General features: G+C 76.8%; 51 protein-coding genes (2 of these 51 only partly in view). 27 read left to right on the forward strand and 24 right to left on the reverse strand.

Annotated elements, in window-relative coordinates; genetic code table 11:
- Positions 1-583 carry the 3' portion of a MerR family transcriptional regulator gene (locus tag HLV61_RS12730; protein ID WP_369255912.1) on the forward strand. 182 nt of this gene lie to the left of the window's left edge, so only the last 583 of its 765 coding nucleotides appear in the window; its start codon lies beyond the left edge, outside the window; the stop codon is at positions 581-583.
- A gap of 50 nt (positions 584-633) precedes the next feature.
- Here the strand turns inward: HLV61_RS12730 and HLV61_RS12735 are convergent, their stop codons facing one another.
- Together HLV61_RS12735 and HLV61_RS12740 are read right to left on the reverse strand one after the other, a co-directional pair.
- Positions 634-1,428, reverse strand: a complete 795-nt coding sequence (locus tag HLV61_RS12735; protein WP_369255914.1) for a methyltransferase domain-containing protein — start codon at positions 1,426-1,428, stop codon at positions 634-636.
- A gap of 114 nt (positions 1,429-1,542) precedes the next feature.
- Positions 1,543-3,051: a glycerol-3-phosphate dehydrogenase/oxidase gene (locus tag HLV61_RS12740; protein WP_369255916.1), complete on the reverse strand. Its 1,509-nt coding sequence runs from the start codon at positions 3,049-3,051 to the stop codon at positions 1,543-1,545.
- Positions 3,052-3,089: 38 nt separating this feature from the next.
- Here HLV61_RS12740 and HLV61_RS12745 point away from each other — a divergent pair, with 38 nt between their 5' ends.
- On the forward strand, positions 3,090-4,793 hold the full coding sequence (locus HLV61_RS12745; RefSeq protein ID WP_369255918.1) for an FAD-binding oxidoreductase: 1,704 nt from the start codon (positions 3,090-3,092) through the stop codon (positions 4,791-4,793).
- Positions 4,794-4,989: 196 nt separating this feature from the next.
- Here HLV61_RS12745 and HLV61_RS12750 read toward each other — a convergent pair whose 3' ends face one another.
- Positions 4,990-6,435, reverse strand: a complete 1,446-nt coding sequence (locus tag HLV61_RS12750) for an FAD-binding oxidoreductase (RefSeq protein ID WP_369255920.1) — start codon at positions 6,433-6,435, stop codon at positions 4,990-4,992.
- A 132-nt stretch (positions 6,436-6,567) separates the two neighbouring features.
- Between HLV61_RS12750 and HLV61_RS12755 the strand changes: the two genes are divergently transcribed.
- A complete protein-coding gene (locus HLV61_RS12755; RefSeq protein WP_369255922.1) occupies positions 6,568-9,957 on the forward strand; it encodes a BTAD domain-containing putative transcriptional regulator in 3,390 nt (1,129 codons plus the stop codon).
- 1 nt (position 9,958) lies between these two features.
- Here HLV61_RS12755 and HLV61_RS12760 read toward each other — a convergent pair whose 3' ends face one another.
- Positions 9,959-10,726, reverse strand: a complete 768-nt coding sequence (locus HLV61_RS12760) for an SDR family oxidoreductase (protein ID WP_369255924.1) — start codon at positions 10,724-10,726, stop codon at positions 9,959-9,961.
- Positions 10,727-10,790: 64 nt separating this feature from the next.
- Between HLV61_RS12760 and HLV61_RS12765 the strand changes: the two genes are divergently transcribed.
- The 3 genes from HLV61_RS12765 to HLV61_RS12775 all read left to right on the forward strand — a co-directional run bounded on the left by HLV61_RS12765 (position 10,791) and on the right by HLV61_RS12775 (position 14,998).
- Positions 10,791-12,020: an arginine deiminase gene (locus HLV61_RS12765; protein WP_369255926.1), complete on the forward strand. Its 1,230-nt coding sequence runs from the start codon at positions 10,791-10,793 to the stop codon at positions 12,018-12,020.
- An 81-nt stretch (positions 12,021-12,101) separates the two neighbouring features.
- A complete protein-coding gene (locus HLV61_RS12770; RefSeq protein WP_369255928.1) occupies positions 12,102-13,565 on the forward strand; it encodes an MFS transporter in 1,464 nt (487 codons plus the stop codon).
- The gene (locus HLV61_RS12775) at positions 13,562-14,998 is read left to right on the forward strand and encodes a M20/M25/M40 family metallo-hydrolase (RefSeq protein ID WP_369255929.1); all 1,437 of its coding nucleotides are present in this window, start codon (positions 13,562-13,564) and stop codon (positions 14,996-14,998) included. The genes HLV61_RS12770 and HLV61_RS12775 overlap by 4 nt, the downstream gene beginning before the upstream one ends.
- Before the next feature lie 146 nt (positions 14,999-15,144).
- On the opposite strand, the gene HLV61_RS12780 is transcribed toward HLV61_RS12775, so the two are convergent.
- Positions 15,145-16,080, reverse strand: a complete 936-nt coding sequence (locus tag HLV61_RS12780) for a DUF5926 family protein (protein WP_369255931.1) — start codon at positions 16,078-16,080, stop codon at positions 15,145-15,147.
- Positions 16,081-16,136: 56 nt separating this feature from the next.
- Between HLV61_RS12780 and HLV61_RS12785 the strand changes: the two genes are divergently transcribed.
- Genes HLV61_RS12785 through HLV61_RS12795 form a run of 3 tightly spaced genes read left to right on the forward strand, consistent with a single transcriptional unit; the run spans position 16,137 to position 19,656 of the window.
- Entirely contained in the window at positions 16,137-17,345 is a 1,209-nt protein-coding gene (locus tag HLV61_RS12785) for a cytochrome P450 (protein ID WP_369255933.1), read from the forward strand.
- Complete coding sequence (locus HLV61_RS12790; RefSeq protein ID WP_369255935.1) at positions 17,345-18,007, forward strand: DNA alkylation repair protein; 663 nt, start codon at positions 17,345-17,347, stop codon at positions 18,005-18,007. The genes HLV61_RS12785 and HLV61_RS12790 overlap by 1 nt, the downstream gene beginning before the upstream one ends.
- 32 nt (positions 18,008-18,039) lie before the next feature.
- Entirely contained in the window at positions 18,040-19,656 is a 1,617-nt protein-coding gene (locus HLV61_RS12795) for a long-chain fatty acid--CoA ligase (RefSeq protein ID WP_369255937.1), read from the forward strand.
- Between the two features lie 40 nt (positions 19,657-19,696).
- Here the strand turns inward: HLV61_RS12795 and HLV61_RS12800 are convergent, their stop codons facing one another.
- Positions 19,697-20,026: a rhodanese-like domain-containing protein gene (locus HLV61_RS12800; protein WP_369256033.1), complete on the reverse strand. Its 330-nt coding sequence runs from the start codon at positions 20,024-20,026 to the stop codon at positions 19,697-19,699.
- Positions 20,027-20,105: 79 nt separating this feature from the next.
- On the opposite strand from HLV61_RS12800, the gene HLV61_RS12805 reads away from it, so the two are divergent.
- Both HLV61_RS12805 and HLV61_RS12810 read left to right on the forward strand, forming a co-directional pair.
- Entirely contained in the window at positions 20,106-20,621 is a 516-nt protein-coding gene (locus HLV61_RS12805; protein ID WP_369255939.1) for a PH domain-containing protein, read from the forward strand.
- Positions 20,622-20,641: 20 nt separating this feature from the next.
- On the forward strand, positions 20,642-22,141 hold the full coding sequence (locus tag HLV61_RS12810; protein WP_369255940.1) for a PH domain-containing protein: 1,500 nt from the start codon (positions 20,642-20,644) through the stop codon (positions 22,139-22,141).
- Positions 22,142-22,271: 130 nt separating this feature from the next.
- Here the strand turns inward: HLV61_RS12810 and HLV61_RS12815 are convergent, their stop codons facing one another.
- Complete coding sequence (locus HLV61_RS12815) at positions 22,272-22,964, reverse strand: response regulator (RefSeq protein WP_369255942.1); 693 nt, start codon at positions 22,962-22,964, stop codon at positions 22,272-22,274.
- A 62-nt stretch (positions 22,965-23,026) separates the two neighbouring features.
- Between HLV61_RS12815 and HLV61_RS12820 the strand changes: the two genes are divergently transcribed.
- The 3 genes from HLV61_RS12820 (at position 23,027) to HLV61_RS12830 (ending at position 25,295) form a co-directional block, all read left to right on the forward strand.
- On the forward strand, positions 23,027-23,773 hold the full coding sequence (locus HLV61_RS12820) for a sensor histidine kinase (protein WP_369255944.1): 747 nt from the start codon (positions 23,027-23,029) through the stop codon (positions 23,771-23,773).
- 290 nt (positions 23,774-24,063) lie between these two features.
- Positions 24,064-24,924, forward strand: a complete 861-nt coding sequence (locus HLV61_RS12825; RefSeq protein WP_369255946.1) for a manganese catalase family protein — start codon at positions 24,064-24,066, stop codon at positions 24,922-24,924.
- A 32-nt stretch (positions 24,925-24,956) separates the two neighbouring features.
- The gene (locus tag HLV61_RS12830) at positions 24,957-25,295 is read left to right on the forward strand and encodes a hypothetical protein (RefSeq protein ID WP_369255948.1); all 339 of its coding nucleotides are present in this window, start codon (positions 24,957-24,959) and stop codon (positions 25,293-25,295) included.
- A gap of 134 nt (positions 25,296-25,429) precedes the next feature.
- Here HLV61_RS12830 and HLV61_RS12835 read toward each other — a convergent pair whose 3' ends face one another.
- Both HLV61_RS12835 and HLV61_RS12840 read right to left on the reverse strand, forming a co-directional pair.
- A complete protein-coding gene (locus HLV61_RS12835; RefSeq protein WP_369255949.1) occupies positions 25,430-27,076 on the reverse strand; it encodes a solute symporter family protein in 1,647 nt (548 codons plus the stop codon).
- A complete protein-coding gene (locus HLV61_RS12840) occupies positions 27,069-27,467 on the reverse strand; it encodes a DUF485 domain-containing protein (protein WP_369255951.1) in 399 nt (132 codons plus the stop codon). The genes HLV61_RS12835 and HLV61_RS12840 overlap by 8 nt, the downstream gene beginning before the upstream one ends.
- A 151-nt stretch (positions 27,468-27,618) precedes the next feature.
- On the opposite strand from HLV61_RS12840, the gene HLV61_RS12845 reads away from it, so the two are divergent.
- Entirely contained in the window at positions 27,619-28,920 is a 1,302-nt protein-coding gene (locus tag HLV61_RS12845) for a Rieske 2Fe-2S domain-containing protein (RefSeq protein ID WP_369255953.1), read from the forward strand.
- A 31-nt stretch (positions 28,921-28,951) separates the two neighbouring features.
- Here the strand turns inward: HLV61_RS12845 and HLV61_RS12850 are convergent, their stop codons facing one another.
- On the reverse strand, positions 28,952-29,125 hold the full coding sequence (locus HLV61_RS12850; protein WP_369255955.1) for a hypothetical protein: 174 nt from the start codon (positions 29,123-29,125) through the stop codon (positions 28,952-28,954).
- Positions 29,126-29,218: 93 nt separating this feature from the next.
- Here HLV61_RS12850 and HLV61_RS12855 point away from each other — a divergent pair, with 93 nt between their 5' ends.
- Positions 29,219-30,427, forward strand: a complete 1,209-nt coding sequence (locus tag HLV61_RS12855) for an MBL fold metallo-hydrolase (RefSeq protein ID WP_369255957.1) — start codon at positions 29,219-29,221, stop codon at positions 30,425-30,427.
- 12 nt (positions 30,428-30,439) lie between these two features.
- Here the strand turns inward: HLV61_RS12855 and HLV61_RS12860 are convergent, their stop codons facing one another.
- From HLV61_RS12860 to HLV61_RS12870, 3 genes are all read right to left on the reverse strand, one after another.
- Positions 30,440-31,294, reverse strand: a complete 855-nt coding sequence (locus tag HLV61_RS12860; RefSeq protein WP_369255959.1) for an Fpg/Nei family DNA glycosylase — start codon at positions 31,292-31,294, stop codon at positions 30,440-30,442.
- Positions 31,295-31,412: 118 nt separating this feature from the next.
- Positions 31,413-32,903 carry an NAD-dependent malic enzyme gene (locus HLV61_RS12865; RefSeq protein ID WP_369255961.1) on the reverse strand — a complete coding sequence of 497 codons (1,491 nt, stop codon included), beginning with the start codon at positions 32,901-32,903 and terminating at the stop codon, positions 31,413-31,415.
- Between the two features lie 35 nt (positions 32,904-32,938).
- Positions 32,939-33,325, reverse strand: coding sequence for a hypothetical protein (locus tag HLV61_RS12870; RefSeq protein WP_369255963.1), 387 nt, complete (start codon positions 33,323-33,325; stop codon positions 32,939-32,941).
- 132 nt (positions 33,326-33,457) lie between these two features.
- On the opposite strand from HLV61_RS12870, the gene HLV61_RS12875 reads away from it, so the two are divergent.
- Entirely contained in the window at positions 33,458-34,348 is an 891-nt protein-coding gene (locus tag HLV61_RS12875) for a CPBP family glutamic-type intramembrane protease (protein WP_369255965.1), read from the forward strand.
- Positions 34,349-34,385: 37 nt separating this feature from the next.
- A complete protein-coding gene (locus HLV61_RS12880) occupies positions 34,386-37,580 on the forward strand; it encodes a BTAD domain-containing putative transcriptional regulator (RefSeq protein WP_369255967.1) in 3,195 nt (1,064 codons plus the stop codon).
- Positions 37,581-37,613: 33 nt separating this feature from the next.
- Here the strand turns inward: HLV61_RS12880 and HLV61_RS12885 are convergent, their stop codons facing one another.
- Positions 37,614-38,051 (reverse strand): SRPBCC domain-containing protein, encoded by a 438-nt coding sequence (locus HLV61_RS12885; RefSeq protein ID WP_369255969.1) that lies wholly within the window; start codon positions 38,049-38,051, stop codon positions 37,614-37,616.
- Positions 38,052-38,081: 30 nt separating this feature from the next.
- Positions 38,082-38,543 (reverse strand): DUF309 domain-containing protein, encoded by a 462-nt coding sequence (locus HLV61_RS12890; RefSeq protein WP_369255971.1) that lies wholly within the window; start codon positions 38,541-38,543, stop codon positions 38,082-38,084.
- 158 nt (positions 38,544-38,701) lie between these two features.
- On the opposite strand from HLV61_RS12890, the gene HLV61_RS12895 reads away from it, so the two are divergent.
- The 4 genes from HLV61_RS12895 to HLV61_RS12910 are packed head-to-tail and all read left to right on the forward strand — an operon-like array spanning position 38,702 to position 41,589.
- Entirely contained in the window at positions 38,702-39,526 is an 825-nt protein-coding gene (locus HLV61_RS12895) for a DUF4397 domain-containing protein (protein WP_369255973.1), read from the forward strand.
- 14 nt (positions 39,527-39,540) lie between these two features.
- Entirely contained in the window at positions 39,541-40,182 is a 642-nt protein-coding gene (locus tag HLV61_RS12900) for a class F sortase (RefSeq protein ID WP_369255975.1), read from the forward strand.
- Between the two features lie 50 nt (positions 40,183-40,232).
- The gene (locus HLV61_RS12905; protein ID WP_369255977.1) at positions 40,233-40,832 is read left to right on the forward strand and encodes an RNA polymerase sigma factor; all 600 of its coding nucleotides are present in this window, start codon (positions 40,233-40,235) and stop codon (positions 40,830-40,832) included.
- A complete protein-coding gene (locus HLV61_RS12910; RefSeq protein ID WP_369255979.1) occupies positions 40,813-41,589 on the forward strand; it encodes an anti-sigma factor in 777 nt (258 codons plus the stop codon). Before HLV61_RS12905 ends, HLV61_RS12910 begins: the two co-directional genes overlap by 20 nt.
- 53 nt (positions 41,590-41,642) lie before the next feature.
- On the opposite strand, the gene HLV61_RS12915 is transcribed toward HLV61_RS12910, so the two are convergent.
- Positions 41,643-45,080: a DUF6923 family protein gene (locus tag HLV61_RS12915; protein ID WP_369255981.1), complete on the reverse strand. Its 3,438-nt coding sequence runs from the start codon at positions 45,078-45,080 to the stop codon at positions 41,643-41,645.
- A 156-nt stretch (positions 45,081-45,236) separates the two neighbouring features.
- On the opposite strand from HLV61_RS12915, the gene egtE reads away from it, so the two are divergent.
- Positions 45,237-46,367, forward strand: a complete 1,131-nt coding sequence (gene egtE, locus HLV61_RS12920) for an ergothioneine biosynthesis PLP-dependent enzyme EgtE (protein ID WP_369255983.1) — start codon at positions 45,237-45,239, stop codon at positions 46,365-46,367.
- Positions 46,368-46,379: 12 nt separating this feature from the next.
- Here egtE and HLV61_RS12925 read toward each other — a convergent pair whose 3' ends face one another.
- The gene (locus HLV61_RS12925) at positions 46,380-47,753 is read right to left on the reverse strand and encodes an 8-oxoguanine deaminase (protein WP_369255985.1); all 1,374 of its coding nucleotides are present in this window, start codon (positions 47,751-47,753) and stop codon (positions 46,380-46,382) included.
- A 120-nt stretch (positions 47,754-47,873) separates the two neighbouring features.
- On the opposite strand from HLV61_RS12925, the gene HLV61_RS12930 reads away from it, so the two are divergent.
- The 3 genes from HLV61_RS12930 to pucD are packed head-to-tail and all read left to right on the forward strand — an operon-like array spanning position 47,874 to position 51,621.
- A complete protein-coding gene (locus tag HLV61_RS12930) occupies positions 47,874-48,749 on the forward strand; it encodes an FAD binding domain-containing protein (protein ID WP_369255987.1) in 876 nt (291 codons plus the stop codon).
- Complete coding sequence (locus HLV61_RS12935) at positions 48,740-49,255, forward strand: (2Fe-2S)-binding protein (RefSeq protein WP_369255989.1); 516 nt, start codon at positions 48,740-48,742, stop codon at positions 49,253-49,255. Before HLV61_RS12930 ends, HLV61_RS12935 begins: the two co-directional genes overlap by 10 nt.
- Positions 49,252-51,621 carry a xanthine dehydrogenase subunit D gene (gene pucD, locus HLV61_RS12940; RefSeq protein ID WP_369255991.1) on the forward strand — a complete coding sequence of 790 codons (2,370 nt, stop codon included), beginning with the start codon at positions 49,252-49,254 and terminating at the stop codon, positions 51,619-51,621. Before HLV61_RS12935 ends, pucD begins: the two co-directional genes overlap by 4 nt.
- A gap of 36 nt (positions 51,622-51,657) precedes the next feature.
- On the opposite strand, the gene HLV61_RS12945 is transcribed toward pucD, so the two are convergent.
- Positions 51,658-52,401, reverse strand: a complete 744-nt coding sequence (locus HLV61_RS12945) for an SDR family NAD(P)-dependent oxidoreductase (RefSeq protein ID WP_369255993.1) — start codon at positions 52,399-52,401, stop codon at positions 51,658-51,660.
- A gap of 47 nt (positions 52,402-52,448) precedes the next feature.
- Positions 52,449-53,432, reverse strand: a complete 984-nt coding sequence (alc, locus tag HLV61_RS12950) for an allantoicase (protein ID WP_369255995.1) — start codon at positions 53,430-53,432, stop codon at positions 52,449-52,451.
- 86 nt (positions 53,433-53,518) lie between these two features.
- Between alc and HLV61_RS12955 the strand changes: the two genes are divergently transcribed.
- Positions 53,519-53,680 (forward strand): hypothetical protein, encoded by a 162-nt coding sequence (locus HLV61_RS12955; RefSeq protein ID WP_369255997.1) that lies wholly within the window; start codon positions 53,519-53,521, stop codon positions 53,678-53,680.
- A gap of 8 nt (positions 53,681-53,688) precedes the next feature.
- Here the strand turns inward: HLV61_RS12955 and allB are convergent, their stop codons facing one another.
- The 5 genes in view from allB to HLV61_RS12980 are tightly spaced (at most 18 nt apart) and all read right to left on the reverse strand, a layout consistent with a single transcriptional unit that may run on beyond the window.
- Complete coding sequence (allB, locus tag HLV61_RS12960) at positions 53,689-55,002, reverse strand: allantoinase AllB (RefSeq protein WP_369255999.1); 1,314 nt, start codon at positions 55,000-55,002, stop codon at positions 53,689-53,691.
- Positions 54,999-55,682 carry an urease accessory protein UreD gene (locus tag HLV61_RS12965; protein WP_369256001.1) on the reverse strand — a complete coding sequence of 228 codons (684 nt, stop codon included), beginning with the start codon at positions 55,680-55,682 and terminating at the stop codon, positions 54,999-55,001. Before HLV61_RS12965 ends, allB begins: the two co-directional genes overlap by 4 nt.
- Complete coding sequence (gene ureG, locus HLV61_RS12970; RefSeq protein WP_369256003.1) at positions 55,679-56,356, reverse strand: urease accessory protein UreG; 678 nt, start codon at positions 56,354-56,356, stop codon at positions 55,679-55,681. Before ureG ends, HLV61_RS12965 begins: the two co-directional genes overlap by 4 nt.
- Positions 56,357-56,374: 18 nt before the next feature.
- Entirely contained in the window at positions 56,375-57,013 is a 639-nt protein-coding gene (locus HLV61_RS12975; protein WP_369256005.1) for an urease accessory protein UreF, read from the reverse strand.
- Positions 57,013-57,671, reverse strand: partial view of an urease subunit alpha gene (locus HLV61_RS12980; protein ID WP_369256007.1) — the 3' end only. Its footprint extends 1,063 nt past the window's final position; 659 of the gene's 1,722 nt are visible here — the last part of the coding sequence; its start codon lies beyond the right edge, outside the window; it ends in the stop codon at positions 57,013-57,015. Before HLV61_RS12980 ends, HLV61_RS12975 begins: the two co-directional genes overlap by 1 nt.

Below are 57,671 nucleotides of genomic sequence, written 5' to 3' on the forward strand. Positions count from 1 at the left end.
GTTCCCCCTCGAGGAGGTCGCGACCCTGCTGGACGACCCGTCCGCCGACCCCGCCGAGCACCTGCGCCGGCAGCACCGGCTGCTGCGGGACCGGCTGGAGCGCACGCAGGCGATGGTCGCGGCCGTCGAGAAGGAGATGGAGGCGAGACAGATGGGGATCTCACTGACCCCGCAGGAGCGGTTCGAGGTGTTCGGCGAGCACGACCCGGAGCAGTACGAAGCCGAGGTGCAGGAGCGCTGGGGCGACACCGACGCCTACCGCGAGTCCTCGCGGCGCAGCGCGGCCTACACCAAGGAGGACTGGCTGCGGATCAAGGCCGAGGGCGAGGACCTGATGCGGCGGATGGCCGAGGCGCTGCGTGCCGGTGTGGCACCCGACTCGGCGCCGGCGATGGACCTCGCCGAGGAGCACCGGCAGCAGATCACGCGGGACTTCTACGACTGCCCGCCGGAGATGCACGCGTCGCTGGGCCGGATGTACGTCGAGGACGAGCGGTTCACCGCCACCTACGAGGCCGTGGCGCCGGGCCTCGCGCAGTGGGTGAGCACCGCCGTCCAGGCCAACGCCGCCCGCCAGGGCTGACCCGCGCTCCGGTGCGGCAGGAGTGGCCGTTCCTGCCGCACCGGGCGCGGTCACACGCGGACGAGGACCTCGCCGTGCAGCATGCCCAGCCAGCCGTCGTCCGCGGCGGCCCAGCGCAGCCACGCGGCGGCGAGCCCCTCGAGCTCGTCCCGCGTGGCCAGCCCGTAGGCGAGGGCCTGCTCGGCGAAGGCGGACGCCGTCGCCCGGCCCGCCCAGGAGCGGCCCCACCACTCCCGCTCGGCCGCCGACGCGTAGCACCACGACGACGCCGACGCGGCGACGTCGCGCAGTCCCGCCGCGTGCGCCCAGGCGGGCAGCCGGCGGCCGGCGTCGGGTTCGGCGCCGTTGGCCCGCGCCACGCGCCCGTACAGGTCCAGCCAGCGGTCCAGGCCCGGGTCGGCGGGGAACCACGTGGTGGCGGCGTAGTCCACGTCGCGGACGGCGATCAGCCCGCCGGGGCGGCACACGCGCGCCATCTCGCGCAGGGCGGCGACCGGGTCGGTGAGGTGCTGCAGCACCTGGTGGGCGTGCACGACGTCGACGGAGTCGTCGGGCAGGTCGAGCGCGTACACGTCGCCGACGGTGAAGGTCACCGCGACGCCCTCCCGCCCGGCGAGGTCCCGCGCCTCGTCGAGCGGGTCGGGCGAGACGTCGAGGCCGAGCACGCGCCCGGGAGCCACCCGGCGGGCGAGGTCGACGGTGATCGTCCCCGGCCCGCACCCGACGTCGAGCAGGTCGAGGCCTGGCCGCAGGTGCGGCAGCAGGTACGCGGCGGAGTTCTCGGCGGTCCGCCAGCGGTGCGACTGCAGGACCGGCTCGGCGTGCCCGTGCGTGTAGGTGTCCACGTCGGCATCCTGCTCCTGCCGTCCCATCCAGCGGAACGGCCTTCCCACTGACTGAGACGACGAGCACAGGAGGCTATCCCCACGTCTCCCCGTCGGATCCGTGCGGAGAGCTTCCTATGCCTCGCTCAGGACGGCCTCGGCGGCGGCGCGCGCACGTTCGCGGTCGGCGGGGACGAGGCCGAGACGCACCCGCCGGTCGAGCAGGTCGGCGACGGTCCGCGCACCTTCGGCCAGGGCGCCGAAGCGCAGCTCCCCCACCGTCTCGGGCCGGCCCGCGACCACCGGGTCGAGGCCGAGGGCGGCCACCCGCGGCGCCTCGGTGCCGTACCGGGCGACCACCCGGGCCGGCGCGGCCACGGCGGCGAGCTCCGCCGGGGACGCCGCCCCCACCAGCGGCAGCCGCGCCGTGGGAGACCGCCGCGCGCCCCGGCCCAGCCGGGCGACCACGGCGTCCACGGCCTCGGCGGCCATCGCGCGGTAGGTGGTCAGCTTCCCGCCGACGACGGAGAGGACCGGCCCGTCCCACCGCAGCAGGTGCCTGCGGGACAGGTCGGCGGTGGCGTCGCCCGGTCCCGTCCCCGCCGACTCCGGCAGCACCAGCGGCCGCAGTCCGGCGTAGGCGCCGACGACGTCGTCACGGCTCAACGGCACGGTCAGCACCCGGTTGACCGTGTCGAGCAGCTGCCGCACCTCGGCGGCCGCGGGGACCGGGTCGTCGTCGGGCACCGGCCCGGGCACCGGCTCGTCGGTGAGCCCCAGGTACACCAGCCCACCCGGCTGCGGCAGCGCGAAGACGTACCGCGACCGCGAGCCGGGCAGCGGCACGGTCAGCGCGGCGAGCGGGTCGCCGAGGCGCTCCGCGCGGACGACGAGGTGCGAGCCGCGCGAGGGCGCCAGCCGGATCCCGGGCGCCAGCGCCTGGGCCCACACGCCGGTCGCGTTGACGACGGCGCCCGCGCGCAGGGTCACCGGCGCCCCGTCCACGTCGGCGTGCACCTCCGACCCGTCGACGGCGACCACCCGCGCTCCCGTCAGCACCCGGGCGCCGTGCGCCGCGGCCGTGCGCGCGAGGGCGACGACGAGCCGGGCGTCGTCGGCGAGCTGCCCGTCCCAGAACACCGCGCCGCCGCGGCCCGGGTGCACGGCGGGCGTCAGCCGCGCGACCTCGGCGGGGCCCACCCGGCGGGTGCCCGGCAGCGAGCCGCGCCCGCCGCGCACCGAGGTCCGCACCGCGTCGCCGAGCCGCCCGCCGAGCGCCCCGACGGCGCTGACGTCGCGGCCCGCGGCGTCGGGCACCAGGAACGGCAGCGCCCGGACCAGGTGCGGCGCGGTCGTGCGCATGAGGACGGCGCGCTCCCGGGCGCTCTCCCGGGCCAGGCCGATCTCGCCGTGCGCCAGGTAGCGCAGCCCGCCGTGCACGAGCTTGCTCGACCAGCGGCTGGTGCCGGCGGCGAGGTCGGTGCGCTCCAGCAGCGCCACCGACAGGCCGCGGGCGGCAGCGTCCAGTGCCACGCCGGCGCCGGTCACTCCCCCACCGACCACCACGACGTCGACGTCGCTACTGGTCAGCGCCTCGACGTCGGCCGCGCGGCGCACCGGTGTGAGGTCGGGGTCGCCGGTCACGTGCGGGGTCCCCGTCGGAGCACCGGCAGACTGTAGCCGTGCCCGAGCAGCCGGAACTGACCATCCAGGGATGGGGGCCCGGCGGCTCCCGCGCGGCCACCGCGACCGCGCCGGAGGACGTCCCCGAGGGGCAGCCCGAGCCCGCCCGCGACCCCGACCCGGCCGCCGCGCTGCCCAAGGCCGCCCGTCGCCACCTGGCCAGGGAGCTGGGCTGGGAGCCGCGGGCGACCCCGCCGGTGGCCGTCGGCGAGATCCGGCTGGCGCCCTCGCGGCTGCCCGCGGAGGCCCGCGACGCGCTGGCCGCACTGCTCGGCGAGGAGCACGTGCGCACCGACCGGGAGGCGCGGCTGCGGCGGGCTGGGGGCAAGAGCTACCTCGACCTGCTGCGCCGGCGGGAGGGCGACGCCTCCGACGCCCCCGACGCCGTCGTCCTGCCCGGCAGCACCGAGGAGACCGCCGCGCTGCTGGGGCTGTGCGCCGAGCTCGGCGTCGTCGTGGTGCCGTTCGGCGGCGGCACCAGCGTGGTGGGCGGCCTCTCGGGGATGGACCCCGACGACCGGCCCTCGCTGGCGGTCGACCTCTCGCGGATGGCGTCGCTGACCTCCGTCGACGTCGCGTCGTCGCTGGTCACCGTGGGACCGGGCATGCGGGGGCCGGTGTTCGAGGAGGTGCTCGGGGCGCGCGGGCTGACGTTCGGGCACCTCCCGCAGAGCTGGGAGTACGCCACGCTCGGCGGCTACGCGGCCACCCGGTCGGCCGGCCAGTCCTCCACCGGCGTCGGGCGCTTCGACGAGCTGGTGGCAGGTCTGACGCTCGCGACGCCGTCCGGCGTGCTCGAGCTCGGGCACCCGCCGGCGTCGGCGGCCGGGCCGGACCTGCTGGGCCTGGCGCTGGGCTCGGAGGGCGCGCTGGGCGTGATCACCGAACTGCGGCTGCGGGTACGCCCGGCGCCGCAGACCCGGGTGTACGAGGGCTGGTCGTTCCGCACGTGGGCCGACGGGCTGGCCGGCCTCCAGCGGCTGGCGCGGCACGACCTGCTGCCCGACGTCGTCCGGCTCTCCGACCCCGAGGAGACCCGCGCCAACCTGCTCAACGCCGGCGGCACCGGCGCCCGCCTGCTGCGCGGGTCGCTGCGTGCCCGCGGCCGCGCCGACGGCTGCCTGCTCGTCGTCGGCTGGGAGGGCCTGCCGCACGTGGTGCGGGCGCGCCGCCGTGCCGCGGTGCCGGTGCTGCGCGAGCACCGCGCGGCGCGGGTGGGCCGCCGGGTCGGCGAGTCCTGGCGGGCGCACCGGTTCGCCGCCCCGTACCTGCGCGACCGGCTCATGGACGCCGGCCTGCTGGTCGAGACGCTGGAGACCGCGGCCACCTGGACCGCGCTGCCGGCGGTCTACGACGCGGTGCGCACCGCGCTGCGGAACGCGCTCGGCCGGCCCGGACGCCAACCGCTGCTGATGACGCACGTGTCGCACGGCTACGCCACGGGGGCCTCCCTCTACGTCACCGTGCTCGCCGACCGCGACGACGACCTGCCGCTGCAGCAGTGGCTCGGCGCCAAGCGGGCGGCGACCGAGGCGCTGCTGGCCGCCGGCGGCACGCTCACCCACCACCACGCCGTCGGCGCCGACCACCGGCCCTGGCTGGCGCGCGAGGTCGGGCCGCTGGGCGTCGAGGTGCTGCGCGCGGTCAAGCAGCGGCTGGACCCGCAGGGCGTCTGCAACCCCGGCGTCCTCCTCCCGGACTGAGGCCCGCGGACGATCAGGTGAGCTCGGCGGCGCGCGTCCTGGCTCACTGCCGGCGGTGAGCCAGGACGCAGCACGATCAGCTCACCTGATCGTGCTCGGCGGGGGCGTCCAGCCGGGCGGGGGCAGGGCCGGCGGGATGCCCATGCGCCGCCGCAGCCAGGCGGGTGGCCGGGGCGGACGGACGGCGGCCAGCGGCTCAGCCACGCCGGGCCCGCAGCGCGTAGCCGGTGCAGAAGACGTCGTCGGGGTCGACCGCGCGCTTGACCGCGAGCAGCCGTTCCGCCGCCTCGGGGCTCCAGGCCGCCAACACCTCGTCCGGGCCGGCGACGTCGCCGAGGAAGTTGACCAGCCGGCTGGACGCGGCCCACGGCTCCAGCGCCGCCAGCACGCCGCGGCCGACCGCGGGCACCACCTCGGCCAGCTCCGGCACCATCGGGCCGACCACGAACACCGACCAGGCGGCGTCGCGCCCCGGGACGGCGTCGGGCACCCGTGCGGGGCGGGCCAGCGCGCCGCCCATCTGGCGGATCTCGGCCATGACCAGCGGCACCTGGACGTCCGGGCCGGCGACGGCGAGGAACGCGTCGACCGCCTCCGCGGGGAGGTCGGCCAGGAGCATCCCCTTCTCCCAGCCGGGCATCGGGTCGGTCGGGTCCATGTGCACCGCGTCGAGCGCCGTCGTCGGCATCGGCCCGACGCCGCCGAGCAGCACCTCCCCCGCGGACTCCATCGGCGCCACCAGCGCGGCCCCGAGTGCAGGGTCCCCGCCGGCGTACACGTAGCGCAGGTGCACCACGGTCTGCCCGCGCAGCGGCGGCGGCAGCTCCTCCAGGGGCGGGAGCCGCAGCACCGCGATCGAGGTGGTGACCTCCTCGGGCAGCGCCGGGGCCCAGGTGCGGTAGGCGTGCAGCACGGCGGCGGCGTCGCGGCCGGCGAAGAACAGCCCGCCGGCCACCAGCGCCGGCACGGGGAACAGCTCGAACTCCAGCGCGGTGACCACCCCGAAGTTGCCCTTGCCGCCGCGCACCGCCCAGAACAGCTCCGGCTCGGTGTCGGCGCGGACGGTGCGCAGCACGCCGTCGGCGGTGACCATCTCCACGCTCACCACCGCGTCGGCGGCGAACCCGTGCGCGCGGCCGAGCGGCCCCAGCCCGCCGCCGAGTGTGTAGCCGACGACACCGACGCCGGACGAGGAGCCGCACGGCCCGGCCAGCCCGTGCTCGGCGGCGGCCGCCATGACCTTCTGCCACGTCACGCCGGCCTCGACCCGCGCGGTGCGCCGGACGGGGTCGACGCTGACGCCCTGCATGCGGCGGGTGGTGATCAGGAGCGCGCCGTCGGCGTTGCGCACCGGGCCGTGCCCGGTGGCCTGGACGGCGACCGGCAGGCCCTGCGCGGTGGCGGAGGAGACGGCCGCGGCGACGTCGGCGGCGCAGGTGGCACCGACCGCGACGGCGGGCGTGTGGGTGACCGCGAGGTTCCACGCGGCGACCTCGGCGGCCAGGCCGTCCTCGCCGGCGACGTAGACCGGTCCGTGGACGCGGCCGCGCAGGTCGGCGACGGCCGCCGGGTCGAGGAGCACGGGGACGTCGTCCAGCGGCGGTCGGGGGCGGGGGGCGGCGGGGGTCCGGGTCAGGCTCATGGTCGGGTTCCTCGGGGGCAGGGAGAGGGACGGGGACGACCGTGGCCCCGTCGCCTTGACGGCCACTTGTGCCCGACTTGTGCCGCGCGGCCCCCTCCCGCCGGGCGCCGCGACCTGCGAGGATGCCCGATCGTGCGGTACCGCGTCCTCGGCCCCCTCGAGGTCACCGGTCCCGACGACCGCCCCGTCGACGTCGGAGGCGCCAAGCCCCGCGCGCTGCTGACCCTGCTGCTGGCCGAGGCCGGCCGGGTCGTCCCGATCGACCGGATCGTCAGCACCCTGTGGGGCGACGAGCCGCCGCCCACGGTCACCGGCACGCTGCAGGCCTACGTGTCCCACCTGCGCCGGGTGCTCGAGCCCGAGCGCGGGCCCCGCCAGGCGCCGTCGGTGCTGCTCACCCGGGCGCCGGGCTACCTGGTGCAGGTGGGCGCCGAGGACCTCGACAGCCTGCGCTTCGCCCGCCTGGTGGAGGAGGGCGACCGCGCCGTCGCCGGTGGCGACCCCTCCGGCGGGGTGGCCGTGCTCGACCGCGCGCTGGAGCTGTGGCGCGGCGAGCCGCTGGCCGAGCTCGGCGACGCCCCCGGCGCGGCCACCGACCGGCTGCGCCTCGCCGAACTGCACGTGCGCGCCCGCGAGCGCCGCTGCGACGCGCTGCTCGCCGTCGGCCGGGCCGACGCCGCCGTCACCGACCTGCAGCGCCTGGTGGCCGAGCACCCGCTGCGCGAGCGGCTGTGGGCGCGGCTGGTGACCGCCCTCTACGCCGCCGACCGGCAGGCCGACGCCCTGGACGCCCTGCGCCGCTGCACCGAACTGCTGCGCGAGGAGCTGGGCATCGACCCCGGCCCCGAGCTGCGCGACCTCGAGCAGGCGGTGCTCCGGCAGGACCCCCGGCTCACCTCGCGGGTGCCCCGGCCGGTGCTGTCCGTGGCGCCCTCGCCGGCGCCCGTGCCGCTGGCGGTGCCCGGCGACGAGACGCTGGTCGGCCGCCGCGCGGAGCTCGCCCGCCTGCGGGTGGCCGCCGGGCAGGCCGCCGCCGGGCGCGGGGCCGTCGTCGTGCTGGGCGGGGAGGCCGGCATCGGCAAGACCCGGCTGGCCGAGGCGGTCGCCGACACGAGCCGGGCCGCCGGGTGGGCGGTCGCCGAGAGCCGGTGTGCCGACGACGCCGGCGCGCCCGCGCTGTGGCCGTGGACGCAGGTGCTCGAGCAGCTCGGCCAGGAACCCCCCGCGCCGGGCGGACAGGACGGCGACGACGCCGACGCCGCGCGGTTCCGGCTGTTCCAGGCGCTGCGGGCCCGGCTCACCGCCGCCGCCGGGCAGCGGCCGGTGCTCGTCGTCCTCGACGACCTGCAGGGCGCCGACACGACGTCGGTGCAGCTGCTCACCCTGCTGGCCCGCCACCTCCCGCGGGTGCGGCTGCTCGTCGTGGTCACCGTGCGCAGCGTCGGCGAGGACCTGCCCGAGGCGGTCGAGGACTGCCTGGCCCGGCTGGCGCGCGAGCCCTCGGCCACCACCCTCACGCTGCAGGGCCTCGATCCCGACGACGTCGGCTCGCTGCTGGCCGCACAGCTGGGCTCGGCCGGCGACCCCGGGCTGGCCGCCACCGTGCACGACCGCACGGCGGGCAACCCGTTCTTCGTCGTCGAGCTGTCCCGCTGGATGCGCGGCGGCCGCGACCTGCACACGGTCCCGGTGCCGCCGTCGGTGGTCGAGGTGCTGCGGACCCGCCTGGCCCGGCTGCCCGCGGGCGCGCGTCCGGTACTGGAACTGGCCGCCGTCGCCGGCCGCGAGGTGCCGCTGGACCTGCTGGAGGCCGCCGGGGAGCCCGCCGAGCAGGCGCTGTCCGCCCTCGACGCCGCGGTCGCCGCCGGACTCGTCGTCGAGGGCGCCACCCCGTGGAGCTGGCGGTTCACCCACGCGCTGGTCCGCGAGGTGCTCGCCGACGACCTCCCCGCGCTACGGCGGGCGCGGCTGCACGCGCGGCTCGGCGAGGCCCTGGAGCGCCGGCTGGCCGGCAGCCGCCCCGACGGCGCCCTGGTCGAGCGGCTGGCGCACCACTTCGTCGAGGCCGCGCCGGTCGCCGGTCCCGCCGCCGGGCTGCGCTGGTCGGCCGCCGCGGCCGAGGCCGCCCGGGCGCGCCTGGCCGACGGCGAGGCCGCGGTGCACACCCGCCGCGCGCTGCGGCTGGTCGACCCCGCGCGGCCCGGCGCCGCCCGCACCCGCCACGACCTGCTCACCGCGCTCGGCAACGACCTGCTGCGCAGCGGCGAGCGCACCGAGGCCCAGCAGGTGGTCGGCGAGGCGATCGCGCTGGCCCGCGAGCTCGGCGACCGGCGTTGCCAGCTGGAGTCCGCCGCCGTCTGGGGCTCGGTCACGCTGTGGAACTGGCGGCCGCACGGCGTCGTCGACACCGAGATGGTCGCCCTGCTCGAGGACCTGCTCGAGCACCGCGACGAGATCGCGCCGGAGGCGACCGAGGCCGAGCGCGACCGGCTGACGGCGCGGCTGCTGGGCACGCTCGGCGTCGAGCTGGCCTTCAGCGAGGACCTGCAGCGCGGCGTCCGGTACGCCGAGCGTGCGGTGGCGCTGGCCCGCGGCGTGGGGGACCCGGAGCTGCTGGGCCGGACGCTGAACAACTACTCGCTCGCCGTGTGGGGCCGCCCGGGTGCGGCCGAGCTGCGGCTGGCGGCCACCGACGAGGCGCTGGCCCTGACCGGGCGCGGGCTGCCGCGGCGGACGGAGTTCTACGCCCGGCTGCACCGCGCGGCGATCCGGCTGCACCTGACCGACCGCGCCGGCTTCGAGGCCGACCTGGAGGCCGGGCGCCGGCTGGCGTTCTCGCTGTCGGGTCCGGAGGTGCGCCCGCACGTGCTGTGGCAGCAGGCCGGTGCCGCCTGGCTGGCCGGGGACGCCGCCCGCGCCGAGGAGCTGACCACCGAGGCGCACGAGCTCTACCGCCGGGTGACCCCGCACTCGCGGCACGCCTACGCCGCGCACGTGTTCGCGCTGCGCCGCGCCGACGGCCGGCTGCCCGAGGCGATCGACCTGCTCGTGCAGACCGGCGACGAGGGCAACCCGCTGCTGCAGCTCATGGCCGTGCTGGCCGCCGCGGAGTCCGGCGACCTGCACGAGGCGCGGCGGCTGCGCGCCCGGTGGGGCCGCACCCAGATCCGGGACTGGGCCAGCGACGTCGCGGTGCTGCTGCAGGCCGAGGCCGCGCTGCACCTCGGCGACGAGCCGGAGCTGACGATGGCCACCGTGCAGCTGCTGCCCTTCCGCGGGCGGCAGGCGGTGCTCGGCACGCCGGCGTTCAGCCTCGGCGCCTACGACGAGGTGCTGGGGCGGATCGCCGAGTGCACCGGCGACACGGTGGCCGCCCGCGACTGGTGGGCCGGCGCCCGCGAGCAGGGCCGCAGGGTCGGCTCCCCGCAGCAGGTGGCGCTGGCCGAGGCGCACCTGGCCCGGGTGCCGGCGGAGGAGGCGCGCCGCCCGCCCCGCCGGCGCCCGGCGCCCCGCTCCGCCTGACTCAGAGGGTCGTCGCGCGGCCGCCGTCGACGGGGATGACCGCGCCGGTCACGTACGCGCCGGCCCGGCTGGCGAGGTAGACGACGACGCCGGCCATGTCGTCGGGGCGGCCGATGCGGCCCAGCGGCGCGCTGGCGGCGATCTCGTCGCCGCGGGCGGCCAGGGTGGCGGCCATCATCTTCGACTCGAACGGCCCCGGGGCCACGGCGTTGACGGTGATCCGCCGGGGCCCGAGCTCCTTGGCCAGGTGCCGGGTGAGCTGGTGCACCGCGGCCTTGCTCGACGAGTACGAGTAGGTGGGCAGCACCGGCACGTGCAGGCCGTCGATGCTGCCGACGTTGACCACGCGGGCGGGGTCGTCGTCGGCGGCGGCGGCCTCGAGCAGCGGCAGCATCGCCCGGGTGAGGAAGAACGGCGCCTTGAGGTTGAGGTCGAGGACCTTGTCCCAGGCCGAGGCGGGGAAGGTCTCGAACGGCTCGCCCCAGGTGGCGCCGGCGTTGTTGACCAGCACGTGCACCCGCTCCTCGCGCCGGCCGACCTCCTCGGCCAGCCGGACGCACTCGGCCTCGGTGCTGACGTCGGCGGGGATCGACTCGACCCGGCCGTACTGCCCGAGCTCGGCGACGGCCTGCTCGCCGGCCTCCGGCTTGCGGGAGGAGACGTAGACCGACGCCCCGGCCTGCAGCAGTCCGCGGGCCATCATCAGGCCGATGCCGCGGGTGCCGCCGGTGACCACGGCGACCTTCCCGGTCAGGTCGAACAGGTCCACGCGGTACCTCCGGGAGCGGGGGGTGTCGTGCGACGGCCCGGCCACTGTGCCAGCCTCGGTCCCCGTGACGACCGCGGCCCCCCGCCCCCTGGGCGTGACCAGCGAGGTCGGCCCGCTGCGGACGGTGGTCCTGCACCGGCCGGGCGCCGAGCTGCGCCGGCTGACCCCCCGGAACAACGACCAGCTGCTCTTCGACGGCGTGCCGTGGGTGGCCCGCGCGCAGGAGGAGCACGACGCCTTCGCCGCCGCGCTCACCGACCGCGGCGTCGAGGTCCTGTACCTCGACCGGCTGCTCGCCGAGGTCCTGGGCTCGCCGGAGGCGCGCGAGGAGCTCGTGGCCGCCGCCGTCGACGACCCGCGCCTCGGCGCCACGCTCACCCGGGCCGCGGCCGCCCACCTCGCCGGCCTGGCGCCGGAGGACCTGGCCACCGCCCTGATGGCCGGGCTGGCCCACCACGAGCTGCGCGGCGGGCGCGGCCTGGCCTACGAGGTCATGGACCGCCACGACTTCGTCGTCCCGCCGCTGCCCAACCTGCTGTTCACCCGCGACTCCTCGGTGTGGGTGGGCGACCAGGTGGCGATCACCTCCCTGGCCATGCCCGCCCGGCACCGGGAGAGCACGATCACCCGCGCGGTCGCCACGTACCACCCGCGCTTCGCGGGCGCCGAGCAGCTCTACGACTCCTCGCTCGAGCACCTCGAGGGCGGCGACGTCCTGCTGCTCGCCCCCGGGGTGGTGGCCGTCGGGGTCGGCGAGCGGACGACGCCGGGCGGCGCCGAGCGGCTGGCCCGCCGGGTGTTCGCGCGGGGGCTGGCGCACACGGTGCTCGTCGTCCCGATCGCCCAGGAGCGGGCGACCATGCACCTGGACACCATCGCCACGATGGTCGACGTCGACGCGATGGTCATGTACCCCGCGGTCGCCGACACGCTGGTGGCCTGGACGGTGACCGTCGGGGACGAGCCGCCCGACGACGCCGACACCGTGGAGCTGCAGGTCCGCGGCCCGGCGCCGTTCGTGGTCGCCGCGGCCGAGGCCATGGGCATCGACCGGCTGCGGGTGATCGACACCGGCCTGGACCCGGTCACCGCCGAGCGCGAGCAGTGGGACGACGGCAACAACACCCTGGCGCTGGCACCGCGGCTGGCCGTGGCCTACGAGCGCAACACCGTCACCAACGCCGCGCTGGAGGCCGCCGGGATCGAGGTGGTGCGCATCGCGGGCTCCGAGCTCGGCAGCGGCCGCGGTGGCCCCCGGTGCATGTCCTGCCCGGTGTGGCGCGACCCGCTCTGACCCTCCCGGCGCGGCCTCACCGGTCAGTACGCTGCCGTACCCCCTCCCGTCCCGGGAGGCCCCGGTGAGAGGACGCCAGGCGTGACAGGTACGGGGACGGCGCGCCGCGCCGGCCGCATCGCGGGGTTCGGCGGGGGGCTGGTCGGCTGGCTGGTCTTCGTCGAGTTCACCAGCGGGGTGCTGCAGGGCTACTACGTCCCGCTGCTGACCGACGTCGCCCGGCACCTCGGGATCCACGACGCCGACGTCAACTGGCTGGAGGCCGCCCAGCTGATGCTCTCGGCGATCGCCGTGCCGGTGCTGGCCAAGCTGGGCGACCTCTACGGCCACCGCCGGATGCTGCTGACCTCGGCGGCGGTGGTCGCGGCGGCCACGGTGCTGCTGGCGACCGCCCAGGACTTCGGCGTCTTCCTCGTGGCCTGGGCGGTGCAGGGGGTCTACGCCGCCTGGCTGCCGCTGCAGGTCGCGCTCATCCACTCGCGGTCCCGCGGCCGGGCCGACGCGGCGGCCAGCACCCGCCGGGCCACCGGCCTGATCGTCGCCGCCCTGCAGGCCGGCGCGATCGTGGGTGCGCTCGGGGGCGGGCAGGTCGGCGCCGCGCTCGCCGGGCGGTTCTGGCTGGTGCTGCTGCTCCCGGGCGTCCTCGTCGTCGGCGTCTGCGTCGTCGTGCTGACCCGGGTGCCGGAGAGCACCGACCGCCGGGACGGGGACGTCGACGTCACCGGTGTCGCCCTGCTCAGCGTGGTCCTGCTGGTGATCACCGGCGGCCTGACGTTCGTGCGGGTCAACGGCGCCGGCGAGCCGTGGCCCTGGCTGGTCACCGCGCTCGGCGTGGCGCTGGTCGTGCCGTTCGTGCGCTACGAGCTGCGCCGCGACGACCCGCTGGTCGACTTCCGGGTGCTGCGCTCCCCCAGCATGTGGCCGGTGCAACTGACCGCAGGGCTGTTCGGGGTCAGCGTGCTGGGCGCCCAGGGCCCGCTGTCGACCTATGCCCGCACCGACCCGGAGGTCTACGGCTACGGCCTGGGCCTGTCCACGAGCGAGGTGTCGATCGTCATCGGCGGCTACGTGGTCTCGATGCTGGCCGGCGCCAGCCAGTTCTCCCGGGTCTCGCAGGCCACCACCCCGCGCGTCACGCTCATCGGCGCCGCGACGCTCACCGGCCTCGGCTACCTGCTGCTCGTCCCGCTGCACGACACCCTGCCGCAGGTCCTCGGGGCGATGGTCGTGGCCGGTCTCGGCTCCGGCGCGCTGGTGGCCGCGTTGCCGGCGGCCGCGGCGGCAGCCGCTCCGCCCGGTCGCACCGGCGTGGCCACCGGGCTGACCAACACGACCAAGGTGCTCGGCGGGAGCTTCGCCTCGGCCGTCTTCGCCGTCGCCCTGGCCGCCGGGTCGGTGGGGACGGCGGGATCGCTGTCGGGCTACGTCACCGTCTGGGTCATCTGCGGGGCGACGGCGTGGCTGGCCGCGGTGTCGCTGGTCTTCGTGCCGCGGCTGGCGTTCTCCGACCGGCCCGAGGCCGTGGGCGTGCGGGAGGTCGCGTGAGGACCGCGCCGCTCCTCCTCGGCTCGGCGGCCGCCGGAGCCGCCGCGGGGGCGCGGCGGATCGCCCGCTTCCGGCCGGTCGACGCCGCCGTCCCACCCGCGGACGCCACCGGCCTGGACGCCGGGGCCGCCGCCGCCCGCCTCGCCGAGCTCATCCGCATCCCGACCGTCTCCTCCGCCGACCCCGCCCGGGTCGACGCCGCGGCGTTCGCCCGGTTCCGCGACCGCCTCGCCGAGCTGTACCCGCACACCCACCGGGTGCTCGAGCGGGAGGTCCTCGACGGCGGGGCGCTGCTCTACCGCTGGCGCAGCGGCACCGACCGGCCGCCGCTGGTGCTCATGGCCCACCACGACGTCGTCCCTGTCACCGGCCAGGCGTGGACGCGCGACCCCTTCTCCGGCGCGGTCGAGGACGGCTGGGTGCACGGCCGCGGGGCCATCGACGACAAGGGCTCGCTCGTGGCGGTCCTCGAGGCGGTCGAGTCGCTGACCGCCGCCGGGCACATCCCGGCGCGCGACGTCTACGTCTCCTCGAGCAACGACGAGGAGGTCCTCGGCGTCGGCGCCGCGGAGGCCGTACAGGTGTTCCGCGACCGGGGCGTCCGGCCGTGGGCGGTCGTGGACGAGGGCGGCGCCGTGGTGACCGGCGTGTTCCCGGGCGTGCCGGGGCAGATCGCCGTCGTCGGGCTGGCCGAGAAGGGCCTGCTCGACGTCGACCTGGTGACCTCCGACCCCGGCGGGCACGCGTCCTCGCCGACCCCGGACGGCGCCCCGGCCCGGCTGGCCCGCGCCATCCTGCGGCTGGACGCCGCCCCGTTCCCGGCCCGGCTCGACGACGTCGTGCTGGCGATGGTCGACGCCGCCGGCCGGCACGCCTCCGGGGTGTACCGGGCGCTGTTCGCGAACGCCCGCGCGCTACGTCCGCTGCTCGCCACGGCGCTGGCGCGGGCCAGCCGGGAGGCCAACGCGCTGGTGCGGACGACGGTCGCGGTCACCGAGCTCGAGGGCAGCAGCGCGCGCAACGTGCTGGCCACGCGGGCCCGGGCGCACCTGGACATCCGGATCGCCCTCGGGGAGACCGTGCAGTCGACGGTCGAGCGGCTGCGCCGGATGGTCGGTGACCCCTCCGTCGAGGTGCGGGTGCTCTCGGGCACCGACCCCTCACCGGTCTCGCGGACCGACAACGAGGCCTACGCCGCCCTCGGCGCGGCGGTGCGGGCGGTGTACCCGGAGGCGGCCGTGGCGCCGTACCTGATGGTGCAGGCCAGCGACGCACGCCACTTCGCCCAGATCAGCGACAGCGTCTACCGGTTCATGCCCTTCGACCTGTCCCGCGGCGAGCTCGACTCCCTGCACGCGGCCGACGAGCGGATCAGCGTCGCCGCCCTGCACCGGGGCGCGGTCTTCTTCCGGCACCTGATCCGGAACCTCTGAGGGTCCTCCGGCGCGCGGTCGTGCTCTGCCCACCACCGTGGGCAGAGCACGAAAGGCAGCGGCACAGGTGCCCCGTCGACGGTCGTGCTCTGCCCACACCCGTGAGCAGAGCTCGACCGACGGCAGGACGGAGCGGGCCGGCCGGGTCAGCGCAGCGTGACCTGGCGGGAGAGCAGGCCGGCGCGGGCGCGGCGCTCGTCGCTGCTCAGCGACTCGTCCGAGGCCAGCGCCTGCTCGAGGCGGGTGGCGAACTCCGCCGCAGGGCCGGCCCACTCCTGCGCGGGGGTGTCGGCGGGCAGGTCCCACACCGGGACGACCAGCCCGTGGGCGCGGAAGGCGCCGGCGTAGCGGGTGCCCTCGCCGAGCAGCAGCTGCTCCGACGCCGAGAGCCGGGCCAGCGCGTCGAGCAGCGGCTCCTCGGCCTCGGGCCGCACCCAGCGCAGGTGGGCCCGCTCGTTGCCCGGCCGCACCCAGTAGGCCGCCTCGAGCCCCTCGAGGCGCTCGGTCGGCAGCACGGCCTCGTTGGCCCGCTCCAGGCCGGCGCGGGCGGCGGCGTTGGCGTCGGTGCCCTCCAGCCAGAAGCCGAAGTCGGGGTGCACGGTGACCTCGAGCGGCACGGTGAGGTCCAGCAGCTCCTGCAGGCGCGGCCCCGCCGAACCGGCCGCACCGATGGGGCCCGGGTCCACCGGCGCCCCGGACGGCGCCTCCAGCGCGGCGGCGAGCGCGGTGCCGAGGTCCCGGCTGGCGTCGTCCGAGGAGGCCGGCAGCTGCACGCCGAGCAGGATCTCGCCGTTGCTGCGGACCAGCGCCGGCGCACCGCCGGGCAGCACGCTGGCGAGGGTGACCCGGCGCCCGTCGGCGGTCGTCAGCGGCGCGGTGGCGGCGGGCACCAGCTCGCGCAGCGCCACCCAGTCCGGCTCGCCGGGCAGGCCCTCGAACGGACGGGTCACCGGCGGCGCGTAGCCCGAGCCGTGGCAGTGCTTGTACCGGCGGCCCGACCCGCAGGGGCACGGGGCCTTCGGGTTGACCTCGCCGGCGGCGGGTGCGGGCGCGGGACGGCGGCGGGTCGCGGAACGGGCCATGCGGCCCAGGGTATGTGGGGCCTCGGCGGGGCCCGCGCCGCATAGGGTCGGCAGCCGTGACCTCCGCGACGGCACCGCTCGACCTCACCGACCCCGCCGTCGCCGCCGACCCGTACCCCGCCTTCGCCGCCGCCCGCGCCGTCGCGCCGGTCCAGTGGCACGAGGGGCTGGGCCTGTGGCTGGCGTTCACCCACGCGGAGGGCAACGCCGTCCTGCGCGACCGGCGGCTGGGCCGCATCTGGCGGGACCAGGAGCCGGCCGACCGGTTCGGCGCGTTCAACCTGATCCACCGCAACGCCATCCTCGAGATGGAGCCGCCCGACCACACCCGTCTGCGCCGGCTGATCAGCGCGGCCTTCGCCCGCGGCCACGTCGAGCGGCTGCGCCCGTGGGTGCAGGACCTCGCCGGCGAGCTGGTCGACGGCCTGGCCGAGCGCTCGGGCGGCACCGAGCCCGTCGACGTCCTGTCCGGGATGGCCGAGGAGCTGCCGGTGGCCGTCATCGCCGAGCTGCTCGGCGTCCCGGCGGCCGACCGGCCGCTGCTGCGGCCGTGGTCCAACGCGATCGTGAGGATGTACGAGTACGGCCGGACGACGGCGGTCGAGGACGCCGCCGAGCAGGCCGCCGCGGAGTTCGTCGCCTACCTGCGCGAGCTCGCCGCGCAGCGCCGCCGCGCGCCGGCTGAGGACCTGCTCTCGCACCTGGTCACCGTCCGCGACGCCGAGGGCGACCGGCTGACCGAGGACGAGCTGGTCACCACCTGCATCCTGCTGCTCAACGCCGGGCACGAGGCCACGGTCAACGTCAGCGGCAACGGGCTGCTCGCGCTGCTGCAGCACCCCGGCCAGCTGGCGCGGCTGCGGGCCGACCCCGGGCTCCTCCCGACGGCGATCGAGGAGCTCATGCGCTTCGACTCGCCGCTGCAGCTGTTCGAGCGCACGGCCACGGCCGACGTCGGGATCGGCGGCGTGACCGTGCGCGAGGGGCAGAAGGTGGCCGCGCTGCTCGGCGCCGCCAACCGCGACCCCGCCGTCTTCGCCGACCCCGGCACCCTCGACGTCGGCCGGACCGAGAACCCGCACATCTCGTTCGGCGCGGGCGTGCACTTCTGCATCGGGGCGCCGCTGGCCCGCGTGGAGCTGCAGGCCTCCTTCGGCGCGCTCCTCGAGCGGACCTCGCGGCTCGAGCTGGGCCGCCCGGCGCGGCGCCGTCCCGAGTTCGTCATCCGCGGCCTGGCCGAGCTGCCCGTCGTCCTGACGCGCTAGTGGCCGATCCCGACGAGGTGCTCGGCAGGCTGCGCGGGCTGGCCGACCCGGCGCGGCTGGAGGGCATGGCCCGCCACGGCATCGGCGGCGCCGAGACCCTCGGCGTCACGGTGGCCGAGCTGCGCGCGCTGGCGAAGGAGCTCGGCCGCTCGCACGAGCTGGCCGCGGGGCTGTGGGACTCCGGCGTCCACGAGGCCCGCATCCTCGCCAGCCTCGTCGAGGACCCGGCGGCGGTGACCGAGCGGCAGCTCGACGCGTGGGCGGCCGCCTTCGACTCGTGGGACGTGTGCGACCAGGTGTGCCAGAACCTGGTCCGGCACACCCCGTTCGCCTGGGCGAGGGCGCTGGAGTGGAGCGGCCGGCCGGAGACGTTCGTCAAGCGGGCCGGGTTCGCCGTCATGGCCGGCCTCGCGGTCGCCGACGAGCGGTCGGACGACGACCGGTTCGAGCCGTTCCTGCGCGCGGTCGCCGAGCGGGCCGACGACGACCGGCCGCTCGTCCGGAAGGGCGCGAGCTGGGCACTGCGGCAGATCGGCAAGCGCAGCCCCGGCCTGCACGCCCGCGCCGTCGAGACGGCGTGGGAGCTGCGGTCGGGGGGCCGCGGCGCCCGCTGGGTCGCAACCGACGCCCTCCGGGAGCTGGAACGGCGCGCTCCCCGGTAGAGGGTGAGCCCGGTCACTGGCACGATGCGGCCATGCGCGGGCTCATGCAGGACGTCCCCCTCACCATCGACGCGATCTTCCGGCACGCCGAGCAGCACCACGGTGACGTCCCGATCGTCACCGACGGCCCGGACGGCCGGACCAGGTCCACCTACGCCGAGTGGGCCGAGCGGACGCGGCGGCTCGGCGGCGTCTTCGACACCCTCGGCATCACCGCGGACGGGCGGATCGGCACCTTCGGGTGGAACAGCCAGCGGCACCTGGAGCTGTACTTCGCCGGCCCCTGCAGCGGCCGCGTGGTGCACACGCTGAACATCCGGCTGTTCCCCGAGCAGCTGACCTACATCGCCAACCACGCCGAGGACGAGGTGGTCTTCGTGGACCGCACCGTCCTGCACCTGCTGTGGCCGCTGATCGACACCATGAAGACCATCCAGCACGTGGTCGTGATGGACGACGGTGGTGACAACGAGATCCCCGACGACCCGCGGGTGCTCGACTACGAGACGCTGCTGGCCGACGCACGGCCGGTCGACTTCCACGTCACCGACGAGGGCTCGGCGGCCTACATGTGCTACACGTCCGGCACCACCGGCAACCCCAAGGGCGTCGTCTACTCGCACCGCTCGACGTTCCTGCACACGATGGGCGTGATCTCGCCCAACGCCTTCGGGCTCAGCGTCCGGGATGCCGCGATGCCGGTCGTGCCGATGTTCCACGCCAACGCCTGGGGGATCGCGCACGCCGGCCCGGCCGCCGGCGCGGCCATGGTCATGCCCGCCTCGATGATGCAACCCAAGGCACTCGCCGACCTGATCATCGAGGAGGGCGTCACCTTCACCGCCGGCGTCCCGACCATCTGGCAGGGGGTGCTGCCGCACCTGGCCGGCCGGTCGCACAAGCTGCGGGAGATTGGCTGCGGTGGCTCGGCGGTGCCCAAGGCGCTGTCGGAGGCCTACCGGGAACAGGTCGGCCTGCCGATCCTGCAGGCGTGGGGCATGACCGAGACCCACCCGGTCGCCTCCTCCGGCATCCTGCCGCCGCGCTTCAACGACACCGACGACGAGACCAAGGCCGCCTGGCGAGCCCGGGCCGGCGTCCCGTTCCTGGGTGTCGAGGCGCGCATCGTCGACGCCGAGACGCTCGAGGAGCAGCCCTGGGACGACAAGGCCACCGGCGAGCTGCAGGTGCGCGGCCCGTGGTGTGCCGCGGCCTACTACAACCCGGACGCGGGGGTGGAGTTGACGACCCCGGACGGCTGGATGAAGACCGGCGACGTCGCCGCCATGTCCCCCGACGGCAACATCCGGATCGCCGACCGCACCAAGGACCTCATCAAGTCCGGCGGCGAGTGGATCAGCTCGGTCGACCTCGAGAACGCGATCATGAGCCACCCGAAGGTCAAGGAGGCCGCGGTCGTCGGCATCCCGCACCCGAAGTGGGACGAGCGGCCGCTGGCCTGCGTCGTCCTCAAGGAGGGCGAGGAGGCCACCGAGGAGGAGATCCTCGAGCACCTCAAGCCGCTGATCGCCAAGTGGTGGATGCCCGACGCCGTGGAGTTCATCGACGAGGTCCCCAAGACCAGCGTCGGCAAGTTCTCCAAGAAGGACCTGCGGTCGCGCTTCGCGGAGTACGCGCCGAAGTCCTGAGGTCCGGCCGTGGGCACTCCCGCGGGAGTGCCCACGGCCGCTACCGGACGAAGGGCGGCTGGCCGGTCCCGCTCACCAGGGGCCGGCCGGCCGCCTCCCACCCGCCCATGCCGTCGCCGACGTTCACCGCGTCGTAGCCGTTGCGGTTGAGCCAGGCGGCCACCCGCGCCGAGCGCCCGCCGCTGCGGCAGACGACGTACACCGGGTCGCCGTCGGGCACCTCGTCGAGTCGCGCCGGGACGTCGCCCATCGGGATGTGCGTGGCGCCCTGCGCGTGGCCGGCCACCCACTCGCCGTCCTCCCGGACGTCGAGGAGCGCGGCGTCCTCGGGGACCTCGGCGGCGGACACGGTCGGGACCTGCTGCGGCATCACGCGTCCCATCCTCCCAGGTGGCACCCTGACCGAACCGGCGACGAAGGTCACTGCCGGGCTGGGAGGATGGGCCGTGATGTCCGTGCCCCCCGCACCCCCGGTCCGCGAGCCGGCCTGGCCCCTGTCGCGCTCGGCCATCTGGCTGTGGGTCACCCAGGGGGTCCTCGGCACGCTGGTCTACGGCGTCCTGGTGGGGGTGTTCGTGCTCACCATGCCCTCGTCGGCGGGCGGCCCGGTCCCGGTCCTGCGGTGGCTGCTGCCCGCACTGGTCGTCGTCTACGCGGTGGTGGCGATCGGCATCCGCCCGTGGGTCCGCTACCGGGTGCACCGCTGGGAGGTCACCGCGGACGCCGTGCACGCCCTCACCGGCTGGCTGAGCCGCACCTGGACGCTGGTGCCGGTCGCGCGGATCCAGACCGTCGACGTCACCCGCGGCGTGCTGCAGCAGCTCTACGGGCTGGCCAGCGTCGCGGTGCTCACCGCGTCGTCGCAGGGCACCGTCCGGGTGCCGCACCTGGAGGTCGGCGTCGCCGAGCGGGTGGCCGACGACCTCGCCCGCCGCGCCGAGCAGGTCCGGGACGAGGCCACGTGACGGGGGGTGAGGTCACAGAGGTGGGCCGGGAGGCACAGGAGCTCACCGCCGCCCGCCGCACCTCACCCCTGATCGTCCTGGTGCACACCGTCACCTTCCGACAGGCCCGCCAGGTCGTGCCGGCCGCGATCCCCGTCGTCGCCGCGGTGGGTGTCGACGGCGTGGGCGTCGTCGTCGCGCTGGTGGCGGCGGTGACGGCGCTGTCGCTGCTGTTCGCCGCCCTGTCGTGGTGGCGGTCCACGTACCTCGACACCGCCTCGTCGGTCGTGCTCACCCGCGGCCTGCTGGCCCGCTCGGTGCGCACCGTGCCCAACGACCGCATCCGTGGCGTGGAGGTGGAGGCGCCCGCCCTGCACCGGCTCTTCGGCCTGGTCCGTGTCCGCATCGACGCCGCCGCCGGGACGCTGACCGGCGGGGACGAGGAGGTCGTCGTCGACGGCGTCCCGCGGGCCGAGGGCGACCGGCTGCGCACCTCGGTGCTCACCCACCGCCGCGCCGCGGCAGTGCCCGCCGGGACGGACCCGTCCGCACCGCCGCCGGAGGAGCCGGGCGAGGAGGAACTGGCCCGCTTCGACCGCCGCTGGCTGCTGTACGCGCCGCTGGTGGCCAGCTACCTCGCCGTGCCGCTCGCCGCGGTGGGCGCGCTGTCGCGGCTGCTGCAGGAACTGCCCCGGCAGCTGCGGCCCGACCTCGACGGCCCCGACCTCACCGACGTCCGCGTCCTGGTCGCCACCGCGGTCGTGGGGCTGCTGCTGCTCGCCCTCGGCGCCGTGGCCGGGGCCGCGGTCGTCAACTGGGGCTTCCGGCTGGTGCGGCGCGGCGGCTCGCTGATCGCCGTCCGCGGGCTGCTGACCCGGCGGCACACCGAGCTCGAGGTCGACCGGGTCCGCGGCGGCACCCTCGCCGAGGGGCTGGGCATGCGGCTGGTGCACGCCGCCCGGGTCAACGCGCTGGTCACCGGGCTCGGCGCGGCCAACCGGCGCGGCCAGCTGTTCCCGCTCGGCCCGCGGGCGGAGGCGGTGCGGCTGCTCGGCGTGCTCGTCGACGACCCCGGTCCCCTGACGCCGCACCCGCCGGCCGCGCGGCGGCGGGCCCTGGTGCGCGCGGTCCGCAGCGGGCTGCTGGTCACCGCGGCCGGTGCGGCGCTGACCGGCCTCACCGGGTTCTGGGGCGTGCTGGCCGCCGGCGTCGTGCTCACCGTGCTCGGGGTCCCGCTCGGCCTGGGCCGCTACGCCGCGCTCGGCCACACCACCGGGCCGCGGTCGTTCAGCGTGCGCAGCGGGCTGCTGGTGCGCGAGCAGGCGGTGCTGCAGCGGCGCGCCGTCGTCGGCTGGCAGGTGCGGCAGACGTTCTTCCAGCGCCGCGCGGGCCTGGCCACCGTCGTCGCCTGCGTGGGCGCGGGCAACGGCGGTTACGCGGCGGTCGACATGGCCGCCGGCGACGTCGCGGCGTTCACCGCGGCCGCCTCCGGGCGGTGGGCCTCCGCCCCGCCGGCCGACGTCCCCGGCATCTCCGGCTGAGGCCCAGCGGCCCGGCTCCGTTCCGTTCCCGGCCGGTGGCCCGTCGGGGCCAGTTCACCGGTACCGGCGCGTGTCGATCATGCACCCGGGTAGCCGCCGTTCGATGACGGCCGCTCCGCGGGCTCTCCGCTCAGCTCGGCCCGCCGGTCCCCTTGCGGAGCCCGACGCGGCCGGCGAGCGCGGCCGCCTCGACGCGGGTGGCCACCCCGAGGCTGCGCAGCAGCGAGGCCACCAGCCGCTTGGCCGTCCGCTCGGACACGTGCAGCGTGGTGGCGATGTCGACGGTGCTGGTGCCGTCGGCCACCAGGCGCCACAGCCGGCGCTCGTCGCTGGTCAGCCGGTCGGCGACCGTCTGCTCACCGGTCGGCGCGGCGTCGTCGAGCAGCTGGCGCAGCAGTGCCTCGGGGACCACCGACCAGCCGTCGAGCACCGCCAGCAGCGGGCGGACCAGCGACTCGGGGTCGGCGGTCTTCGGCAGGAAGCCGGCCGCCCCGGCCCGCAGCGCCTCCAGCGCCGCGTCGGCCTCGGCGAGCCCGGACAGCGCGACCACGCGGACCACCGGGTCGGCCCGGCGGATCGCCGCGATGGCCCGAACCCCGCCCGGCGGCGGCATGTGCAGGTCCACGACGGCGACGTCGGCGTGGTGGCGGCGCACCAGCGCGGCCGCCGCGGAGGCGTCGTCGGTGGTGGCGACCACGCGCACCCGTCCCTCGCTGACCCCCGGGAGCAGCAGTGACAGCCCCCGGCTGAACAACGGGTGGTCGTCGACGACCACCACGTCCACGTGCGTCTGACGCTCAACCCCGGCGTCGGTCGACCCCACGACCCTCCTCACCCGGCCCGTTGCGCCCGGCGGAACAGGCCCGACGCACCCCGGAGGTGCCCGTGACCCTGGCCCCCGACACACCCCGTACCGCCCGGTCCGGTTCCGGACGGCTGCTCCCCGACCTGGTCCGGGTCCTGCGCGCCCACGTGGTCCGCGCGACCCGCCGGCCGGCCCCCGAGCCGGAGGTCCCACCCACGCCCGAGAGCGCGCTGCTGCGGGCGATGTGTCACGACATGAAGAGCCCGCTGGCCTCGCTGGAGGCGCTGCTGCGCTCGCTGGACCGCGCGCCTGCCCAGCACGACGAGCTGCTGGGCCTCGCCCGCGCCCAGACCGCCCACCTGTCCTCGATGCTGCGCACCGCCGACGCCTCCGGCGGCGCCGCCCGGCGGGCACCCGGCGGCCGGCTGCTCGCCGACGTCGTCCGCGCCTCGGTGGCCGCCTCCGGGCTGCCGTCCCACCAGCTGACCGTCGGCGTGCAGGACCGCGCCGCCGACGTCAGCGTCGGGGACGCCCGCGTGCAGCGGATCCTCACCAACCTGCTGGAGAACGCCCACCGGCACGGCGACGGCGCCCCGGTGCTGCTCACGATCACGTGCCGGGAGGACCGTGTGCGGCTCGCGCTGACGCAGGACGTGGCCCACCCCGAGCGGATCGTGCAGTACCTCCGCCACGACGCACCGCCGGTCGACCTCACCGGCCTGGGCCTGTGGTCGGTGCAGCGGCACGCCCGCGACCTCGGCGGCACGGTCGTCTGGGCCACCTCCGCCGCCGGCCTGACCCTCACCGTCCAGCTCCCGGACCGCTGAGGACCGGGAGCGGCTCAGCGCGGGTGCGGGAGGACACCTGGCCGCTGAGGTGAGCCGCCCTGCGAGGCGGGCCGAGGAGTGGGGGCCGGAGGCTCCCGCGACGAGGACCGGGAGCGGCTCAGCGCGGGTGCGGGAGGGCACCTGGCCGCGGTGTCGGCCGGCAGGCCGACGGAAGACATGGCACCGGGGGGCCACGGGACGGCACGGGCGGGCCATCGGGCGCGGGCAGATCTCCTGTGTCACCGCAGCGGCGGCGACGCGACGACGCAAGCGCCATCGAGGGAGAGCCCGTGTTCACGCACACCCACGCCCTGCAGTACGAGGCCAAGCCCGACGGTCCCGACCCGGACTTCGCCCGCAAGATGCAGGAGATCCTCGGCGGTCAGTGGGGCGAGATGACCGTCGCCACCCAGTACCTGCTGCAGGGCTGGAACTGCCGGCTGCCCGGCAAGTACAAGGACATGCTCCTCTCGATCGGCACCGAGGAGCTGGCCCACGTCGAGATGATCATCACCATGATCGACCGGCTGCTCGACCACGCGCCGCTCAAGCCCGACGCGGCCGACCGCAGCAAGGAGGCGGCCGCCGGCTACGGGCAGCACAACCCGCAGCACCTGATCGTCAACGGGCAGGCCGCGTCCTACCAGGACAGCATGGGCAACCCCTGGACCGGCGCGTACGTGACCGCCAGCGGCAACCTCATGGCCGACTTCCACTACAACGCCACGGCCGAGATGCAGGGCCGGCTGCAGGTCGCCCGCATCTACAACATGACCGACGACCCGGGCGTCAAGGACATGCTGCGGTTCCTCATCACCCGCGACCACATGCACCAGCAGCAGTGGCTGGCCGCGATCGAGCAGCTCAAGGAGGACGGCCTCGAGGGGCTGCCCGTGCCCGAGGCGTTCCCGCTCGACGAGGAGGTCGGCGACCTGGGCTACACCTTCATCCAGGCCTCCGACGGCCCCGAGGCCGCCAACGGCCGCTGGGCCTCCGGTCCCTCGATCGACGGCCGCAGCACGTTCCGCGCCGCGGCGATCGAGGCCACCGCCGACGCCCCGACGCTGCCTCCGGGCGACCCGCGGCTCTACAGCACCCCGCAGACCGAGGCCCACACGATGCTGCAGAAGGCCAAGGACCTGCTCAAGTGAGTCGTTGACCCACTGCTCCCCACGCCGTCGCCGTGCCGGTGGCCGAGCTCTCGCAGCCCGGCCGCCGGCCCGGCGGGCGCACCCCGCAGTACCGGCAGTCCCCGGAGGTCCCCGTGCACCTGCCCACCCCCGCCGTCGCCGTGACGGTGGTCTACGCCGCGGCCCTCGCCGTCGCCGTCGCCAGTGCCACCACCGGCTCGGCCCGCGAGGCGCTGGCCGGCCTGGTCGTCCTCGCCGCGCTGGTCACCCGCTGGGCGGTCCGCCGCTCCCGCCGCACCATCCCGTCGACCGCGACCGCCGTCGCGACCGTCGACGCCGCCCTGACCGACGCCGTCCTCCCCGAGGCCGCGCCCGCCGTCCGGGCCGCCTGAGCGCGTAGCCGCACGGACGCACGAGGCGCGCGCCCCCGACGGGGGACGCGCGCCTCTGGTGACGTGCCGAGCGGCCCCCGTGCAGAGCCCCGCCGCGAGCTCGCGAGCAGTGGGCCCTGCACGGGGGTCCTCCGTCAGTGCTGGACGGCCTTCTCCGCACCGATCCCGGTGAGCGACCGCACCTCGAGCTCGGCGTTCTTGTCGAGGTCCGGCTTCTCCTTGGACAGGACCGTGCCCAGCCAGCCGAGGAAGAACGACAGCGGGATGGACACCAGGCCGGGGTTGTTCAGCGGGAACCAGTGGAAGTCGACGTCCTGGAACAGCGACGGGGACAGCCCGGTGGCCGGGTTGACCGGCGCGCCCGACACGACCGGCGAGAAGATGATCAGCACGAGGCAGGTGATGAGCCCCCCGTACATCGACCACAGCGCGCCCTGGGTGGTGAACCGCTTCCAGAACAGCGTGTAGAGGATCGTCGGCAGGTTGGCCGAGGCCGCCACCGCGAACGCCAGCGCCACCAGGAAGGCGATGTTCAGCCCGGCCTGCAGCGCCAGGATGCCCAGGCCGATCGAGATGGCGCCGATGACCACGGCGGTGATGCGGGCGACCCGCACCTCACCGTTCGGCGACACCTGGCCCTTCTTGATCACCGACGCGTAGACGTCGTGGGCGAAGGACGCCGACGCGGTGATCGTCAGACCCGCCACCACCGCGAGGATCGTCGCGAACGCGACGCCGGCGATGATGCCGAGCAGGATCGTCCCGCCCAGCTCGAAGGCCAGCAGCGGCGCAGCGGAGTTGACCGCACCCGGTGCGCCGAGGATCCGCTCCGGGCCGACGAGGGCACCGGCGCCGTAGCCGATGACCAGGCTGAACAGGTAGAAGATGCCGATCAGCCAGATCGCCCAGACCACCGAGCGACGGGCGTCCTTCGCCGTCGGCACGGTGTAGAAGCGCATGAGTACGTGCGGCAGGCCGGCCGTGCCGAGCACCAGCGCGAGGCCGAGGGACACGAAGTCGAGCTTCGAGGTGCTCGAGGCGCCGTACTGCGCGCCGGGCGCGAGCACGTCGCGGCCCTCGACCGCCACCGACTGCGCGTCACCGAGCAGGGAGGACAGGTTGAAGCCGAACTTGGTGAGCACCCACAGGGTCATCACCAGCGCGCCGGCGATGAGCAGCGTGGCCTTGATGATCTGCACGTACGTGGTGCCGCGCATGCCGCCGACGAGCACGTAGATGATCATCAGCGCGCCGACCAGGACGACGACGAGCGCCTGCGCGGCCTCGCCGGTGACCCCGAGCAGCAGGGTGACCAGTCCGCCGGCGCCGGCCATCTGGGCCAGCAGGTAGAACAGCGACACCGCGAGCGTGGAGATGGCCGCCGCGGTGCGCACCGGGCCCTGCCGCATCCGGAAGGCCAGGACGTCGGCCATCGTGTACCGCGCGGTGTTGCGCATCAGCTCGGCCACCAGGAGCAGCGCCACGAGCCAGGCGACGAGGAAGCCGATCGAGTACAGGAAGCCGTCGTAGCCGTAGACGGCGATCGCACCGGCGATGCCCAGGAACGACGCCGCCGACAGGTAGTCGCCGGCGATGGCCAGGCCGTTCTGGGTGCCGCTGATGTTGCGACCGGCCGCGTAGTAGTCCGCCGCGCTCTTGTTGTTGCGGCTGGCGCGGAACGTGATCACCAGGGTGACCAGCACGAACGCGCCGAAGATCGAGATGTTGACGGCCGGGCTGCCGATCGTGGCGTCGGCCGCGAGCACGACGGTCTCAGGCACGCGTGGCCCCCTTCTTGCCGAGGTCGGGACCGGTCTGGCCGGTGCCGCGGGCGTACTGGTGGCTCTCGAGGCGCTCGCGCATCTCGTCGGCGATCGGGTCGGTGCGCCGGTTGGCGTGCGAGACGTAGAGGTGCGTGATCACGAACGTCGACACGAACTGCGCCAGGCCCAGCAGGATGCCGAGGTTGACGTCGCCGAAGACCCGGGTGGACATGAAGTCCGGCGCGTACGTCGAGAGCAGGACGTAGAGGAGGTACCAGGCCAGGAAGGCCACGGTCATCGGGAAGGCGAAGCGCCGGAAGCGCCTGCGCAGCTCGGTGAACTCCGGCGAGTCCTGTGCCTGCCGGTACTCCTCCGGCGTCAGCAGCCGCCGTTCGGCGGGTTCGGTCACGGTGTCTCCCTCGTCGTCTGGGCTGTGAGCGCGCTCACTGTAGGTCGATGGTCCTTGCGTCGGAAAGCAGCGAGACTTTCGGTGCGAAGCCGTGACCTGAGCTTCTGGCGGGCGTAACGCCCTGGTAGCGCGGCAGCGGTGCACTGGGGGCATGACCGCGACGGCACGGACGTCGACCGCACGGTCGACGGGGTGGTTCCCGGTGGCGCGCGCCGCCGAGGTCGGGACGACGCCGGTGCCGGTGGGCGCCGGGGGGCGCGCGTACGTCGTCGTCCGGCTGCGTCCCGGCGCCGAGGTGAGCGCCTTCCCGGCCCGCTGCCCGCACCGGCTGGTCCCGCTGGCGGCGGCCGCCGTGGTCGAGGGACGGCTGCGGTGCCCGTACCGCGGCTGGCGGTTCGACACCGAGGGCCGCTGCGTGGACGTCCCGTCACTCGGTCCCCACGGCAGCGCGCCACCGCGGGCGGACCTGCCGGTGCCCTGGGCGGTCGAGGAGCGGCACGGCTGGATCTGGCTGGCGCCCGAACGCACCGACGTCGCCGCGCCGCCGCCGCCCGCGGCCGAGCCGGTGCCCGAGTCGGCGCCCGCGCCCGCACCTCCCCCGGGTCCGGTGTTCGGCAACCTCGACCCGTCGCTGGAGCACGCCTGGCACCCGGTGGCGCTCGCCCGCGAGCTGCGGCCCGGGGGCTGGCTGCAGGTGCGGCTGCTGGGCCGGACGTGGTCGCTGTCCCGCGGCCCCGACGGGCTGGTGGCCGACCCGCCGGCCTGGGGCGTGCGGGAGCGGTACGGCGTCGTCTGGCTCGCACCGGCGCCGCCGCGCGACGTCCCGCTGGAGCTGCCCGAGGACGGCGACCGGCGCTTCGTCCGCGGCTGGCTGACGCCGGCGCGCTCGGCCGGGCCGGCCGGGCCGCTCGCCGACGGCTTCCTCGACGTCGCGCACTCCCCGTTCGTGCACGCGGCCACCTCCGGCGCGGCCGACGGGGTCGAGGTGCCCGCCTACGACGTGGCGCCGGAGCCGGGCGGGTTCACCGGCGTGCAGCAGCAGCGGTCGGACCACCCGACGGACCCGGGCGCACGTCGTGGGCAGCGGCCGCGTCGCCGGGCCACCTACGTCCTCCGGGCGCCGTTCCAACTGCGGCTGCGGCTGGACCTCCTCGACACGGGGGCGGCGAGGACGATCCTGTTCCTGCTGCAGCCCGAGGACGCCGACTCGACGCGGGTGTACACCTGCCTGCTGCTGTCCGCGGGACCCGGCGAACCGCTGCCCGGGCCGGAGGTGGTCGCCGGCGAGGTGGCCCTCGCGCAGCGCGTGCTCGCCGAGGACCTCGAGCTGCAGTCCCGGATGGCGAGCACCGGGCTGCCGCTGGTGCTGCGCGACGAGCTGCACGTGCGCTCCGACCGCCTCGGCGTGGCCCTGCGCCGCGCGCTCGCGGACTTCGCCGCCGCTCGCCGATGACGGCGCGCGGCCGCCGTCCTCGCCGCCGTCGTCAGTCGGCGGGCAGCTCCTCGCCGCACGCGGGGCAGCGGGTCGGCGGGTCCTCCTCGGCGAGCCGGCCGCACGCCGGGCACACCCGCGCCAGCCAGCACGCCGGGTCCCCGCCCTCGTCCTCCGGCCCGGTCCCGCCCGCCGGCCGCGGGACCGGCCCGCCGTCCTGCGGCATCGCGCCCCCTCGTCGTCGGAGGAGCGCACCGTACGGCGCCGGACCGCGGGCGGTGACACGGGTCGCGGCGCCCGCCCGCGCCGGGCTGGGAGCATGGACGTCGTGCCGTCCCGCCGTCGCACCGCCCTGACCGCTGCCGCCCTCGCCCTGCCCGTGGGCTTCCTCGCCCGTGCCGCCTGGGGCCTGCCCACGGCCATCGGCGCCGGCCGGCGGGAGATCCGCCCGACGGTGGCCGGCTCGCCGCAGTGGTCGGACGGCCGGTTCCGGAACACGCTGCCCACGCCGAGCCTGCCGCCGCCCAACGCCCGCCGCGGCCTGCTGCGGCAGTGGCACGACGACCGGCACGTCGGGCTCCCGGCCCGCCCGGTGCCGCTGGTCCGCCCCGAGATCCCGGCCGAGGCCGGCGACCTCGCCGTCACCTGGTTCGGGCACTCCAGCGCACTGCTGGAGGTCGACGGCGCCCGGGTGCTGGTGGACCCGGTGTGGGGGTACCGCGTCTCGCCGTCGCCGGTGTTCGGGCCGACCCGGCTGCACGAGCCGCCGGCGCCGGTGGAGACCCTGCCGCAGGTCGACGTGGTCCTCGTGTCGCACGACCACTACGACCACCTGGACCTGCCCACCGTGCAGGCGCTGGTCGAGCAGCAGGACGCGCCGTTCGTCGTCCCGCTGGGCGTGGGCGTGCACCTGCGGCACTGGGGCGTGCCGGAGGATCGGGTCGTCGAGCTGGACTGGGACGGCGCGACGACGGTCGGCGGGCTCACGATCACCTGCACCGAGGCGCGGCACTTCTCCGGGCGCTACCTGACCCGGGACACGACGCTGTGGTCGTCGTGGGTGGTGGCCGGCCCCCGGCACCGCGTCTTCTTCGGCGGCGACACCGGCTACACCCCGGCGTTCGCCGGCATCGGTGCCCGGCTGGGCCCCTTCGACCTCACGCTCATGCCGATCGGTGCCTACAACGAGGCGTGGAAGCACATCCACATGGACCCCGAGGAGGCGGTGCGCGCGCACGGCGACCTCGGCGGCCGGGCGCTGCTGCCGGTGCACTGGGCCACGTTCAACCTGGCCTTCCACCGCTGGGCCGAGCCGGTGCAGCGGCTGCTGGCCGCCGCCGGGCGCTCGGGGGTGGAGGTCCTCGTGCCGCGGCCGGGCCAGCGGGTCGACGTCCTGGTCCCGCCACCGCTGGAGGACTGGTGGAGCGCTGTCGGGTCGGCCGCGCCGGAGGGCGACGACGCCGGTCTGGGCAGCGCCGTCACCGCCCGGGCCGCGACCTGGTTCCCCTCCAGGCGCGCGGTCGACTGAGCGGTCCCCCGCTCAGCGCAGGAGCTTGCTCATCCGCCGGTCGGCGAGCGGTCTGCCGCCGGTCTGGCAGGTCGGGCAGTACTGCAGCGAGGTGTCGGCGAAGCTGACCTCGCGCACCGTGTCGCCGCAGACCGGGCACGGCAGGCCGGTGCGCGCGTGCACCTGCAGGCCCGACCGCTTCTCGCCCTTGAGCGTCGCCGCCCGCTGCCCCACCTGGCGGTCGAGCGCGTCGGTGAGCGTGGACCGCATCGCGTCGTAGAGGCGGACGACCTCGTCGTCGGTGAGCTTGTCGGCCATCTTGAACGGCGAGAGCCGCGCGGTGTGCAGGATCTCGTCGGAGTAGGCGTTGCCGATGCCGGCGAGGACCGTCTGGTCGGTCAGCGCGCCCTTGACCTGCCCGTGCCGGCCGGCCAGCAGCGCGGCGAACTGCTCGCGGTCGACCAGCAGCGCGTCGGGGCCCAGCCGGCCGATGCCGGGGACCTCCGACGGCGAGTGCACCAGGTAGACGGCGAGGCTCTTGCGGGTGCCCTGCTCGGTGAGGTCGAAGCCGTTGCCGTCATCGAGGTGCACGCGCAGGGCGAGGGGACCCTTGCCCGGCTTGGGCGGAGCCGCGGGCAGTCCGGTGCGCCAGTGCAGCCACCCCGCGCGGGCCAGGTGGACGACCAGGTGCAGGCCCGAGACGTCGAGGTCGAGGAACTTGCCGTGCCGGGTGACACCGGTGACCTCGAGGCCGGCCAGCGCCGACAGCGGCGGGTCGAAGGTCTTGAGCGCCTGCAGGGCGGTCAGGTCGGCGCGCGCGACCACCCGGCCGACGGCGTTCTCGCGGAGGAACGCCACCAGCGCCTCCACCTCGGGCAACTCGGGCACGGGGCCATGATCCCCGCCGCAGCCGCCCGCCGTCGTCCCCGTTCGTGTGCACTTCCGCGCGGCCCCGTCCAGGGCGCCGCCCCGAGCCCGCGAGGGGTGGGGAGGACGGGGTCCCCCATCAGCCGCCGAAGCTGGTGCGGTCGGTGACCTCGGCCGTGGCGCCGGGCTCGGCGCGCGCCTGCTCGGCGACCGCTGCGGCCACGGCCTGCGTGACGGCGGGGTCGAAGACGCTCGGGATGATGTAGTTGGCGTTGAGCTGGTCGTCGCGGACGATCGCGGCCAGCGCGTCGGCCGCCGCCAGCAGCATCCCGTCGCTGATCTCGCGGGCGCGGGCGTCGAGCAGCCCCCGGAAGACGCCGGGGAAGGCCAGCACGTTGTTGATCTGGTTGGGCAGGTCCGACCGGCCCGAGGCGACGACGGCGGCGTGCTGCCGGGCGCGCACCGGGTCGACCTCCGGCGTCGGGTTGGCCATCGGGAAGACCACCGCGTCGTCGGCCATGGCCGCCAGTGCCTCGACGGGCAGCACGTTGCCGGCGCTCACCCCGATGAAGACGTCGGCGCCGGCCAGCGCGTCGGGCAGCTCGCCGCGCACGCACGCGGGGTTGGTGCGCCGCGCGAGCTCGGCCTTGGCCGGGGAGAGCCGCTCGTCGTCGGGCGAGAGGATGCCCTCGCGGTCCCACACGAGCACCTGCCCGGCCCCGGCCTCCACGAGCAGGTGCACGATCGCCGTCCCCGCCGCACCGGCTCCGGCGACGACGATCCGCACGTCGGGCAGCTGCTTGTCCACCACGCGCAGGGCGTTGCGCAGCGCCGCCAGCGCCACGATCGCCGTCCCGTGCTGGTCGTCGTGGAAGACCGGCACGTCGAGCCGCTCGCGCAGCCGCGCCTCGATCTCGAAGCACCGCGGCGCGGCGATGTCCTCGAGGTTGATGCCGCCGAAGCCGGGCGCGATGAGCTCCACGGTGCGCACGATCTCGTCGACGTCCTGGGTGTCCAGGCAGATCGGCCAGGCGTCGATGTCGGCGAACCGCTTGAACAGCGCGGCCTTGCCCTCCATCACCGGCAGCGCCGCGCCCGGCCCGAGGTCGCCGAGGCCGAGGACGGCCGACCCGTCGGTGACGACGGCGACCGTGTTGCCCTTGATGGTCAGCCGGCGCACGTCCTCGGGGTGCTCGGCCAGCGCCAGGCAGACCCGCGCCACGCCGGGCGTGTAGGCCATCGACAGGTCGTCGCGGGTCTTGAGCGGCACCTTGGAGGCCACCTCGAGCTTGCCGCCCAGGTGCAGCAGGAAGGTGCGGTCGCTGACCTTGCGGACGGCCACGCCCGGCACGGCGCGCAGCGCGTCGACGACCTCGTCGGAGTGCGGGGCGTCGGCGGCCGAGCAGGTGACGTCGACGGTCAGCCCGTCGGGCCGGGACTCGACGACGTCGATGGCGGTCACCGCGCCACCGGCCGAGCCCACCGCGGTCGCGATCCGGCCGATGCTCGCCGGGTCGCCGTCGGCGGAGAGCCGGACGGTGATCGAGTAGGACGCCGAGGTGACCGGCCCGCGCGGGACGCCGGTCGGCTCGCCCAGGGCGGTGGGGTCCGCAGCTGTGTCACTGGTCACACGGCGATCGTGTCACCGCCGGGCCCGCGCCGCGCTCAGGTGCCCGCGATCGGTCCCAGCACGACCTCCAGCCCGCCGTCGGCCGCGGCCGCCACCAGCGCGGCGCCGTCGAGCGGAGGCGGGCCCAGCAGCGTGGCCAGGGTGGCCTGCGGCCCGGCCGGGACGGCGACGACGACCAGCCGCGCCTCGGCGTCGGTCCCGGCCACCGACCACGGCACGCCCCGCGGGCAGACGACCGACGAGCCCGGCGGCCGCGGCCGCGCGGGCGCGGCGCCGAGCGCCACCAGCGGGCAGCCGGCCACGACCACCAGCACCACGTCGGCGCCGCGGGCGACGAGGCGGCGCGCCGGCGTGCCCGGCGGGACCGTCACCGCCTCGGCGGCGGGGCGGCCGGGCGGGGGGACGGGGTCTCGCGGCTCCATGCCCCGCACGGTGCGCCCGCGCGCTGGTCGGCGGCTGGTCACCGCCGCGCCAGTCGTCGACCAGCGGCCGACCAGGACCGGCTCCGACGGTGGGCGCCGTCCGAGAACGCATCCCGCGAGGAGCCGCCCGCCATGACCGCCACCCCGTCCCTGTCCGCCCCGCCGGCCGCACCCGCGGTCCGCCCGTCACCGTGGCGGGAGGTCGCCGTCTTCCTCGGCACCACCGCTGGCCTGCTCACCGTCACCACCTCGGTCGCGTCCGCGGCCGACGCCGACGTCGCACACGTCGACCAGGCGCCGCCGCTGGTCCAGGCGCTGCTGTTCGGCCAGGCGCTGATCCCGCTGCTGGCCGCGGTCGTGGCCCGGCTGGTCACCGCGGGGACGCTGCGCCGGCCGGGCTGGGGCTTCCGCCGGACGTCGTGGCGCAGCCTCGGGACCGCCTGGCTCTGGGGCCTGCTGCCGACGCTGGCCGCCGGGGGCCTGCTGTGGGCCACCGGGCTGGCCGGCGTCGCCTCCGACGGGCTCACGCCGACGGTCGCGCTGGGGCTCACCGTGCTGGTCCTGCCCTACGTCGTCCTCGCGCTCGCCGAGGACGTCGGCTGGCGCGGCCTCCTGGTGCAGCGCCTCGCCGAGGTCGCCGGCCCGCGCACCGTCGTCCTGGTCAGCGGACTGGCCTGGTCGATGTTCCACTGGCCGCTGGTGCTCTTCCTCGGCGGCTCACCGGCCGGCGTCCCGGTGCCGTTCGCGCTGCTGTGCCTCACCGTGGGCACCACCTCGCTGGGCGCCGTGCTCGCCTCGATGCAGCTGCGCTGGGGGATCTGGCCGGGCGTGCTGGCGCACGCGGTGCTCAACGCGCTGCTCTACCACGTGCTCGCGCCGCTGACCGCCGACAGCGGGCCCACCGAGTGGTTCTCCACGGAGACCGGCCTCATGGGCGCCGTCACGCTGCTGCTCACCGCGCTCGCCTGGTGGCGGATCGCTCCCCTGCGCCGTTCGCCCGATGGCGGCACGGTGGCCGGCTGACCCCCGGGAGCGCGCCGAGCACCTACCCTCCGTCGCCGTGGACCTGCGGCTGGACGTGCTCGGGCCGACGCGGCTGCTGCGCGACGGCGTCGACCTGGACCTCGGCGGGCGCCGGCCCGCCGAGGTCCTGGCGTTGCTGGCTGCCGCCGAGGGCCGCCCGGTGCCGGCCGCTGGGCTGGCCGACCGCCTCTGGCGCGGCGCCCCGCCGGCCACGGCGACGACGACGCTGCAGGGTCACGTCAGCCGCCTGCGCCGGCTGCTCGACCCCGGCCGCGGCGCCCGCGACGCCACCGTCCTGGTGACCCGCGGCGACGGCTACGCCCTGGTGCTGCCGCGCACCGCCGTCGACGCGCACGCCTTCGCCGACCTCGTCACCGCCGGCACGGCCGCGGACGACGGCGCGGCCGCCCGGCTGCTGACCGAGGCGCTGGCCCGCTGGCAGGACCGGCCCTACGCCGACGTCGCCGACGTCGAGGACGTCGTCCCGGTGGTCGCGCGGCTGGAGGAGCTGCGGCTGGTCGCCGTCGAGCGGCTGGCCGAGGCGCGGCTGGCGCTCGGGGCGGGCGCCGAGCTCGTCCCCGACCTCACCGCGGCCGCCGCCGTCGCCCCGCTGCGCGAGCACACCGCCGCGCTGCTGGCCCGCGCGCTGTACCGGGCCGGCCGCCAGGCCGACGCGCTCGACGTGCTGCGCCGCACCCGCGAGCGGGTCGCCGACGAGCTGGGCCTGGACCCCTCGGCCGAGCTGCGCCACCTCGAGGCCGCCGTCCTGCGCCAGGACGCCGCGCTGACCGTCCCGGCGCGGACCCCGGCGCCGGTCGCCCGGGAGCTGCCGGCCGGGGACGGGTTCGTGGGCCGTCCGGAGGAGCTGGCCGCGCTGGCGGGCGCCTGGGCGGCGGCGGGCGCCGGACGCGGCACCGCCGTCGTGGTCACCGGGGAGCCGGGCATCGGCAAGACCCGGCTGGTCGAGGCGTTCGCCGCCCGCGCCGGGGCCGCCGTCCGCTGGGGGCGCTGCGCCGAGATCGGCGGCGCGCCGCCGTACTGGCCGTGGCAGCAGGTGCTCGGCGGGTTGCCCGAGGCGGCGCTCGGCGCCGACACCGGCGCCCGCTTCGCCCTCGGCCTGGACACCGCACGCCGGCTGTACGCCCTCGCCGCCGAGCAGCCGCTGCTCGTCGTCCTCGACGACCTGCAGTGGGCCGACGGCGACTCGCTGCACGTCCTCGAGGTGGTCCTCTCCCAGCTGCACGGGAGCCGCCTGCTGCTGGCGGTGACCTGCCGCGAGGAGGCCACCGCCGACCCGGTGCTCACCCGCGTGCTCGGCCTGGCCGCCCGGCTGCCGGGAGCGCGCCGGCTGCGGCTGGCCGGGCTGGCGGCCGGCGAGGTCGCCGACCTGGTCGCGGAGCTGCGCGGCGGTCCGCCCGCCGGCGCGGTCGCCGCCACGCTGGCCGAGCGCACCGGCGGCAACCCGTTCTTCGTCACCGAGCTCGCCGCGCTGCCGCCGTCGGCCGGGGAGGGAGTGCCGGCCGGGGTCCGCGACGTCGTCCGTCTGCGGCTGGCCGGCCTTCCGGCGTCCGCCCGGGACGTGCTCGCCGCGGCCGCGGTCGCCGGCCGGGACGTGCCGGCCGGCCTGCTGGCCGCCGTCGTGCCCGGCGACGGCGGCGGGGTGACGACGGCGCTGGGCGCGGGCCTGCTGGTCGAGACGTCCCCGGGCCGGGTGCGGGTGGCCCACGACCTGGTCCGCGAGGTGCTGCTGGCCGACCTCGGCCCGGTCGAGCGCGCCCGCGTGCACGGCCGGGTGGCCGACGTCCTGGCGGCCGGGCCGGCGGCGGCGACCGCGGCCGGCGCCATCGCCGTGCACCGCAGCGAGGCCGCGGCGGGCGGGCCGGACCCGGCTGCCGCCCGCGCCTGCCTGCGCGCCGCCCGCGAGGCGCTCGACCGGGCCGGCGTCGAGGAGGCCGCCGCGCTCGCCGACCGCGGGCTGGGGCACGTGCCGCCCGGGGAGGAGGCGCTGGCCGCCGACCTGCACCTGGTGCGCGGCCGGGCGCTGCGGAGGCTGGGCCTGCTCGAGCGCAGCGGCGCGGCGCTGCGGGCGTCGGCGGACCTCGCCCGCGACCTCGGCGACCCCGCCCGGCTGGCCCGGGCCGCCGTCGCCTCGGCCGGCGGCGGGCTCGGCGGCTACTGGGCCTCGGTCGGCGCGCCGGCGGCCACCGACGTCGCGCTGCTGGAGGAGGCCGCCGCGGGCGCCGACGCGCTGCCCCCGGAGCTGGCGTCCGCGGTGCTGGCCGCGCTGGCGGTGCAGCGCGCCTCCGCGGGCGAGGCGGGCGGCCGCGAGCTCGCCGACCGCGCGCTGGCCGCGGCGGGGAGCGTCCCGTCCGCGCGGCCGCGGGCCCGGGTCGCCCGGTTCGTGGCCGACTGGACGCCGGCGCACGCCGCCCGCCGGGTGGAGCTGGCCCGGGCGCTGTTGCGCGAGTCGGCCGGCGACCCCGCCGCCGAGGCCACCGCGCTGCACCTGCTGCGCTGCGCGCTCACCGAGACGGTGCAGCCCGAGGAGGCGGCGGCGGTCTCCCGACGGTTCACCGAGCTGGCCACCCGCCGGGGCGACGGCGACCTGCTGCAGCTGGACGCCTGGTGGTCGGCGGGGACGGCGCTGGCCCGCGGCGACGCCGTCGAGGCGCGCCGGCTGGCCGACGCCGCCGTCCGCGAGGCCCCGACCACCTCCCCGGCCGCCGCCGACGTCACCCGGACGTCGCGGCAGACGATCGAGGGCATCGCCGCCTGGCACGACCGCCGGATGGGCTCCCTGGTGCCCGAGATCGTCGACCTCGCCGCGACCGTCGACGCCAACTGGCTGGCGATCCTGGCGCTGGCGCACGCCCAGGCCGGCCGGCGGGAGCAGGCGCGAGCCGTCGTGGAGCGGTGGCTCGCCCTCCCCGCGCACGGCGTGCGCGAGCCGGTGCAGACCGTGCTGCTCGCCGACACCGCCCTGGAGCTCGGCGACCGCGACCTGGCCGCGCCGCTGCTGCCGGCCCTGGAGGGGTACGGGGACACCGTGGTGGTGCTGTGGGCCGGCACGACGGTCCTCGGGCCGACCGCGCTCTACCGCGGCGGCGTGCTCGGGCTGCTCGGCCGGCCCGGCGCGGAGGCGGAGCTGCGGCGGGCGCTGGAGATCTGCGAGACCTTCGGCTTCACGCCCTTCGCCGACCGCGCCCGCACGCTGCTCGGCCGCTGCCGCTGAGGCCCCGTGCACTTCCGCGGACGCGCACGGGCGTCAGCCGGAGGCGCGGGCGCGGCCCTCGGCGCGCGCCTTGACGCCGGCGCAGAACTGGCGGAACGACGGGTTGAGGTCCGGCGTGGAGCGCTCGGTCACCCACGCCAGCGGGCCGGTCTGGTCCTCGCGCACGGTGAGCACCGTGCCGCCGTCGTCCTGCGGGTCGAGCTGGTACGTGCGCTCGATGACCGCCAGGCCCAGCGGCAGCCCGCCGCGCCAGCGCATCGCCTCGCGCGGCCGGAGCTCGGTGACGGTCACGGTGAACGGGCGGCTGCGGATCATCGTGGCGTAGAGCGTCAGCCGCTCCCCCAGCGCGACGCGGCCCTCGACCCGGTCGACGCCGGAGTCCCAGTCGCGCCAGGAGCCGACGTCGACCAGGTCGCGCCAGACCTCCTCCGGGCTCGCGTCGATCCGGACCGTCGCCTCGTAGCTCCTCATGGGGACCTCCCGCGCCGAGTCTGCCCGCGCTCAGCGGGCCGGGCCAGCGCCGCGCAGCCGGAACGGGCGGTCGGGGGCGAGCGGCCGGCGCGCCCACTCCACCAGCCCGGCGACGTCGACCCCGTGCGGCGGTGCCGCCGCGTAGGGCGCCACGTTGCCCGCGCCCCGCTCGACCAGCCGGACGGCGCCGCGGTCGTTGCCCCGGGCGGCGTGGGTGAGGCCGACGGCGAGCTGCGCCAGCCCCCGCCACAGCTGCCGCTCCTCCTCGGGCGCCGCCTTCCAGGCGTCCTCGAGCACCTCGTGCGCGTGGAACGGGCGACCGGCGTCGAGCAGCCGCTGCGCCTCGGCGATCGCCTCGTCCGGCGTGCGCGGCAGCCCCTCCGGCGCCCGCTCCTCGCCCACGGCGCCGCGCGGCAACGGGCGCCCGAGGGCGTCGCGGGGACGGGCGTTGCGGGCCCGCCCCCCGGCGTCGCGGTCGCGGGGGGACACCACCCGGGGATCCTCCCGCGGAACCCGGACGACGGCGCGGCGCGCGTCCCCGCGGGACCGAGGGGGCCTTCGTAGCGCTGATGGCTCCGACGGGGCTGCATCCGGACCTGCGGGGACGGCGGAAGAGGTCGTGTCAGCACCCCCTAGACCCGGAGGTCCCCGTGACCCGGACCCGCACCCTCGGCATCGCCACCGTCGCCGGCACCGGCGCGCTGCTCGCGCTCGGTGTCGCACCGGCCTCGGCTGCCGACACCGCCACCGTCTCCGTGCTGCACGCCGTCCCGGACACCCCGGTCGACGTGTACGCCAACGGCGAGCGGCTGATCGACGACTTCCGGCCCGGCACCCTCACCGACCCGCTGTCGCTGCCGGCCGGCTCCTACGACCTGGCGCTGTTCCCCGCCGACGCCCCCGACGGCTCCGGCACGCCGCTGCTGTCGGCCGACGGCGTGGCGGTCCCCGCGGGCGCGAACGCCACGGTGGTCGCCCACCTGAGCGCCGACGGCCAGCCCGCGCTCACGCCGTTCGTCAACGACACCTCCGCGGTCCCCGCGGGCCAGGGCCGGGTCGTGGTGCGGCACACCGCGGCGGCACCGGCGGTCGACGTCCGCGCCGGCGGCCAGGTCATCGTGCCCGGCCTGACCAACCCGGACGAGGCGGCGCTCGAGGTGCCGGCCGGCACGGTCAGCGCCGACGTCGTCGTCGCCGGCACCACCACGGTCGCGATCGGCCCGGCCGACCTCGCCGTGACCGAGGGCGCCACGACGATCGTCTACGCGTGGGGCTCGGAGGCCTCGGGCTACGAGCTGGCCGTGCAGACCATCAGCGGCGCGCACTCGGCGCCGTCCGGGGTCCCCGGCGGCACCGCCGGCCTGGCCGACTCCGCTGCCGACACCGCCCTGCCGCTGCCGCTGATCGGCCTGTCCGCGCTCGGGCTGCTCGGTGCCGGCGTGGCCGCGCGCCGGCTGGCCACCACCCGCGGCTGACCGGAGGACCGGACGTGCGACCCGCCGTTGCCGGCATGGCCCTGGGCCTCGCCCTCGCCGTGGGCGTGCCCACGACGTGGGCGCTGACCCGGCCGCCGGCGGCGGCGGGCGCGCCGGTCGAGCAGGTGCTCACCGCACCGGCTCCGCCGAGCGCTCCGCCCGTTCCGGGCGTACCCGTCCGCGACGCCGCACCGCTCCCCGTGCCCGACGTCGTCCCCCCGGTGCGGCTGGAGGTCCCGGCGCTGGGCGTCGACGCGCCGCTGGAGCAGGCCGGCGTCCGCCCCGACGGGCAGATGGCGCTGCCGGACGACGTGGGGAGGGCCGGCTGGTACCGCTTCGGGCCCGCGCCGGGCGCTCCCGGGTCGGCGGTCCTCGCCGGCCACGTCGACGACGCCGAGCAGGGCCTCGGCGCGCTCGCCCCGCTGCGGGAGGCCGAGCCGGGGCAGGAGTTCCTGGTCACCGACGCCGCCGGCGAGACCACCCGCTGGCGGGTGGTCTCGCGCGAGCTGCTGGACAAGCGGGCGCTGCCGGTGGACCTGCTGTTCGGGCGGACGGGGCCGCCCCGGCTGACGCTGGTCACCTGTGGCGGACCGTTCCTCCCCGACGTCGGCGGCTACCGCGACAACGTCGTCGTGGTCGCGGAGCCGGCCCGGTGACCGACCTGCTGCCGCCGCGGACGGCTGCCCGACGGCATAGGGTCGAGCGGGTGACCACCGAGGCCGAGCCCGCGCCCGCGGGCCCGGCCGGGCCCGACGACGCCGAGGTCGGCCGCCGCTTCGCCGCCGGCGACGAGCAGGCGCTGGCCTGGGCCTACGAGCGCTGGGCGGCGCAGGTGCACGGCATGGCGGTCCGCGCGTTCGGACCCGGCCCCGATGCGGAGGACGTCACGCAGCAGGTGTTCGTCTCCGCCTGGACCGGCCGCGCCGGCTACCGGCCCGAGCAGGGTCCGCTGCCCGCGTGGCTGACCGGCGTCTGCCGGCACAAGATCGCCGACACCTGGGCCCGCCGCGACCGGCAGCGCCGGGCCACCGAGGCCGCCGTCGCCGAGCTGAGCGCCGCGCCCGCCCGCGGCCCCGCCCCGTTCGACACCGCCGTCGCCGACCGCGTGCTGCTGCTCGGCGAGCTGGACCGCCTCGGCCAGCCCCAGCGCGGCATCATCGAGCTCGCCTTCTTCGCCGACCTCACGCACACGCAGATCGCCGAGCGCACCGGCCTGCCGCTGGGGACGGTCAAGAGCCACATCCGGCGCACCCTGGAGCGCCTGCGCGACCGGTTGGAGGTGGACGGTGCCGCACTGCACGCCTGAGGACCTCGGCCTCGCGGCGCTGCGCGAGCCGCTCCCCGACGACCGGACCGCGCACCTGGAGGGCTGCGGACGCTGCCGCGGCGAGGTGGCTCGGCTGCGCCGGGTCGTCGACGCGCTGGCCGTGCCGGAGCTCGCCGTGCCCGGGCCGCCGGTCGCGCCGCCGCCGGGGCTGTGGGCCGGGATCGCGGCGGCCACCGGGGTGTCCGCGGCACCGCGGGCGGACGTCGTCGCGGCGTCCGCGCCGGCCGCCGGCCCCGTGCCCGACGTCGTCCCGGAGGCGCTGCCCCCCGCTGCGCCCTTGGCGCCGGTGGTCCCGCTGCGGCCGCGCCGGTCGCGGCTGCTGCTCGCCGCCGCGGCGGCACTCGTCGTCGGGCTCGGCGTCGGCGCCGGTGCGGTGGCGCTCGCGAACCGCGACGACGGCGGCGTCCCCGTGGCCGCGACCGTGCTCGACCCGCTGGAGGGCAGCGACGCCTCGGGCCGCGCCGAGGTGGTCGAGCGCGCCGACGGCACGCGGGTGCTGCAGGTGGAGCTCACCGCGGGCGCCCCGTCGGAGGGCTACTACGAGGCGTGGCTGCTCGACGAGTCGGTGTCCGGGCTCATCCCGCTCGGCGTCGTCCGCGCCGGCACCGAGGAGTTCGTGCTGCCCGCCGGCCTCGACCTCGGCGAGTACCCGGTGGTCGACGTCTCCGTGGAGCCGCTCGACGGGGACCCGGCCCACTCCGGCGTCTCGGTGGCCCGCGGGCAGCTCGACACCTGACGGACGGCGGCCCGGCCCCCCGTGGGCCGGGCCGCCGTGCCGTGCGGCTCAGGTCAGGCGAGCTCCTCCGCCCGGCCCCGCTGCCGGCCGACGACGACCAGGACCGCGCCGCCGACCACGAGGAACCCGGCGAGGACCAGCAGCGGCAGGGCGTCCGTGCCGGTGGAGGCGAGACCCGCCGCCGCCGGTGCCGGCGCGGCCGGGGCCGCCTCGACGCTGGCGCCGTAGCTGCCCTCCACCACCTGGCCGTAGGCGTCGGCCACCCGGTACGTCACCGGGGCGGCCTCGCCGCTGAAGCCCGGCTCCGGGGTGAAGGTGACCACGCCGGTGCCCCGGTCGAGGCTGTAGGTGCCCTGGCCGGCCACGACGACGGTGTCGGCCGCGGCACCGGAGGCGTCGACCAACGTGACGCTGCCGCCCGCGGGCACCGGGATCGCCGTGGCGCGCTGCGCCACCCCGGCCTGCCCGGCCGTGCTCAGCCGCGACACGGTCGGGGCCGACGGCTTGGCCACCGTCGGGACGGCGGTGCCGGTGGCGGTCTGCCCGTAGACGTCGGTGACCCGGTAGGCCACCCCCCGGGCGGTGCCGGAGAAGCCGACGGCCGGGGCGAAGGTGACGACGCCGGTGGCCGGGTCCAGCGTGTAGGTGCCCTCCCCCGGCACGGTCAGCGTGCTCACGGGGGTGCTGCCGTCGAGCAGGGTCACCGCGCCACCGGCCGGGACCGGGAGGCCGACCGTGTGCGCCTGCGTGCCGGTGCCGGACGAGGTCACCGCCGGCGCGGGCGGCGCGGCCGGCGGCACGACGGTCGCCGTCCAGGTGGCCGTGACCGCCTGGCCGTAGGCGTCGGTCACCCGGGTGGTCACCGGCGTCGCCGGACCGGAGAAGCCGACGACGGGCGTGAACCGCACGCGGTCGGCGCCGACCACCTCGTAGGTGCCCTGGCCGGCCACCGTCAGGGAGGTCCGCGGCGTGCCGTCGTCGAGCAGCACCAGCGTGCCGCCGGCCGGCAGGGTCACGGTCGTCCCCTGCGGCGAGGCCGCCGGTCCCGAGGTCGCCCGGTCGGGGACGACCGGCGCCGCCGGCCTGGTCACCGTGGGCGCGTACTCGCCCTCGGCGGAGGTGCCGTAGGCGTCGGTCACCCGGTAGTCCACCGCGGTCGCCGGACCGGAGAACCCGAGGACGGGGGTGAAGGTGATCGCACCGGTGGCCGGGTCGAGGACGTAGCCGCCCTGGCCGGCGACGGTCAGCGAGGTCACCGGGTCACCGTCGGCGTCGAGCAGGGTCACCGCGCCGGAGGCGGGGACGGTCACCGTGGCGCCCTGGGCCGCCGTGCCCACACCGGTGCTCGTCCGCGGCGGGGCGGCCGGACCCGACGGCGCCGTCACCGTGGCGGTGTAGGTGCTCTCGTCGCTCTGGCCGTAGGCGTCGGTCACCCGGTGGTGCACCGCGGTGGCGGTGCCCGAGAAGCCGAGGACGGGGGTGAAGGTCAGGACGCCGGTGGCGGCGTCGAGGGCGTGGGTGCCCTCGTCCGGCACGGTCAGGGTGGTCACCGGGGTGCTGCCGTCGAGCAGGGTCACCGAGCCGCCGTCCGGCACGGTCACGGCCGTCGCCGGGGACTGGGGGTCGGTGCCCACGCCGGTGGAGGTGGCCGGCGACGCCGAGGGAGCGGCCGGTGCGGTGACGGTGGGCCGGTGGGTGCCCGTCGCCTGCTGCGCGTAGGCGTCACGGACGCGGTAGGTGGCCGGCGCCGGGGAGCCGGTGTAGCCGAGGTCCGGGGTGAAGGTGATGGTCGCGGTGGCGGCGTCGAGCGCGTAGGTGCCGCCGGTGACCGTCAGGGTGCTCACCGGGGTGCTGCCGTCGAGCAGCGTGAGCGAGCCGCCGGCCGGGGCCGGGGTCACCGTCGTCGACTGCGGCGCGGTGCCGACGCCCGTGGTCGTGCGGTCGCCCGCCACCGGGGCGGCCGGCGGGGTCACGGTGGCGGTGTAGGTACCGGTGCCGGTGCTGCCGTCGGTCGCGGTCAGGCGGAAGGCCACGGCCGGTGCCGTGCCCGTCCAGCCGTTGTCGGGGGTGAAGGTGAACGAGGAACCGGACACGGCGTAGGTGCCCGTCCCCGGGAGCGGGAGGGTGGCGACGGGGCCGCCGTTCCCGTCGAGCAGGGTCGCGGTGCCGCCGGCCGGGACACCGGAGGCCACCGACTGCGGGACCGGGCCGGGACCGGTCGAGCTGAGGGTCCGGGCGGCCGGGGCGACGACGAGGGAGGCGGTGGCCTCCGTGGTGTCGAGCTCGTTGCCGATCACCGTGATCACCGACGACGAGCCGACCGTGGCCGCGGCCGGGGAGGTCCCGCTGAAGGCGTAGGTGTCGGACGTGCCGTCCGGCAGCTGCCCGGACACGCACTGGACGTGGGCGCCGGTGAGCGTGCAGCCGTCCGGGACGTCCACGTCGGTCACGCCGGCCGGGACGTCGAACTGGAAGACGCCGCCGGAGGACCCGCCGGGCCCGTCGTTGGTGACGACGACCTCCCAGGTGATCGGGCTGTGCGGCGCCGCGGGGGCGGGCGGGGTGACCGTCAGCTCCAGGTTCGCCGGCGAGGACGGCGAGGTGGCGCCGTCGTTGCTGGTGGTCGAGGGCCCGGTGATGGTCGAGACCCGGGCGAGCGTCGGCATCGGCGCCGTCGCGTCCTGGACGCGTACCTGGGTGATCGCGCCGGTGCCGTTGTTGGAGAAGGCGAGGTTGCCGTTGCCGTACGTCCAGGCCGCGCCGTACCCGCTGGAGGTGCTGTTGGGGTCCGTCGCGGGGAAGACCGAGCCGGTGGCGATCCGGGTGACCGTGCCGTCGGAGACGTCGAGACGGATCAGCGTCTTGCCCGACGTGGTCACCTCGACGCCCCAGAGGAACCCGTCCGACCAGGTCAGGTCGATGGCGTTGAAGTCCTGGGACGGGTCGATGGTCCGGATCACCGTCCGCGTGGCGACGTCGACGGCGTACACGTCGCTGGTCGCCGAGTTCGCCTTGACGAAGAGGACGTCGGCGTCGTCGCCTGCTCCGAAGGCTCCGGCGGCGTAGGAACCGGCCGACGGGACGGGCAGGCCGGTGACGGCACCCAGCGAGGTCATGGCGCCATCGGCGGAGTGCACCTGCACCAGCACGTTGCTGGTCGCGGCGATCCCGTAGAGGTCGTCGTCGACGGTCCGGTAACCCACCGCGTTGTAGGTGCTGGACGCCGCCGTGCCGATCGAGACGATCTGCACACCGCCCGCACCGGCGTTGGCCAGCCGCGACTGCACCGCGTGGCGCAGCGTGGTGCCGCCGTCCCCGGAGATCAGCTGGGTGATGAACACCGTCGGCACGGCCGGCGCGGTCGACGCCGCCAGCGCGACGCCGGTCGTGCCGGCGCCGGCAGCGGCGACGGCCAGGGCGGCCCCGGCGGCGACGAGCCCGCGGGCTCCCCGGCCGGGGCGTGGGGACGGACGGGCGGGGCGACGCAGCACGGACTCTCCTCCAGGATCGACGCTCCCCCTTTCGGGTGGGCCCGTGGGGCGGTTGAGCCGGATGGGACGGCTGCGCCGAGAAAGGTCGGTGACCGCATCTGCGCAGGTCACGAGTCGACTGCCGTAGCCGTGCACGGCTCGCCTACCGTCGGGCGGGTGACCGCGCTCCACCTCCGTCTCCCGCACGACGACCTCGCCGACACCTGGCGCACCGCCCGGCCCCGCGCGGCCGGGCGGCACCTCGACACCGCCGCGTGCAGCCGGCAGAGCAACCGGGTGCTCGAGGCGGTGGCCCACCACGCCCGGCACGAGGCCGAGCTGGGCGGCTACGTGGCCGAGGCGGCCGCCGGCGACCTGCTCCAGCAGGGGCGCGCCGTGATCGGCGGGCTGGCCGGCATGGCCGCGGCCGACGTCGCCTTCGTCGAGTCCGCGCAGGCTGCCCTGGCCACGCTGCTGGCCGCGTGGCGGCTGCCCGCCGGCACGCGGGTGGCCCGCCTGCCCGGGGAGTACGCACCGAACGCCGTGATGCTGCGCGCCGCCGGGCTGGAGTCCGTCCCGCTGGCGGTCGACGGGGACGGGCGGGCCGACATCGGGGCGCTCGAGCGGCTGCTGGCCACCGACCCGCCGCGGTTCGTGCACCTCACCCACGTGGCCAGCCACCGCGGCGTCGTCCAGCCGGCGGCCGAGGTCGCGGCGCTGTGCCGGGCGCACGGGGTGCCGCTGGTGCTCGACGCCGCGCAGTCGCTGGGCCACGTCGACGTCGACCTCGGCGCCGACGTCGTCTACTCGACGTCGCGCAAGTGGCTGGCCGGCCCGCGCGGCGTCGGCTTCCTGTGCGTGCGGCCGGCGGTCGCCGCGCAGCTGCAGCCGGTGCTGCCCGCCCCGGCCGACCTGCCGCCGGTGCGCGGGCTGGAGAGCGGCGAGGCACACGTGGCCGGCCGGGTCGGGCTGGTGCTCGCGGTCGGGGAGCACCTGGCCGCGGGGCCGGTGCGGGTGCGCGAGCGGCTGGCGGCGCTGGGCCGGGCGGGGCGGCAGGTCCTCGACGGCGCCGCGGGCTGGCGGGTCGTGGAGCCGCTGGACGAGCCCACCGCCACCACGACGCTGCGCCCGCCGGACGGGGTCGACGTCGTCGCCACCCGGGCGCGGCTGCTCACCGAGCACGGGATCGTCACCACGGCGGCCGGGCCCGAACGGGCGCCGGAGGAGATGACCGGGCCGGTGCTGCGGGTGTCCCCGCACGTGGACGGCACCGTCGACGACCTCGAGGCCCTCGCCGCCGCCCTGTAGGGGCCGATCGCGCTACGAAGGCGCCTGCATGCGCTCGGACACCCGGCGGTGGACGGCGAGCTGCTCGTCGAGGCCGGGGTGCACCGGCACGCCGTCCTCCACCACGAACCGCCCGCCGACGACGGTGTGCCGCGCCGCCACCGGCCCGCAGCGCAACCACGCCTCCACCGGGTCCGACAGCGCGCCGGCGAACGCGGGCCCGGTGAGCGGCCAGACGGCGAGGTCGCCGCACGCACCCACCGACAGCTGCCCGATCTCGCCGGTGCGCCCGAGGCACGCCGCGCCGCCGCGGGTGGCGACCTCCAGCGCGTCGCGCGCGGAGAAGGAGCCGGCGCCCTGGCGCAGCTTGCCCTGCAGCATCGCCGTGCGGGCCTCCAGCCACAGCGACGCCGCGTCCGCCGACGCCGACCCGTCCACGCCCAGCCCCACCGGCGCCCCGGCCGCCCGCAGCTCGGCCACCGGCGACAGCCCGCTGCCCAGGATCATGTTCGACGACGGGCAGTGCGCGGCCCCCACCCGCGCGGCACCCAGGCGCGTGACCTCGTCGGCCGACGGCCAGACGACGTGCGCCAGCCACACCCGGTCGCTCATCCACCCGACGTCGGCGAGGTAGTCGACCGGACGGCGGCCGAAGCGCGCGAGACAGAAGGCGTCCTCGTCCCGCGTCTCGGCGAGGTGGGTGTGCAGTCGCACGTCGAGCCGCTCGGCCAGCTCCGCGGTCCGCGTCATCAACGACGTGGACACGCTGAACGGCGAGCACGGCGCCAGCGCGATCCGGGTCAGTGCCGTCGGCGACCGGTCGTGGTGGGCCTCGACCAGCCGCTGCGACTCGGCGAGGATCTCGTCGTCGTCCTGGACCACGGAGTCCGGCGGCAGCCCGCCGTCCTTCACCGACAGCGACATCGACCCGCGGGTGACGTGCGACCGCATCCCCAGGTCCTGCGCCGCCCGCACCTCCGCGCCGATGAGGTCGCCGGCGCCGCGCGGGTGCACGTACAGGTGGTCGGTCGAGGTGGTGCAGCCGGCCAGCGCGAGCTCGGTGAGCCCCACGTAGGCCGACACGTACGCCGCCTCCTCGTCCAGCCGCGCCCACAGCGGGTAGAGGGTGACCAGCCAGTCGAACAGCCCGCCGGTCAGCGCGGGGGCGAAGGCGCGGGTGAGGTTCTGGTACAGGTGGTGGTGGGTGTTGACCAGCCCGGGCGTCACCAGGCAGCCGCGCGCGTCGACGGTGCGGACGGCGGCCGGGCGCGGGTCGCCGGGCCCGCCGATCCCGCTCACCACGCCGCCGGTCACGGCGACCCACCCGCCGGCGACCTCCCGCCGCTCGTCGTCGACGGTGGCCAGCAGGTCGGCGTCCTGCACCAGCAGGTCGGCGGTCGTCTCCACCCGCCGCATCCTGCCCAGCCCGTGTGAACTCGGCGAGTCGCCACGGGACGTCGCGCAACCTCACCGGAACCGACCCGGACTACCGTGACCGTCCCCACGCACCACGGACGGAGAACGACGATGGACTTCCTGCAGCCCGCGACGTGGGAGGAGGCGCTGGAGGCGAAGGCCGCCTCCCGCGACGCCGTCCCCATCGCCGGGGGCACCGACGTCATGGTGGGGATCAACTTCGGCCGGCTGCGCCCCTCGCTGCTGCTGGACCTCACCCGGGTCCCCGAACTGCAGCAGTGGGACGACGACGACGGCGCGGTCCGCCTCGGCGCAGGCGTCCCCTACGCCCGGGTGATCTCCGAGCTGGGCGACCGGCTGCCGGGCCTGGCCATGGCCGCGCGCACGATCGGCTCGCCGCAGATCCGCAACCGCGGCACCGTGGGCGGCAACCTGGCCACCGCCTCCCCCGCCGGCGACGCGCACCCCGCCCTGCTGGCTGCCGACGCGGAGGTCGAGGTGGCCTCGGTCCGCGGCACCCGCCGGATCCCGGTGACCGAGTTCTACCGGGGGGTCAAGCGCTCCGCGCTGGCCGACGACGAGCTCATCGCCGCCGTCCGCACCGTCCCGCCGCGCGGCCCGCAGCAGTACAGCAAGATCGGCACCCGCAACGCGATGGTGATCGCCGTCGCCGCGTTCGGGCTGGCGCTGCACCCCGACCGCCGCGCCGTGGGCACCGGCATCGGGTCGGCCGCGCCGACGCCGCGCCGCGCCCCCGCCGCCGAGGAGTTCCTCGCCGGCGAGCTCGACGGCCTGTGGGACTCCCGCGCCGAGCTCCCCGCCGCCACTGCCGTCCGCTTCGGCGAGCTGGTCGCCGAGGCCGCCGCCCCCATCGACGACGTCCGCGGCACCGCCCGCTACCGCGTCCACGCGCTCTCGGTCATGGCGCGGCGCGCGCTGACCTGGGCCTGGGCCGACTACCGGAAGGGAGACCCGACGTGCGCCTGAGCTGCACCGTCAACGGCACGCCGCAGCAGGTCGACGACGTGTGGGAGGGCGAGAGCCTGCTCTACGTCCTGCGCGAGCGGATGGGCCTGCCCGGCTCGAAGAACGCCTGCGAGCAGGGCGAGTGCGGATCGTGCACCGTCTACCTCGACGGGCTGCCGGTCTGTGCCTGCCTGGTCGCGGCCGGGCAGGCGCAGGGCCGCGAGGTCGGCACCGTCGAGGGGCTGACCCCCGCCGGCGCCGGGTCCGGCGAGCTGCACCCGGTCCAGCAGGCGTTCCTCGAGGCGGGCGCCGTCCAGTGCGGCTTCTGCACGCCCGGGCTGCTGGTCGCCACCGACGACCTCCTCACCCGGTCCCGCGCGGAGGGACGGAAGCCCGCCGACGCCGAGATCCGCGAGGCGCTGGCCGGCAACCTCTGCCGCTGCACCGGCTACGAGAAGATCCTGGACGCCGTCCGGCTCGCGGCCGACCGCATGGCCGCCGGCCCGACGACGGAGGCCGCGCGATGAGCACCCCCACCCGCACGCCGAGCGGTGCGCCGGCGCAGATGACCGGCGCGGGCGGCCGGGTCGGCGACGACGCGCAGCGCCCCGACGGTGTCCTCAAGGTCCGCGGCGAGTTCGCCTACAGCAGCGACCTGTGGATGGACGACATGCTGTGGGGCGTCACGCTGCGCAGCCCGCACCCCCACGCCCGCATCCGCTCGATCGACGTCGGACCGGCGCTGGCCGTGCCGGGCGTGCAGGCAGTCCTCACCTCCGACGACGTGCCCGGTGAGAAGGTCTACGGCCTCGAGCTCGCCGACCAGCCGGTGCTCGCCCTCGACGTCGTCCGCTACCAGGGCGAGCCGGTGGCACTGGTCGCCGCCGACCACCCCGACACCGCCCGCCGCGCCGCCGCGCGGATCGTCGTCGACTACGACGTCCGGGAGCCGGTCACCGACGCGCGCGCGGCCCTCGGCCACCCCACCTGGAACCAGCTGCACGACGCCCCCGCCGAGGTCACCGAGCTCAGCCGGGAGAGCGCGAACCTGCACCCGCACGGCAACCTGGTGCGCCACCTCAAGGTCCGCAAGGGCGACCCCGAGCCCACCGCCGACGTCGTGGTGGTCGGCGAGTACGAGGTCGGCATGCAGGACCAGGCCTTCCTCGGCCCGGAGTCCGGCCTCGCGGTGCCCGGTGAGGACGGCGGCGTCGACCTGTACGTGGCCACCCAGTGGCTGCACGTCGACCAGCGGCAGATCTGCGCCGCCCTCGGCCTCCCGCCGGAGCGCGTGCGGCTGACCCTCGCCGGGGTGGGCGGCGCGTTCGGCGGCCGCGAGGACCTGTCCATGCACGTGCACGCCTGCCTGCTCGCGCTGCACACCGGCAAGCCGGTGAAGATGTCCTACAACCGCGAGGAGTCCTTCTTCGGCCACGTGCACCGCCACCCGGCGACCATGCGCTACGAGCACGGCGCCACCCGCGACGGCGACCTGGTCTACGTGAAGGCGACCATCTACTTCGACGGCGGCGCCTACGCCTCCAGCACGCCGGCGGTCGTCGGCAACGGCGGCACGATGGGCATCGGCCCCTACGTCGTCCCGAACGTGCACGTCGACTGCTACGGCGTGTACACGAACAACCCGCCGTGCGGCGCGATGCGCGGGTTCGGGTCGGTGCAGACCGCCTTCGCCTACGAGTCGCAGATGGACGCCCTCGCCGCCGAGCTCGGCATGGACGCGGTCGAACTGCGCTGCCGCAACGCGCTGGAGCAGGGCTCGGAGACGCCGACCGGCCAGGTCGTCGACAGCCCCGCGCCGGTCGTGGAGCTGCTGCGCCGGCTCGAGGCGATGCCGCTGCCCCCGGAGGTCCCCACCGGCGACGACGTCGACCTGCGGGACATGCCCGGCGGCGTCTCCAACACCACCCACGGGGAGGGCGTGCGGCGCGGCGTCGGGTACGCCGTCGCCTACAAGAACGTGGCCTTCTCCGAGGGCTTCGACGACCACTCCACCGCGCGGGTGCGGCTGGAGGTCGTCGGCGGCGAGGCGGTGGCCACCGTGCACACCGCGGCGGCCGAGGTCGGTCAGGGGCTGGTGACCGTCGAGCAGCAGATCGCCCGCACCGAGCTCGGCGTCGACCGGGTGACCGTGCACCCCAAGGACACCGCCGTCGGCTCGGCCGGCTCCACCTCGGCGTCGCGGCAGACCTACGTCACCGGCGGCGCGGTGAAGGCCGCGTGCGAGGCGGTCCGCGCCCGGGTGCTGGAGATGGCGCGGTCCGTCGTCGGCCGGCCGGTGGCCGACCTGCGGCTCGACGGCGGCAAGGTGGTGTCCGACCTCGAGGGCGTCGCGCTGCCGCTGGCCGACGTGCTCGGCGACACGGTGGTCGAGGAGACGCTCGAGTGGCGGCACCGGCCCACCGAGGCGGTCGACCCCGAGACCGGGCAGGGCTTCGCGCACGTGCAGTACGCCTTCTCCGCGCACCGGGCCGTCGTCGACGTCGACACCGAGCTCGGGCTGGTCAAGGTCGTGGAGATGGCCTGCACCCAGGACGTGGGGAGGGCGATCAACCCGCAGGCCGTCGTCGGCCAGATCCACGGCGGCACGGCGCAGGGGCTGGGCCTGGCGGTGATGGAGGAGATCCTGGTCCGCGACGGGCGGGTGCAGAACCCGTCGTTCACCGACTACCTGATCCCCACCGTGCTCGACATGCCGCCGATGCGGGTGGAGATCCTGGAGTACGCCGACCCGCACGCCCCCTACGGCCTGCGCGGTGTCGGGGAGGCACCCAACATCTCCTCCGGCCCGGCGGTGCTGGCCGCGATCCGGCAGGCGACCGGCCTGCCGCTGACCCGCGTCCCCGTGCGCCCGGAGCACCTCACCGGCACCTGAGCCCGTGGGGCGGCAGGAATGGCCATCCCCGCCGCCCTACGCGGTGACCCCGGCCAGGCGGTCCATCGCGGCCAGCACGCGGTCCTGCAGCGCGGGGTCCTCCAGCGCGCGCGGGGTCCGCGCCCGGGAACGGCCGGCGGTGTAGCCGCCGGCCCACTCGCCGGCCGCCGCCAGCGCCACCCGCTCGCCGCCGTCCTCGACGTCCCCCGGTGCGCCCGGCGAGGCCAGCTTGGTGCGCACCCAGCCCGGGTCGACCGCGCCCACGCGCAGGTGTGGCAGGCGGCGGGCCCAGGCCAGCGCCAGGACGACGTCGAGCGCCTTGGAGTCCGCGTAGGCGCGGCTCGGCGGGCGCGGGCTGCCGAGGTCGTCGGGGTCGACGCGGCCCGAGCCGACCATGCCGCTGCCCAGGAAGACCAGGCGCCCGCGCACCCGCTCGTCCAGCAGCGTGGTGAGCAGGTGCGGGGCGAGTGCGTTGACGGCGAACGCGAGCTCGTGCCCCTGCCGGCTGGGCGGTGCGCCGTCGGCCGGCCACACGCCCGCGTTGTGGACGAGCACGTCGAGGTCCCCCACCTGTCCGGCGAGCGAGCGCACCTGGTCGAGGTCGGCCAGGTCGCCGGTGACCAGCCGGACGGTGCCGAGCCGGCTCAGCTCCTCGGCGACCGGCGCGCCGCGGGCCTCGCTGCGGGCGTGCACGACGACGGTGTGCCCGCCGGCGAGCAGCCGCCGCGCGGCCGCGCGGCCGATGCCGTCGGTGGAGCCGGTGATCGCGATCGTCGCCATGGCCCCGCCCTACCCGCACCGGGCGGCAGAGATGGCCATTCCCGCCCTCAGGGCGAGGTCTCCTCCCAGCGGCGGTACAGGGCGGCGCGGCCGGCCTCGGTCGGGCGGCCCCACAGCCGCAGCCGGGCCAGGCCGCCGTCGGGGAAGACGTCCATGCGCACACGGGTGACGCCGGCATCGCCGGGCAGCACGAAACGGTGCCGGGTGTCGGGCTGCAGCGGCGTGCGGGCGAGCAGCTCCACCTCGCGCCCGTCGGCGGTGGTGCCGGTCAGCGACGCCGATCCGGGCGCGTTGCCGAGGAACCACGAGGTGTCGAGCTCGGCGAGGGTCACGGTGCCCTCGCAGGCCAGCGTGACCTCGACCCAGTCGTTACCGTCGTCGCGGCGCCGGGCGTTCTCCCAGCCCTCCCCCATCGACCGGGCCACGCCGCGACCGAGCAGCTGGTGGGGGCTGCCGTAGAAGGCGTTGCTCACCCCGCTGAGGACGCCGCCGTTCTCCAGCGCCGCGAGGTCGCACGGCCCGGCGTCGAGCAGCCGCGGGTCCGGGACCACCTCGCCGTGCACCCGCAGCCGGGCCACGCCGCCGTCGGGGTGGATCGACAGCCGCACGTGCGTCACCCGCGGCCCCGGCTCGACGGCGAAGCGGTTCTGCGTGCCGCCGACCAGCGGCGACGACGGCAGCAGCGGGGACCACTGGGCGTCGGCCAGCGCCGCAGCGCCCTCCAGCGAGGCCCCCTCCAGCGACGCGGACGTCGGGTAGTTGCCGAGGAAGAAGGCGGTGTCGACGACGACGGCGTGCACGATGCCCGGCATCCCGAGCCGCACGACGGCCCAGTCGCTGCCCGGCTCGCGGCGCCGCCGGGTCTCCCAGCCGTCGTACTCCTTGCCGCGCGCCCCGAAGTCGTCGCGGGGCCGCGCCGGGCCGGGCAGGATCAGGTTCTCCTTGCCGGCGAAGAACTCGTCGTTGGCGGCCACCACGGCGCCACCCTGCGTGCGGACGGCGAGGTCGGGCAGGTCGAACGGGTCTGTCATCGGGCTCCTCGTCCGCGGTGGTCGCGGGTCACTGTCGCACGGCGGGGGTAGGGGTCCCGCGTACCGCCGGAACCCGAGGAGGCCCCGTGTCCGAACCGACCGACGACCTGCGCGAGCGCGCCCGCGAGCACATCAGGCAGATGCCCGCCGAGACCGCGCTGGGCAACGCCGACCCCGCCGGGGGCTCCACCGACGACCCGAAGATCATGGACGAGGCCGCCCGGGAAGAGGGCGAGCAGCAGTCCTGAGGCCCCCGTCAGGCGCCTCCCCGGTCCAGCAGCCGGCCGAGGGGGCTGCCGTCGGCCTCCTGCCCCCGCAGCCAGGTCCGGCGGACGACGCCGGTGAGCTCGCGGCCGGCATAGGGCGTCACCGGGTTGCGGTGCAAGAGCCGACCCACGGTGAACGGCTCGTCGGGCGCGAAGGCCACCAGGTCGGCGTCCTTCCCGACGGCGATCGCGCCCTTCCGCGGCAGCCCGGCCAGCCGCGCGGGCGCCGCCGACATCCACCGCACCACCGCGGCCAGCCCGATCCCCCGGGAACGCGCTCCGGTCCACACCGCCGGCAGCGCCACCTGCAGCCCGGCGATCCCGCCCCACGCCAGCCCGAAGTCGCCGACGTCGAGCCGCTTGAGGTCCGGGGTGCACGGCGAGTGGTCGCTGACGACCAGGTCGACGTCGCCGGCCCGGAGCGCGTCCCACAGCGCCGACCGGTGCGCCGACCCGCGGATCGGCGGGCAGCACTTGTACGCGGTGTCGCCGTCGGGCACGTCCTCGGCGGCGAAGGTCAGGTAGTGCGGGCAGGTCTCCACGGTGATCCGCACGCCGTCGGCCCGCGCGGCGCGCAGCAGCGGCAGCGCGTCGCCGTCGGCCAGGTGGACGACGTGGCTGCGCGCGCCGGTGTCCCGCGTGGCGGCCACCAGCCGGCCGATCGCGGTCTCCTCCGCCGCCGGTGGCCGGGAGGCGAGGAACGCCGCGTAGCTCGCGCCCGCCGGTCCCGGCGCCGCGGCGATGACCGCCTCGTCCTCGGCGTGCGCGATGAGCAGCGCGTCGAAGGAGGCCAGCTCCGCCAGTGCCGTGCGCAGCCCGGCGTCGTCCAGCGGCGGGAACTCCGGCACGCCGGAGTCGAGCAGGAAGCACTTGAACCCGACGACGCCGGCCTCGTGCATCGCCCGCAGCGCACCGGCGTTGCCGGGCACCGCGCCGCCCCAGAACGCCACGTCGACGGCGACCTGCCCGGCGGCGACCTCCCGCTTCACCCGCAGCGACTCGAGCGTGGTGGTCGCCGGCACGGAGTTGAGCGGCATGTCCACGATCGTGGTGACGCCGCCGGCGGCCGCGGCACGGGTGGCGGTGGCGAAGCCCTCCCACTCGGTGCGGCCGGGCTCGTTGACGTGCACGTGGCTGTCGACCAGGCCCGGCAGCAGCACCTCGTCGTCGGCGAGCGTGACCGCGCCGGCCGGGACGTCGTCGTACCCGGTGACCGCGGTGACCACGCCGCCGTCGGTGTGCACGGCGGCCGCGCGCTCGCCGTCGGGCAGGACCACCCGCCGGGCCCGGACGGCCAGCGTCACGCGACCGCCTCCACGGCTCGCACCACGGAGTGCAGCTGGGCGCCCCACGCGGTGGCCACCCAGCCGCCCTCGAGCGGCAGCCGGACGGCGTCGTCGGCGGTCAGCACCCCCGCAGCCTGCCCGACGTGCACGGTGGACGCGTAGGCCCGCGGCGCCACCGGCGGCAGCCAGGCCGGCGCCCCGGGACCGAGGCCGACGGTCGTGTGCAGCAGCGGGCGGCCGTCGACGACGACCCGCGTGGTGCCGGTCCAGCGCCCGGGCTCCTCGCCGGTGCGGCCGAGCAGCACCTGCTCGCTCGCGGTGAGGACGGCGCCCGGCGCGAGCGTCGCGGAGAGCTCGGCCCGGTGGTGCGCGCCGCGCGCGACGACGGTGGGCTCCGGGCGCAGGTCCAGCTCCCCGGCCACCTCGGCGACGACGCGCTGCACGGAGGGCCGGTCGCCGTCGCGGGCGGGCAGCGCGACCGCGGCGGCCACCGAGCGCACCGCCAGCGAGGCGCCCTCCTCGACCACGAGCCGGACCTCCGCGTCGTCGCCGCCCAGCGGGCCGAACGCCGTCGCCACGAGGTGCACCGACGCCGGGCCCGTGCGCCGCACCGCCAGCTGGCCACTGGCGCGGACCACCGGCAGCACGGTGCGCCCGCCGGGGCCGCGCCGCGCGACGACCTCGACCCGGGTGATCACGCCTGCTGCAGCGCGCGGGCGCGCACCTGCTCCCGCACCCACGCGGCCACCTCGGTGGCGGCCGGGTCCTCGCGCAGCGAGATCAGCAGCGTCGGCTTGTCCCCGCGGACCGTCGCCGAGTCGCGCCGCATGACGTCGAGGTCGGCGCCCACCAGCGGCGCCAGGTCGGTCTTGTTCACCACCAGCAGGTCCGACGCGGTCACCCCGGGGCCGCCCTTGCGGGGCACCTTGTCCCCGCCGGCGACGTCGACGACGAACACCTGCACGTCGACCAGCCCGTAGCTGAAGCTCGCCGTCAGGTTGTCCCCGCCGGATTCGACGAACACCAGCTCCAGGCCGGGGTGGCGGGCCTCGAGCAGCTCGACGGCGTCGAGGTTGGCGGTGATGTCGTCGCGGATGGCGGTGTGCGGGCAGCAGCCGGTCTGCACCGCCTCGATCCGGTCGTCGGGGAGGACGGCGTTGCGGCGCAGGAAGTCGGCGTCCTCGGTCGTGTAGATGTCGTTGGTGACGACGGCGAGGTCGTACTCGGCGCCGAGCGTGCGGCACAGCGCCGCGGCCAGCGCCGTCTTGCCCGAGCCCACCGGCCCGCCGAGGCCCACCCGCAGCGGCCCGCCGTGCCGGTGCCCGTGCTCGTACGGGTCCACGTAGTCGTCGAGGTTGTGGTCAGGCGGCATGGGGACTCCCGGTGACGTTCATGAGGCGAAGAAGCGGTCCTTCCGCGCGGTGTGCACCTCGGCGAGCAGGTCGAGGAGCGGGTCGGTGTCGGCGGGGAGGGAGCCAGGAGCGCTACGAAGGCCTCCCTCGGCGACGGCGTCGATGTCGGGGGCCAAGCGCGCGGTGACGGCGGCGACGGTGAGCGGGTCCATGGCCAGCAGGCGTTGCGCCGCCGTCGCCGGGCCGCTGACCGACAGGTAGGCCGCGGCCGCGGCGGCGTCGCGCGGCGTCAGCCCGCCGGCCGCAGCGGCGACGCCGAGCGCGACCGGGTGGTGCGGCGCGGGCGGCAGCGCGTCCCAGACCGGCGAGGGCCAGGCACGGCGGCCCACCCGCACCAGCCCGCGGCCCTGCTGCCGGGACGCCGCCCGCAGTGCCGGCGACGGCGTCCGCGCGTCGGCCTCCGCATCCAGCATGGTCAGGTCGCCCCCACGGCAGGCCGCAGCGGCGAGACCCGCGGCGACGCGACCCGAGGTCTGCAGCCGGCGGAGCAGGAAGCCCGCCAGCGACGACGGGTCGTGCACCAGCCCGGCCGCGATCGCCTGCTCCACCCCGCCGGAGTGGGTGTGCCCTCCGGCCGGCAGCCGCGAGTCGGCGAGCGTGAGGAGAGCGGCCGTCATCAGAAGAGGAAGTACCGCTGCGCCATGGGCAGCTCGCGCACCGGCTCGGGCTCCCACACCTCGCCGTCCACGGTCACCGTGAAGGTGTCCGGGTCCACGCGGATCTCCGGCAGCGCGGTGTTCTCCGGCATGTCGGCCTTGCTCAGCCGCGTCGTGTCGGTGACCGCGGCCAGCCGCCGGTCGACCGCCAGCCGGTCACCCAGCCCCGCCTCGAGCGCCGCCGGCGCCACGAAGTGCAGCGACGTCAGGGCCGGCACCTTGCCGTACGCACCGAACATCGGCCGCGGCAGCTGCGGCTGCGGGGTGGGGATGGAGGCGTTGGCGTCGCCCATCTGCGCCCAGGCGATCATGCCGCCCTTGAGCACCGCGTGCGGCCGGACGCCGAAGAACCGCGGGTCCCACAGCACCAGGTCGGCGAGCTTGCCCGGTTCCACGGAGCCGACCTCGCCGTCGATGCCGTGCGCCACGGCCGGGCAGATCGTGTACTTGGCGACGTACCGGCGGGCCCGCAGGTTGTCCGCCGCGCCGTCCCCGGCCAGGGACCCGCGCTTGCGCTTCATGACGTGCGCCGTCTGCCAGGTGCGCAGGACGACCTCGCCCACGCGGCCCATCGCCTGGGCGTCGGAGCCGATCATCGAGATGGCACCGAGGTCGTGCA

The organism is Geodermatophilus amargosae (assembly GCF_041028265.1).
GTDB lineage: Bacteria > Actinomycetota > Actinomycetes > Mycobacteriales > Geodermatophilaceae > Geodermatophilus > Geodermatophilus amargosae_A.

Coding starts and splice junctions, on each gene's coding strand:
- ureG (WP_369256003.1), bottom strand. CDS start 56,356: ATGCCGCCTGACCACAACCTCGACGACTACGTGGACCCGTACGAGCAC.
- HLV61_RS12885 (WP_369255969.1), bottom strand. CDS start 38,051: ATGAGGAGCTACGAGGCGACGGTCCGGATCGACGCGAGCCCGGAGGAG.
- HLV61_RS12780 (WP_369255931.1), bottom strand. CDS start 16,080: ATGGCCCGTTCCGCGACCCGCCGCCGTCCCGCGCCCGCACCCGCCGCC.
- HLV61_RS12795 (WP_369255937.1), top strand. CDS start 18,040: ATGCGCGGGCTCATGCAGGACGTCCCCCTCACCATCGACGCGATCTTC.
- alc (WP_369255995.1), bottom strand. CDS start 53,432: ATGACAGACCCGTTCGACCTGCCCGACCTCGCCGTCCGCACGCAGGGT.
- HLV61_RS12945 (WP_369255993.1), bottom strand. CDS start 52,401: ATGGCGACGATCGCGATCACCGGCTCCACCGACGGCATCGGCCGCGCG.
- HLV61_RS12805 (WP_369255939.1), top strand. CDS start 20,106: ATGTCCGTGCCCCCCGCACCCCCGGTCCGCGAGCCGGCCTGGCCCCTG.
- HLV61_RS12975 (WP_369256005.1), bottom strand. CDS start 57,013: ATGACGGCCGCTCTCCTCACGCTCGCCGACTCGCGGCTGCCGGCCGGA.
- HLV61_RS12850 (WP_369255955.1), bottom strand. CDS start 29,125: ATGCCGCAGGACGGCGGGCCGGTCCCGCGGCCGGCGGGCGGGACCGGG.
- HLV61_RS12875 (WP_369255965.1), top strand. CDS start 33,458: ATGACCGCCACCCCGTCCCTGTCCGCCCCGCCGGCCGCACCCGCGGTC.
- HLV61_RS12870 (WP_369255963.1), bottom strand. CDS start 33,325: ATGGAGCCGCGAGACCCCGTCCCCCCGCCCGGCCGCCCCGCCGCCGAG.
- pucD (WP_369255991.1), top strand. CDS start 49,252: ATGAGCACCCCCACCCGCACGCCGAGCGGTGCGCCGGCGCAGATGACC.
- HLV61_RS12845 (WP_369255953.1), top strand. CDS start 27,619: ATGACCGCGACGGCACGGACGTCGACCGCACGGTCGACGGGGTGGTTC.
- HLV61_RS12800 (WP_369256033.1), bottom strand. CDS start 20,026: ATGCCGCAGCAGGTCCCGACCGTGTCCGCCGCCGAGGTCCCCGAGGAC.
- HLV61_RS12930 (WP_369255987.1), top strand. CDS start 47,874: ATGGACTTCCTGCAGCCCGCGACGTGGGAGGAGGCGCTGGAGGCGAAG.
- HLV61_RS12750 (WP_369255920.1), bottom strand. CDS start 6,435: ATGAGCCTGACCCGGACCCCCGCCGCCCCCCGCCCCCGACCGCCGCTG.
- HLV61_RS12855 (WP_369255957.1), top strand. CDS start 29,219: ATGGACGTCGTGCCGTCCCGCCGTCGCACCGCCCTGACCGCTGCCGCC.